The following is a 57,230-nucleotide window of genomic DNA, read 5'->3' on the forward strand; positions in this document are numbered from 1 at the left end:
GGTCTCGGGCCGATCGAACCTGAAGAAGGCCAACCCGCAGCTGCCGAAGACGCAGCAGACACTCAAGGAGGACGCACCATGGGCGAAGACACAGAGCAGCTGAGCACCGAGATCGCCGCCACCCGGGGCAACCTGGCCAACCACCTCGACGAGCTCCAGGACAAGGTCAGCCCCGCAGCGATCGTGGACCGCAAGAAGGCCGCCGCCCGCGACCGCGTCGGCAACGTCCGCAGCAAGGTCATGGGCAGCGCCGGCGGCGCGAAGGACTCCGTGACCGGCACCGTCTCCGGGGCCGTCTCCGGGGCCGGGGGCAGCGTCTCCGGCACCGCCTCCGAGGCGGCCGAGACCGCCAAGGACCAGTTCCAGGGCTCCCCCCTGGCCGCCGGTGTCGCCGCGTTCGGCCTCGGCATGGTCATCGCCGCCCTCGTCCCGGCCACCCGCGCCGAGTCGCGGGCCGCGGTGCAGGTCAAGGACGCCGTCCAGGACCACGCCCAGCCGCTGGTCGAGGACGTCAAGGCCGCCGCCGCCGAGGTCGGTGGCCAGGTCAAGGACAACGCCGCCGAGGCCGTCGAGCAGGTCAAGCAGACCGGCCAGGACGCCACCGGCCGGGTCAAGGACGAGGGCACCACCGCGGTCGAGACCGTCCGCACCGACACCCAGGGCTGAGCACGTCGGGGTGCGGGCGGTGACCTGTCTCGGTCCGCCCGCCACCCGGCGCCCGGGCCCGCGCCACGAGGCGCCCGAGCCCGAGACCGGACGACAGCCGAGACCGGCCGACCGGACACCGCACCGTCCGCACCCCTCCACCACCCAGGAGCACCCATGGCTCACCAGCACCGCCACGACCCGCCCGACCGACCGAGCCGCACGGGCGACGGCCGACCCGGGACCGACGGCCACGACCCCGTCGCCCGGCCGGACGGCGTCGACACCACGGCGTCCACGATCGCGCCGCCGCCCGACGAGCAGGTGGTCTACCGCGCCGACGAACGGGACGCCGGCCGGGCCGCCCAGCGCAAGCGGGTCGACCTCCTGGCCACCATCGGTGGTGCGCTCGCCACGCTCGGCACCCTGCTCCTCCTCTCGAGCCTCGTCTCCGCCGCGGTCGGGACCATCGGCTACCAGACCGGTGTCGACGACCAGGACCTCTCGATCGGCAGCCTCGTGGGCGGCCTGGTCGTGCTCTTCCTCGCCTGCCTCGTCGGCGGCTGGGTCGCCGGGCGCATCGCCCGCCACCACGGGGGCCTGCACGGGCTGCTGACGGTGCTCTGGCTGGTGCTGCTCGCCGGCGTCCTCGCCGCCCTCGCCGCCATCTTCGGCGACGACCTCGACGTCACCGGCGACGTCGGCCTCCCGAGCTGGTTCTCCCAGGACGCCTTCACCACGGCAGCGATCATCAGTGGCGTCGTGGCGCTCGTCCTCGCCCTCCTCGGCGGCTGGCTCGGCGGCCGACTGGCCGACCGCCACCGTCACGACGAGACCGTCGCGGTCGTGGAGACCCGCCGCAAGGTCCGCGAGCGGCCCGGCGGGATCGTCCGCGGGGGAGGTGCCCGATGAGCGGTCACGAGCACGACCCCCACGTCCCCGCTCACCCCGGCGACGCGAGCCACTCCCCTGACGCCACGGACCGTGATCCCGCGGCCACGTCCGACGACGTCTCGACCGTGCGCAGCGAGGAGCGCCTCGAGGTCACGCGCGAGGTGGAGGAGGCGGGTCGGGTGCGGGTGCGCAAGCACGTCGAGACCCTGCCCGTCGAGCAGACCGTGGAGCGCAGCGTCGAGCATGCCGACACCGAGCGCTCCGCGGCCGAGGAGGGCGACACCGGGGAGGTCATCACCCTCGCCGACGGATCGGTCTCCGTCCCGGTCTTCGAGGAGGTCCTCGTCGTGACCAAGAAGCTCGTCGTCCGCGAACGCATCGTCGTGCGCAAGCACACCGTCGTCGACGAGCACGTCCTGCAGACCGAGCTGCGACGCGAGCACGTCAGCGTCGAGACCGACGGCGACATCGAGGTCGAGGACCGCACCACCGCACGCACCCCCGTACCCCCGTCCGAGGAGCCTGGCTCCTCCGACGGGTGATCGACCCGGACCACCCCGCCCGTCGCCGGTCACCGGCACCGGGTGTCGTGGTCCGGCACCTGTCCGACGCATCACCTCAACCCACCATGTGAGGTACCACCATGCTCAACGACAACGACGTCCAGAACATCGAGGGCGCCACCGCCTACGGCCAGGACGGCGACAAGCTCGGCAAGGTCGGCCAGGTCTACCTGGACGACAACACCGGGCAGCCCGCCTTCGTCACCATCAGCACCGGCCTGTTCGGCACCAAGGAGACCTTCGTGCCGATCGAGCAGGCCAGCTACGACGGCGACCGCCTGACGCTGCCCTACAGCAAGGACCAGGTCAAGGACGCCCCGAACGTCGACATCGACGGCGAGCACCTCGACAAGTCCGAGGAGGAGCGTCTCTACCAGCACTACGGCCTGACCTGGGGCGGCGGCACCGGCACCGGCCACACCGACGCCGGCCACACCGACGCCGGCCACACCGACGCCGGCCACACCGAGGCCGGCTACGCCGACAGCGGGCGCGCCGGCAACACGGCCGGCACCGAGGGCCGCGACACCTCCGGACCCACGACCGACGACGCGATGACCCGCTCGGAGGAGCACCTCGAGGTCGGCACCACCGAGCACGAGGCGGGTCGGGCGCGGCTGCGCAAGTACGTCACCACCGAGACCGAGACCGCCACGGTCCCGGTCCGCAAGGAGCGCGCCGTCGTCGAGCGCGAGCCCGTCACCGACGTCAACGCCGGGGACGCGCTCGACGGCCCCGCGATCTCGGAGGAGGAGCACGAGGTCGTCCTCCACGAGGAGCGCGCCGTCGCCGGCACCACCACCGAGCCGGTGGAGCGGGTCCGGCTCGGGACCGAGACCGTCACCGAGGAGGAGCAGGTCTCCGAGGAGGTCCGCAAGGAGCACATCGAGGTCGAGGGCGACGTCCGCGACCGCACGACCGACTGACCCTGCGGCCGACCAGCAGGACCGACCAGCAGGACCGACGAGCAGGACCGACGAGGGGGCCCGGGGCGGCTGACGCCGACCCGGGCCCCTCACCCGTCAGGCGGGCCCCGAGACCCGGCCGACCGAGCAGGAGCGACGACATGGCGCAGACCGAGCGCAACATCTACACCGACCAACCGCTCGCGCACGTGTGGCTGTACCTGATCGACTTCCGCCACACAGCGCACTGGAACACCGCCACGACCGCGTCCGAGCGGGTCGAGGGCAGCGGGGCCGTCGGCAGCCGCTACCGCAGCACGCTCCGGTTCGCCGGGCGCGACCAGCGGGTCGCCTGGTCGCTCGACGCGGTCGAGGCCCAGCACCGGCTCGTGTTCTCCGGCACCGCTGGGCGGGTCCGGCTGCGCGAGACCTACGAGCTGACCGACCTCGGGGCCGAGGTCCGGGTCCGCTGGCTCGTCCGGTGGGGTGCGACCGGTGCTGCCGCAGCCCTGTCCCCGCTGCTGGTCCGCCCGCTCCGACGGACCGCCGAGGACAGCGCGTTGCGACTGGCGGCGACCCTGTCGCGCCCCCGCTGAACCGATCCTGGCCCCGGCTCGACCACGGACACCCCGCCGGCGTCGGTCAGCGAGCGACCTTCCGCGTGGACGAGACGCGGGTCAGGTCGCGGTATCCCGTCGCGGTGTAGGTCACCCGGAGCGTGATCCTCTTGCCCCGCACGGCCTTGGTCAGCGTCAGCCTGGCCGCCGTCCTGCCGCGCAGGACCTTGCCGCCGGCGAGCCACTGGTAGGTGACCCTGGTCGCGACGGACGGGGTGGCCACCTTCGCGGTCAGGGTCCTGCCGACCTTCACCTTGCCGGTGATCCTCGGCTTGCCCGCGACGATCGTGCCCCTCGCGACCGCCGGGGTCTGCGCGGAGACGGTGGTCAGGTCGGAGTAGCCCGCAGCCGAGGCCGAGACCCGCAGGCTGATCCGCTTGCCCGCGAGCTGGCCCACGAGCCTCAGCCTGCTGCTCGTGGCACCGGCGATCGGTGTGCCGTCGGCCAGCCACTGGTAGCGACGCGTCACCGCGGCCGGCGACGTGGTGCCGCCGGTGCCGGTCAGGGTCGAGCCGACCTTGGCCGTGCCCGCGATGCCCGGACGGGTGACCTCGACGATCGTGCCGGGGGCGGCGGTGGTCGAGAGGGTTCCCGCCCGGAGCGAGTAGCCGTCGGTGTCCCCGTCGTCGGCCCAGATCACCGCGACCGCACCGGCGGCGGCGGTGCTGAGCGGCGCGATGGCCATGCCCTCGTTGTTGAGGTTCGGCATGCCGGCCGGACGGTTGTACGACGCCGTCACGGCGAGGTCGCCGCTCCCGTCGACCTTCAGCACGTGGTAGACCCCGCCGCAGGTGTCGTCGCAGAGCGTCCACAGCTGCTGCCGGTCGGCGTCGTAGGCGACGTCCATGGAGAACGGGAAGCCCGACGACTCGACCTTGACCTCGACCGGGGCGGCAGCGGTCGCCAGCGAGAAGAAGTGCAGCTCGCCGGTGCCCTCGACGGCGGTGGCGAACAGGCCCGGGGTGGGCTGGTCGGCCGCCGCGTACGCCCGACCGTCGACCGTCCAGCCCGAGTCGACGAGGAAGGAGTCGGGGACGTAGGCGATGCCCTCGAGCCCGAGGTTGGAGCCGGTCGGGACGAACGGGTGGACGTCCCACTGGTGGGTCGCCGAGAGCTCGCCCGTCGACGCCGTCACGGTGCTGACGTCGTAGCGCAGCACGACGTTCGACGAGCCGCTCTTGTTGCGCTCGTTGTCGCGCTCCGAGGTGATGTAGAGGGCGCCGTCCGGGCCGACCGTCACGCCCTCGGAGTCCGGCTGGCCGTCACCGTCGGCGAAGGCCAGCGGTACGCCGCCCTCCCAGGCCGGGTCGTAGCTGTCGTAGGTGCCGGCAACGGTCCTCTTCAGCTTGAACAGGCGGCCCTTGTTCATGACCGCCCACAGGACGTCGCCACCCTCGGCGAAGGTCACGCCGGACACGTCGCCCTCGCCGTTGGTGCCGCCCTGCGGGGAGTCGATGTCGGTGAACAGGTCGGTGTCGGCGTCGGCGACGGTGACCTCGGTGCCCCCCGGCCACGTCCCGGCGGCCAGGGTGGGGCAGAGGTTGGCCGCGCCCCAGGTGGCCGACGGCGTCTCGATGTACGAGACCTGGCCGAAGCTGTCGCAGCGGCTGTAGGACGCGACGCCGGACTCCGTCCAGGAGTGACCGAGGAACGAGGCGCCGTCGCCGGGCCGCGTCACGGTCAGCGAGTCCACGGCGCCCAGACCGGTGATGCCCTCGGCCAGGAAGAAGCCACCCGCTGCGAGCGTGGTCGCGTCGGGGACGGTGAACAGCACGGTGCCCGTGTCGTCGCTGAGGGTCCAGCCGGAGATGTCGACGGGGGCGGTGCCGGTGTTGAGCAGCTCCGCCTTGCCGGCGACGTCGGAGACCTCGTTCAGCACCACGCTGGTGACCAGCGGGGCACCGGGACGGTGCTTGGTCGAGCACGAGGCGGTGTTGTCCTGCCCGATGCTGTGGACCGTGACCCGCCAGAAGTCGTCCGAGCCGTCGCGGCAGGCCGCGAAGGCCTTCGCGCCGGTGTTGGCGGCCGGGGTGTCCGAGGTCCCGGCGTCACCGTCGCCGTACGACGCCTCGTCGACCAGCTGCCGCTCGGTCGCGGTGGCGCCCGGGCCGTAGACCTTGACCGCGTCGCCCTCGCCGGACAGGCCCTTCTTCGACGAGAAGGCGACGTGGCCGCCGGCCGGGACGGTCATGGCGGTGGCGGGGGCCAGGGCCGTGCCGTTCCAGACCTGGAGGTCGGCGAGCGTCAGCGCGGAGGCACCGCTCGCGGCACCGCTGTCGGTCTGCCACCAGCCCTCGATGCTGACCGCGGCGGACCCGGTGTTCACGAGCTCGACCGCGTCGGCGATCGGCGTACCCTCCTGCCCGTTGTTGAGCGAGGAGATCTCGTTGATCTCGATGTCGTCCCAGCTCGGGTCGAGCTCGGGGGGCGGCGGCGGCGCGTCGCAGTTGTTGGCGGCACCCTTGGTGGGGACCGTCACCCGGAAGGCGCCGGTGCCGTCGGGGCAGCGCCCCCACGCGGTCGCGTGGGTGTCCACGGGCCACGCGGTGTGGTCGGCCCGCGTCACGCCGTCGGGGAGGTAGAGGTTGGCCTGGTCGCCCTTGCCGAAGCCGGCCGCGGTGTAGTCGACCGCGAGGAAGCCACCGGGAGCGAGCGTCGTGCCGGCGGGGATCGCCTGCAGGTGGGTCGGGTCCGTCGTGCCGGCGTCGTCGCTGAGGAGCCAGCCCGAGACGTCGACCGGCGCAGCGCCGACGTTGGTGAGCTCGACCCAGTCGGACGGGTCGGAGCTCGCCTCGTTGATCTTGACGTCGGCGGCGCCGGGCGCGAGCGGGCACGCGTTCGCGGCGCCGGGGGTGGCGGCCGTGGCCGTGACGAAGTCACCCGTGCCGTCGGGGCACCGGCCGTGCGACGGCGTGGCGTGGGCGCCGGTGGCGACGTAGCTGTAGCTGTCGACGACCGTGGTGCCGTCCGCCTCGAAGATGGTGATGCCGTCGCCGGAGCCCAGGCCGAAGTGGCCCACGAACGCGGCGTCGTCGGGGTTGAACGTGAAGTACTCGCCCGGCTCGAGCACCGTGCCGGCCGGGGCGAAGGTGATGTTGGCGTGCGTGGGGTCGGTGTCGACGGCCTGCCACCCGGAGATGTCGGCCGGCACGACGCCGACGTTGAGGAGCTCGACGAGGTCGGGGTTCGGGTTGGAGGCGACCTCGTTGAGGACCACCTCCGCCACGGGGCAGTCGTTCGCCAGTCCCGGCGTCGCCGAGGACTGCAGGACCATCGCGGCGGCGCCCTCGCACAGGCCGTGGGACGGCTCGGCGTGGGTGCCGGCGGGCCACGTGTACGAGTCGACCGGGGTTCCGCCCGAGGCGATGGTGACGGTGTCGCCCTTGCCCAGTCCGGGTCCGCCGACCGAGGCCATCGTGAACGAGTAGAGGTCCCCGGGCTGCAGGATCGTCGTGGCCGCCTTGATGGTGAACGGCGCGGATCCCTCGTCGGCGACGGTCAGGCCGGCGATGTCGACAGGCTCCGCACCGGCGTTGACCAGCTCGACGAAGTCGGTCGGGTTGGAGCTGACCTCGTTGATCCTGATGTCGGTGACGGCGGCCTCGGCCGGTGCCACGGAGAACGCCATCGAGACGGTGGCCGCGCCGAGGAGGACGGCGAGCAGGCCGGAGGTTCTGCGGTGTGGGCGCACGAAGGGATTCCTCGGGGAGTCGTGCCGGGGCCCGGTCCCACGGCGCATTGTTGAGAACGCGTCCACCCTGGGTGGTCCAGGGAAATGCGAGGCCAACGGGGCGCCAACTCGGACGTACGTCCAGCGGGCCGACCGGTGCCGGGACCCGTGCTCCTGCGCCGGGCTAGCGCAGGGTGGCGGGGAGGCTGGCGAAGCCGCGGAGGATGCGGGTGTCGCGACGGCGAGCACCCGACTGGACCTGGAGGCCGGGGTACCGGTCGAGGAGTCGCCGCAGCCCGACCTCGCCCTCCATGCGGGCCAGCGCGGCACCGAGGCAGAAGTGGCGACCTCCTGAGAAGGAGACGTGGTCGGCGGCGTTGCTCCGGGAGACGTCGAAGACCTCGGGGTCGACGAAGACGTCCGGGTCGAGGTTGGCGCCCGCGAGCAGCACCGTGACGACGTCCCCCCGGGGAACCCGGACACCCGCGACCACGGTGTCGCGCACGGCGGTGCGGCCGGTCAGGAGCACCGGCGGGTCGAGCCGCAGGACCTCCTCGACGGCGGCAGGCCACCGCTCGGGCTCGCGCTGGAGCAGGGCGAGCTGGGTGGGGTTGTCGTTCAGCAGGGCGATCCCGTTGCCCAGCAGGTTGACCGTGGTCTCGAAGCCGGCCGCGAGCACCAGACCGGCGGTGGCCCTCAGCTCGGCGTCGGTCAGGGCGGCGCCCTCGTCGTCGCGCGCGGCGACCAGCTTGCTCAACAGGTCGTCCCCGGGCTCGCGGCGCTTGCGCTCGATGTGGCCGGTCAGCCAGCTCTCGAACCGCGACAACGAGTCCTCCACGGAGCGGAGCTGGGGCCAGGACAGGCCGAGGTCCAGGCTCGGTGCCACGCCCGTGCCGAGCTCGAGCACCTGGCCGCGCTCGGACTCGGGCACACCGAGGATCTCCGCGATCACCGTCACCGGGAGCAGGGCGCAGTAGCTCCCCACGAGGTCGACCCGGCCCGCCGCCCGGCCGGCCCGCGAGTCGAGCTCGTCGAGCAGGTCGTCGGCGATCTGCTCGGTCCGCTCCCGCAGCTCGTTGACGGCCCGGACGGAGAAGACCCGGGTGACGAGCTTGCGCATGCGCGTGTGGTCGGGTGGCTCGGTGACCAGCAGCGACGGCGGGGTGAGCGGACCGATGGGGGCCGTCTCGGCCGCCCAGCGACTCAGCCGACCCCAGGGCCCCCCGCCCCGGCCGAGGTCGACGCCGGCGCGCACGTCGGGACTGGCGAGGACCTCACGCACGACGGAGTGACGGGCCGTGACCCACGCGTACCTCGAGCGCTGGACCGGTCCTGCGGCACGGATCTGGTCGAAGAGCTCCCGTGGCACCTCGCTGCTCGTGCTGGTCGCGACGATGAGCTGGGCGTGGAGGTCGCCGGCGCGGGCGGCGCGGCCGATCGCGCGCCTCGGGATCGCGTGCCCCAGACCCCAGCGCACTCCGGGGCGCAGGAGCTCGCGTCGCTGACGGGGGGAGGGTGTGGTGCTCGGCGGCATGCGCGCTCCTCGGACCGGGGATCTGGATACCCCACGGTATCGGATACGGCTGGGTATCGTGGTGGGGTGCCCGAGGACCGTCCACCCCCCGACCGTCGTCGCCGACCATCCCGTGAGGAGGTGCGACGGGCGCTCCTCGACGCCGCGGCCCGGGTGTTCGCCCGTCGCGGCATCGAGGCTGCCAGCCTCGACGACGTCGCGGCGGACGCCGGGTTCACCAAGGGCGCCGTCTACTCCAACTTCGGCAGCAAGGACGGCTTGGTCGCCGCGCTCGTCGCTGATCGCACCTCGGCCTACCTCGACCTCGGGCTCGAGGCTGTCGAGGACCTCGACGGGTCCATGGGGGCGCGGGCGCGGGTGCTCGGGGACAGGCTCACGGACGCCTCCGACGGGCAGCGCGACTGGCACCTGCTCTTCTTCGAGCTGTGGCAGCGGGCGGTGCGCTCGGGCGACGTCGACGACGTCTTCCGACGCCACCGCGACTCCCTCCGGGTCGCCGTCACCGCTGCGATCGAGGACCACGTCGACCGCGCGGGCGGCTCCCTGCCCCTGCCCGCCTCCGAGCTGGCGACCGTGTTGATGGCGCTGGCCAACGGCCTTGCCGTGGAGCGGATGGTCGCCCCCGACGACGTCGCTCCGGACCTGATGGGGCGAGTGCTGGCGCTGCTCGTGGCCGACGGGCCGGTCCCGTAGGTCGTGCGCGGCGGGGCGGCGGGTGTCGTCCCGCGTCTACGGACGACGTCGACCGGGAGGAGCAGGTCGGCGGGCGGCCGGGTGCTCGTCCGCGGGTGGCGGCTCGGGAGGCGTGTGAGGGTTCCTGCTCAGCTGGTCCAGCGCGCGTGGGCCCCCTGCCGCGACAACCCGGTGACCCGGCCGATCTCGTCCCACGACTGGCCTGCTGCTCGGGCGGCCCGCGCTGCGGTCCGCTCGGCACGGGCCGCGGCCTCGACGGCGAGGATCGCGGTCCGGACGTCCTTCAGTGCCCCGTCGGCACCGAGCGGGTGACCCCACCCTGCTCGCCCCTTGGGGATGCCCCCCCACCGCTTGCGGGCGGTCTTCATGCTGACTCCGGCAGCCGCGGCGATCTCGGCCCAGGAGTGCCAGGCGGCTCGGGCAGCCTCGACCGCCTCCTGCTGCTCTCCCGGCGACTCGTCGGCGACGGCCGCCCGGATCCGCTCGAGCGAGGTGTCACGAGCGGGCCCCGTCTCCACCGACCGCCACCGCACGTGTGCCGCCTGACGAGTGATCCGCGCTGCCCGGCCGATCTCCGCCCAGGAGTGCCGCGCCGCCAGCGCCGCCGCCACCATCTCCACGACGACCCGTTCGGCCCGGACCTTCTCCTGCGAGGCGACCCGGAGCCGGTGCAGCTCGGGACCGGCTCCCGCCTGCGCCCGCACCTGGACGCCTCCCGGTCCACCGAGGTCCGACCACTCGGGCGCCTGAGACTCACTCCACTGCTTCATGCCCGTCGTCTTCTTCATCACGCGTTCTCAACGCGCCAGGTGCGCCGAGGTTCCGGGCGACTTGGTGGAAGTTCACGGCGCGGTGGCGAGGACCTCCCGGCGCGGGGCCGACGGGGCCCGGGGAGACGCGCGCCGGCGGGCCGCGGTCGTCGTCGCGCTCGTCACCGGTGGGGGTGTTGGTGTCCCCCGACCATCACCGGCCAGGCGACTCCAGGCCGCCCTCGTCACGACGGGGGCCGCACCGCAGACACCGGATCGGCCCTCGTCAGCCCTGTGCCACCATGGCGGCGTGTCGTGGGTGACGGGGGTACACCTGGCTGCAGCGGTCCTGGCCGTCGTGACGTGCCTGGGCCTGCTCACCAGACGCGAGCGTCTGCAGGGCTCGACGCGCTTCCTGTTCTGGGCCACGGTCGGCACCGTCCCGTGGACGCTGTCGGTGACCCTGGTCAAGGCCGAGGGCATCCACCCGTGGCACCAGATGCTGTGGTTCCCCTCGATCGCGTTCAGCGGCGGTGCGATGCTGCTGTGGGCCGGCTGCTTCGCGCGCTACGACTGGCGCCCCTCGAACGGGCTCGTCGCGATGTGGCTGGGCGTGCCCGCGCTGATGCTGGCGCTCCGGGTGCTCTGGGGTCTGCCCTCGAGAGACCCGCTGTTCGTCGCCAACACGGTCTACTCCTTCGGCGTCCTCGTCGTCATGACGGTCTGGGTCTCCCAGCGGGCCAACGATCCGGTCCCGCTCGTGCGAACGATCGCGCGCGGCTTCCTGGCGACGTCGATCGTCATCCTCATCGCCGAGGCCTTCCGTCTCAACGTCACCGACATCGTGGCCTCCCTGGTCCTGGCACTGCTCGCCGCGACGACCCTGGTGGCGAGCGACCGGCTGCGGGTGCGCCCCAGCCCGGACGTGCTGATCGACGACCTGGGCGCCTTGCTGTTCGTCTTCGACCACGACCAGCGACTCGTCGACCTCAACGCGCCCGCCCGGCTCTTCTACACCCTGCGCGGGTCCGATCCGCCCGAGCGCGGCAGTCTCGGCGCCGAGCTGCTCGGAACCGACCTCGGCACGGTCGACGCGATCCTCGTCGAGCTCAGGGCCGGCACGGACCTGGTGCGGTTCAGTGGCTACGTGCAGCGCCTGCCGTCGCACGGCACGCCGTCCCGCGGCTGGGTCTGCCTCCTGCGCCGCTCGTCCCTCGCTGCTGCCGAAGGATCTCCGCGCAGCTCGCGCCTCGCCGTGATGAACCGGCTCCCGGCCTACGACCCGGACACCCGGGTGCTGTCGGCACGCTCCTTCGACCAGGCCCTGGCCAGCGCGGCGGCCTACCCCCGGGCCGGTTCGATCCCGGCGACCGCACTGGTGCTCGAGGCCGAGGACCAGACCGCGCTGGCGCAGGCGGCCCGTGCGGTGTCGGCGTCGTGGGAACACCGGCTGGAGACCGTCGCCGTCGGGCGCTGCGGAGAGCTGCGGCTCGCGCTCGTGGCCCGTGACGTGTCCCAGGAGGCCCTCGGCGCGTGGGCGGAGCAGGTGCTGGACGAGACCCGGGTCCGTCTGGTGACGCGCAGCGGGACGGTCGAGCACGCCCCCGCGCTGGTCGACGCCGCACTCGGTGAGATCGACGCCGGCCGGCGTCGTCCCCGGCCGACCTGAGCCGCCCCCCTTCAGTCCCGCGGGCCGACGGCCGCGCGGAGCGCCGACAGCATCCCGTCGGCCTGGTCGGCCAGCGACACCACGCGCACGGACAGCGCGCCAGGACCACCGATCGGCGAGCTGTCCAACCGCGCCCGGGCCATCGCGGGACGGTCCTCCGAGTCCCCCACGAGCAGCGCCACCACCAGGTGCGGTCGCGGGACCGACGGCGCCCGCAGCAGGCTGACGTCCTCCCCGGGCCGGTCCAGGAACGTCGCCAGGACCTGCGCTGCACCCTGCAGGCGGTCCGCCGGCCCGAGGACCGAGGCGAGGGGCGACGTCGCCTGCGCCGGGTCCACCTCGGTCGACCGGCCGCCGGCACGCACCTCGAGCAGCCAGGTCGGCACGGGGGCGTTGCTCTCGCCGAGACGGCTCCACAGGTGGCTCTCGAGCTCCTGCCACGTCCGGACGGCGACCTCGCGGCCCGCGCCTGCGGCCAGCTCCTGATGGACGGAGGCCCACGCGAGGGCGCAGTCGCGCAGCACCCCCGCGGGCAGCGCCTGGCCGGGCGCCAGATCGAGGACCAGCCGCAGGTCGTCCAGCACGGCCGAGAGCGGCAGCCCGTCGATGGCGGCCTGCTCGGTCATCGCGACGACATCGGACATCAGCGCGTCCTCGAGGCGGGCGTCGTCCCTCGGCGACCGTGCGTCCCCGGCGTCCCCGGCGTCCACGGGGCGCCTGCGGCCCCAGCGCGGTCGGTCGGCCCCGTCCCTCCCCTGCTGACCCATGCCCTCAGCCCGTGGGCCGCAGCAGACGCCCCACGGCGGCGACGTCACTCGGGACGGGCTCCAGGGAGACGACGGGCGGGGAGCCGGTGGCGAGCTCGGCACACCGGGCCGACAGCGCCGCGGCCCGGCCGGGGAGGGCGGAGGAGTCGGCCACCGCGGCGACGACGCGGTCGTGGCTCGGCTGCGGCGCGACCGCTGCGCCCGGGAAGATCCGCCTCGTCTCGGTGACCACGCGCGCCACCTCCTCGGCGGCGGGAGGCAGACCCTGGAGGGCGGACCAGGTCACCAGCAACAGTCGGCCGGGAGGGACCAGGCCGCCCCACGCGCCGCCCCCGACGAGACCATCCAGGAGACGCTCGACCTCGTCGAGGTCGGCGTCGTCCTGCCCGCGGGACGCCGGCCGGTGCGGTGCGGAGGCGGGCGGGGCGACCCCGTCCAGGAACGCGTCCGACCAGGCGACCGACGACGCCTCGATCATCCGGCTGGAGGTCCCGATGCCGACGACGGCGCACAGGATGTCGAGGTCGGCGAGGAGGTCCGGCAACGTGCGGCCGGCTCGGGCGTACCCGCGGCCGAGGGCCGCGAGGGCGACCTCGTCGACCGCGCCCCCGGGACCGTGCGGCCACAGGAGGGGCAGGTGGGCCCGCAGGTCCGGCGAGGTCGACGTCCCTGAGCGCGTCGGCCGTGCGCGAGCACGTGGGCTGAGCCGCTGCACCAGCCGCGTCCAGTCCACGTCCACCACCTCGGGTCTCGCGTCACGGACCTGTCCCGGCCCTGCGACCGCCCCGAACCGGCGCGATCGATAGCATAGCCAGGTGCTCAACCGCCTCCCCTCGCGCAGGCGCGCCGACCCGGAGACCACCGGGCGGGCCGCCGCCCGGGAGGACGGGGCGGTCGACCCACGGGTCGCGGAGCAACGACTGGTCGCTCGCGCTCGTGCGGGCGACCAGGACGCGGTGGCCGAGCTCTACGCCCTGCACCACCCGGTGGCCCTCGGGATCGCCCGCCGGTCGTGCCGCCCCTCGGACGTGGACGACGTGGTGTCCGAGGCCTTCACCAAGGTCCTCGACCTGATCGCGCGCGGAGGTGGGCCGCAGGTCTCGTTCCGCGCCTACCTCATCACCGCGGTGCGCAGCGCGAGCGCCGACCTCGGGCGGGCGCAGGCGCGGCTCCTCCCCTCCGACACCGTCGAGGAGCTGCAGCACGAGGCCTCGACCGCGCCGGACGACCAGCCTCACAGCACGCTCCGTGCCGACTCGGAGCTGCTGGCCGAGGCACTCTCGGGCCTGCCGCCGCGCTGGCAGCTGGCGATCTGGTGGACCACCGTCGAGGGCCGGTCACTGGCCGAGGTCGGCGACGAGCTGAACCTCAACGCGAACGCCGTGGCAGCCCTGGGCTTCCGCGCCCGGCAGGCGCTGAGGGACGCCTACCTCGCCCTGCACGTCGCGCAGAGCTCGGACCGGGCCTGCGGGGCCGTGCGAGGCGACTTCCCTGCCTTCGCGCGCGACCGGCTGGCCCCTGCCCGTGCCGACGCAGTCCTGGCTCACCTGCTCGACTGCCAGCCCTGCCGCGAGGTCATCGCCGAGCTGCGCTCGCTGCTGCTCCTCGGCGCCGCGCGCTGAGCCTCGGGCGTCACGGAGCAGCCCGCCGCGGGAGCCGCCCCAGGGGCGGCCCCCGCCACGCTCACCCGCGCACGGAGGTGCGGCGACGCCGCGACACGAGCACGAGCGCACCGGCCAGGACGAGCACCAGACCCGCCACGAGCAACACCCGCGCGGGGCCGCCGGTCGCCGGAAGGCCTCCCCCGTCGCCGTCGGGCGTGTCGCCGCCCGCGCCGTCGACGTCCTCGGCGAAGGTGTTGACGACGGTCACGGAGGCCCGTGGGTCGACCTCGACCGACCCGTCGGCACGACGGTCGGAGTCCTCGAAGGAGACCACGGCGTCCGAGGGTGCGTCCTGCTCCTCGACGGTGCAGGTCGCGCCGAGCGGCACGGTCACCACGCGACGCTCGCCGGACGACAGCTCGAACGCGGCGTCGGCGGGATCGAGCGCGACCTCGCCCTCGTCCGTGAGGCAGGAGAGCGCGAAGGAGTACGGGCCCGGGCCGCCCGGACCGACCACGCGCTTGGCGACGACCAGCTCGCCCGCGGCGAAGGTGTTGGTCACCTGCGCGTGCCGGGGCTGGCCGGCGACGACGACCGGCGCCGCCGGACCGGCGAACTCGACGGACGTCGAGGTCGCGCCGCCGGCATCGGTCTCCGCCATCCAGCACTGCGCGCCGACGGGGAGGTCGTCCACGACCACCGGGGTCCCAGCCCGCACCACGTGTGGCTCGGCCGTGAGCAGGGGCGTCACCGACTCGCCCTGGGGCAGCACGCAGGTCACGGCGACGGTGAACTCGCGGTCCGAGGCGTAACCCGCCGCGGCGCCGTCCACCACCTTGTCGATCACCAGCGAGGACAGGGCGAAGGTGTTGGTCACCTCCAGCTCCATCGTCTGGACGTCGTCGGGCGAACCCCCCGCGACCACCAGGCCGGTGTCGTAGGAGTGCGCGTCGATGGTCGTCGCGGTCGCGCCTCCGGCGTCGCTCTCGGCGGCCCAGCACCGCGTCCCCAGAGGCAGCAGGACCGGGTCGCCCTGCGCGTCCAGGAGCTCCAGCCGCTCGCCGCCATTGATGCGGACCGCGTCGGAGAACAGCACTCGGGTGGCGTCACCCAGGGCGCAGGTGACGTCGACGGTGAACTCGGCCTCCGTGGCGTAGGCCTCCGTGGCACCGTCGCCGTCGAGCGCCTTCGCGAGCGCGACCGTGCCGGCCGAGAACTCGTTGGTGAAGGTGGCCTGCACGGTGTTGTCGGCGGCGTTCTCCACGATCGTGACCGTGACCGGGGGCGGGGTGACGTCGGCGCCGCCGTCGTCGGTCTCCGTGACGGTGCACTCGGCTCCGATCGGTAGGACCAGAGGCACGTCGGCCACCAGCTCCCGCAGGTCGCCGTCCCGCTCCAGCGCGACGGTGACGGGCGCGATCGGCGCACCCTCGAAGGTGCAGGCCACCTCGTACTCGAAGGGACCGTCGGGCAGCGAGGCTCCGGCTCCGCTGAGGAGCTTGAGGACCTGCAGGCGTCCCGCCTCGAACGTGTTGGTCACGGTGAGGGCCAGCTGCTGCGGCGACCCGGCGGTCACCAGCACGCCTGCGGCGGGGGCCACCGTGCTGCTCGTGGCGCCCCCGTCGTCGAGCTCGGTCGCCGTGCACGTGGCGCCGACCGGGGCGTCGATGACCTCGGTGTCGTCGCCGACGAGATCCACGGTGACCGGGAACCCGGTCGCCGTCACCCCGTCCATGGCGCACAGCACCTGCACCGGGTACGTCGTCGACAGGCCGTACTCGTCGGCGTCGCCCTCGACCGACTTGGTGACGGTGAGCCCGGCGAGCGGATAGCTGTTGGTCACCGTCACGACCGTGGCCGGGGCCGGGTCGACCCCGAGCTGCGGCGCGATGGTGACGACCGCCGGGTCGTCCTGCGGGTGGTTGGTGACGCCCCCGAAGGGGTCGACCTCCCAGACCTCGCACTCCGCTCCGGCCGGGATGCCCGTCACGTCCGCGGACTCACCGGGACGCACGAGCAGGCTGCCCTCGGCCACGGTCTGCGCCGGGTTGCCCACCGGGTCGATCGAGCAGGAGTAGGCCAGCTCGAACTCACGGTCGGAGACCGGGAGGCCGCCGGGGTTGGCCAGCAGCTCCTTCTCCACCCGCAGCGTGCCGTAGGCCAGCGCGACGCCGACCTGGATCGGCTCGGTCGGCGGCAGCACGCGGGTGCTGCCACCGCCGCGCAGCGTGGTCTCGGCGTGGCCGAAGGAGTTCCACGCGATGGTGGGGTCGGCAGCGCGCTCGACGTCCAGCGGCGTGTTCATCGAGAACGCGATGCTGACTCCCTGGCCCGGCGCCAGCGGCGTCGACCAGGCGACGCGCATCTGGGCCGCGACGGCCTCCGGGCCGAACGGGTCCGCCCAGGCGCCGGCGCCGCACGCCGAGGTCATGGCGAGGTCGGTCGTGCAGACCCCCGCCTCCGAGTGCGCGTACGACGTCGTGAGCGTGCCGCTGCCGATCAGCACCGGCGCCGTGGCGAGCGTCGGGCGGTGGTCCCACTGGGTGCCGCGGTCGGTGCCCGTGAGCACGACGCCCTTGTCACCCTGGACCGGGAACCGGTCGATGATGCGCATGGTCGTGGCCGGCTCCGTGCCGGAGTTGACCATCCGCAGCAGGTAGTCGTACCGGTCGCCCGGGTTCACCAGCGCGATGCACGGGAACGCCGTGTAGGTGCGCCCCGCCTCGGTCAGCGAGGGGCAGCCCGCGGCGCCGACGGGCACGGCGTTGCCCGCGCGGTTGTCGAACCACCCGAGCTCGTCGTTGCCGGCCACCCACTTGCGCGCCTCGAACGCGGCGCCGGCCTTGGTGGTCACCGCCGCCGTGTCGGTGCACCACGTGCCGGCCCCGAGCTCACCGTCGCTCTGGGTGCCGGTGCCCGGAGCGCAGGCCAGCTCGTCCGCGGAGGAGATGGCGCCCATGAGGTTGGTGTTGACCTGGCCCTCGGTCACGCCGGGCGCGAGCTTGACCTGGATCTCGATCGTGAACGTCGCACCGGGACGCATCACCCAGCCGTCGAAGCCCCAGCGCAGGCCGGTGACCCGGCCGCCGGGCGCGGCGGTGGTGGTGAAGGTGGGCGTGGGCGGCTGGGCCGTGCCGGCCGGCACCTGCACGTCGACCACGCGGTAGCCCACGTTGCCCGCGAAGGTCTCGTCGAACGACAGGCCGGGCGGCAGCAGGTCGCGCACGACCACGTCGGGCAGGTCCGCCGTGCCGGAGTTGGTGACGGTGAGCCTGAACGGCGCCGTCTCCCCCGGGACGATCGCGCTGTCCGGCGTCTTGTCCACGTCGAGCTCGGGGTCACCCTCGGCGAGCACCAGGTCGGCAGTGACGGGGGCCACCGGGTTGAGCACGCCGGGCGCCTGGAGCCGGGTCTCGTAGCCCCCCACCAGGGTGTTCTCGAGGTCCTCCGGGACCGGCTGGGCGGGGTCGGACCGGAGCGTCTCGCGCGGGTGGACGTCGAGGACGACGACGGCGGTGCAGCCGGCCGGCGTGGGCGTGCCCTCGCACGGGCGGATGTCGTAGCCACCGCTCGCGGACGTGAACGTCGCCCGGACGCCCTGGACGTCGCCGGCGGCGACCCCTGCCGGGAGCGGGAAGGCCGAGGCGCCCTTGGCGACGGGGGTGCCGGAGACCCAGCCCGTGCCGTCGAAGACGTCGATGCGCACGCGGTCGGAGGCGAGCGGGAACTGCACCGAGGCCACCTTGCCGAGGTCGACGGCGTCGAAGAAGTCGCGGTCCTCGTCGGTCAGCTGCAGCTGGCGGGCGCTCATGTTGCCGGTGTTGGCGATGGTGAGGCGCACCTGCGCGGTCTGGCGCGGCACCCCCGGGATCGGGGCCACGAGCCGCCCGGGCGCGATGCTCTTGTTGATCGCGGCGGCGGACGAGGCGGGGGCGGACTCGAGACCCGGCGAGCAGACGGGGTCACCGTCCCAGCCGACGGCACCGGCGGCGAAGCAGTTCGACAGCGTCACGCCGTCGGGCACCCCGTCGCGGCGCGTCGTCACCAGGTCCAGGAACACCGCCCTGGTCGGGGCGAGCTCGCCGTCCACGACGGCACGCACGCCGGTCGACCGGGTCAGCAGGGCGGTGTCCGCGCCGGCGTAGGCCACCCAGGCGCCGGCGCCGCCGGCGGCTGCGGGGTCGAACAGCTCGAGCGCCACGGCGGGGACGCCGGTGTCCTTGCGGACGGCGGCCGACACGATGCGGACGATCGCGAACGGGTTGCCGGCGGCGCGCGGCGTGCCGTCGGCCTCCGTGACGGGGTCGGACAGCACCGCGTCGACCAGCGGCACGTTGCCGTTGTTGCGAAGCGTGATGCCGAAGTCGACCGGCTGCCCGGGCGGCAGCTGGGTCTGGCTCACCGTCTTCGTGCCGGTGCCCGACGAGCGCGGGCTCTCGACCGCCAGCGACTTGCAGGCGCTGCCGGACGTCGTCCCGGTGCTGTTGGACGTCGTCGCCTTCGCGCTGTGCTGCGCGCAGTTGACGACACCTGGGGACGAGCCGTTGGGCAGGTCCTGCGCGGTCACCGAGGAGTTGAGGGTGCCGTGCACGTCGAGGTACGCCGTCGCGTCGATCGCGATGGAGGGCTGGCCGGCGCCGTCCACACCGGTGTAGACGACCTCGATCCGCGAGGGGCGGGTGCCGCTGCGGGCCACGTCGATCGTGGCGCCGGCCGTGCGGTCGGTGACCAGGTCGGCGCTGCCGTCGGCGTAGGACACGACCAGGTGCGCCGAGGTGGCGCCGGAGGGGAACCGCAGCCGGACCAACGTGGCGTCCAGCTTGGCGAACTCGCCCGTCGGCGCCCCGGCGTCGGGCTCGACCACCCGGATCTCCTGGAGCGGGAAGGCGGACTTGTTCTGGACCCGGACGGTCGCGGTCACCGGCGAGCCCTCGCCGACGACGGCGTACTCGCCGTTCTCCCGGGAGAAGTCGCCGTCGGTGTCGGCGACGTAGTCCTTGGAGGCGTCGACGAGCACGGTGCTCGGCAGGACGTCGTAGGTGTCGCAGGCCGCGGGACCCGAGGTGAGCGCCCCGAGCTCGTCGACGGCCGCAGGGACGGCACAGTTGGTCGTCGTGAGCTTCTGGGTGGGCTCGAGCGGCGCCCCGGTGGAGCGCACGGTGTCGCGCAGGACCAGCCCGGCGCGCACGGAGCCACCGGTGGAGTCGAACGGGAGCGCGTCGCCGCCGGCGTCGGTGAAGACCACCGAGAAGCCGGTGACGTCCTCGACGTCGACGCCGGCCGGCAGGGCGAGCGTCACCGGCCCGGGACCGCCGGCGGCGGGACCGGCGACCTGGTCGGCCGCGGCGCACGTCGGCGTCGCCGCGGTGCAGACCAGGAGCCGCGCGGTGTCCGTGCCGGCGGGGAAGCGCTCGACCTCGACCCCCGTCAGGTCGAAGCGCTCGTAGGTCGACGGCGTGACGTCGCCGACCCGCAGCTCCTCGACGGTGACGGAGCTGGAGGAGGCGTTGCGGATGCCGAGGACGACCTGCGAGGCCTCCGCCGACCCGGCGACCGCCGAGCCGTCGTTCCACGACTTGGTGGCGACGGGCTTGACGTCACGCGGCACCGACACGGTGATGTCGGCCTCGGCGGAGGCCTGGTCGGCGTTGTCGGCGACCGTGGTCGCGGTGTTGGTGATCGTCGTGCCGTCGGGCGCCGGGGTGTTGGCGGGGACGCGCATCCCGATCTCGAGCACCCGGGTGGCCCCGTCGTTGAGGCCGATGGCCCCGACCGGCTCCTGGAGCGGCTCGATGAACCGCACCGTCAGGGTCCGGGTGGCGGCCACGTAGGTCACCTCACGCGTCGACGTCGACGACGGCAGCGAGGTCACGTCCAGGCCGGCCGGCAGGACGTCGGTGACGGACTGGTTGATGCAGCCGGCCGTCAGCCCCGAGCACCGCGCGGTCAGGATGTAGGTGAACTCGCTGCCGGGCACGGCGGGCGCGCCCTCCAGGCTGGTCTCCTTGGCGATGCCCACGACCGACTCGGCGGCCGCGGCCGCCGCAGCAGGTCCGACACGTCCCCCGCCGGGCTCCCCGCCGCGCTCGTCGTCCCCGTCGTCCCCGTCGTCCCCGTCGGAGGTCTCGGGTGCCTCCGGCGTGCCGGACGGTGCCTCCTGCGGAGCTGCCGGCCCCGAGGGCGAGGCACCCCCGTCGCCGTCGGACGCGGCCCCCGGTGTCGTCGTGGACGGCTCCGCGCCCGCGGAACCCGGTGCCGAGGCCCCGTCCTGGCTGACCGCCGGCTGCTCGTCCGACGCCGCGACCGCAGCGCCCGACGCCAGTCCGGTCATCGACACCACCACGGCGACCAGTGCCCACATCAGCGCTCGGCGCGACCAACCCATCCCCACTGCCACCACTGCTACTCCCGATCCATGCTCGCGGTCCACGCGAGTCCGTCTGCTTCGCGGCAGGGCAGATCGCCTCAACCGCACCTGAAGAAGACGTCGGGGGCGGCGAGTCCTTACGGACGGTCCGACGCGCGTCGCACTGGTCCAGACCACGCCTCCCCACCGGAGCCCGGTGACGCCGGCGCCTCGTCCTGGCCGCCGGTCGACCCACGGCGAGCCCCGCACGACCTGCCCCCACGTAAGGAGATCGCCGTCGGGTCGTCTCCAGGGCATGAGAACCCTCATCGCCCGCTACCGCCGCCGACGGCGGCGCCGGCCGACGCGACCCTCGCCGCAGGCCGGCCCACCCGAGGTCCCGGACCACGAGAGTCTGGTTCGATCCCTCACCCCCTCCGAGTGGGCGGCCGTCCTGGACCTCCTGCACGACGAGATCGCCCAGGGCTGGGTCCCCCAGCACGCGGACGTCGTGGCCGCCCTGGACGTCCTGCAGATCGCCCGCTCCCCGCGCCGGACGTCGGACGGGGCCGCCGACCGCTGACCGCTGCCGGGCCGGGCCGGGCCCACCGACGACGAGCACCTGCTCCAGGCGGGGACACCCGGGGTCGGTCAGCGCTTCTCGACGGACTCGAGGTGGCCGAAGGCGATCAGGCGGTCGTCGGTGTGGAAGAGCTCGGCGCAGGTGGTGAGGGTGATGAGGCGCTCGGCCTGCGGGTCGGGTCCGACGCCGCCGTCGGGGTTGACCGGGACGGGGGCGAGGACCCAGTCGGCGGTGAACGGGACGCGGAGCTCCTCGCCCCCGGTGTCGAGGACGTAGGTGTAGACGGCGTCCCGGGTCTCGACGACCAGCTCGTCGCCCGCCTCGAGCTCGGGCATGTCGCGCAGCGGCTCGCCGTGGGTGACCCGGTGACCGGCGAGGGCGTAGTTGCCGACCTCGCCGGGCTGCGCGGAGTCCTCGAAGTGGCCCATGCCGGAGGCCAGCGCGTCGTCCGCGACGCCCTGCAGGACCGGGACGGCGTAGTCGTCGCCGAAGGCGGGCACCCGCAGGACGGCGGCGGCCCTGCCCTGGTCGGTCTCGACGTCCGTGGCGCCGGTGGGGTCGTCCCAGGTCCGGTGGAGCGCGTCGACGGTCTCCTGGTGCCGCTTCTGCGACACGATGTTGGTGCCGTACATCTGCCAGGCCACCCATCCCAGCAGGGAGAGGCCGGTGAGCACCAGCGCAAGACCGAGCCAGAACGACCAGCCGCGGCGACGTCGCCGGGTGGGAGGCGCCTCCGCGGTCCGGTCGTCCTGACGGTCGGTCACTCGCCGTCCCCGTCCAGCTCGACCGGGGCGGCGATGGCGGTGACGGTCCTGGTGGGCCGCTGCAGGGTGGTCAGGTCGCGACGCCCGGGGTCGCGGCGTACGCCAGGACCACGGCGCCGTCCAGGTCCCGGTTGACGATCCCGGTGGCGACGTCGCTCAGCTTGCGTCCGTGGTTGCGGGCGTAGCGGCGGAGCACGTCGAACGCGTCGCTCATCGTCAAGGCGCCGGTGTGGGCGATGATCCCCTTGGCCTGCTCGAGCACGATCCTGCTCGTCAGCGCGTGCTGGAGCTGCGCGTTGACGGTGACCAGGTCGACCGCGGCCCGTTCGTTGACGACGGCGACGCCGGCGACCTGGGCCAGGGCCTGAGCCAGGTCGAGGTCCTCGGTGTCGAGACGGCCGACGCGGTCGCCGAAGAGGCCGAGCGTGCCGATGGAGTGCCCGCGCAACAGCATCGGCAACGCGTGCACGGACAGGAACCCCGCCTTCCGGGCCGCCGGGACGAACTGGGGCCAGCGCTCCTCCTCCTCGGTCAGGTCCCCGGCCACGATCACCGCGCTGTCGCGGTAGGAGTCGAGGCACGGACCCTGGTCGCGCTGGAGCTGGAAGGTCTCCAGGTGCTCCGTGCGCTCGGAGGACGACGCCGCGAGGTGCAGCGTGCCCTTGCCGTCGGACAACAGCAGTCCCGCCGACGCGACGTCCAACAGGTCCGCGCAGTGGGTCGTCAGGGTGGCGAGCATGTCGATCACGTCGTAGTCACCGGCCAGCTCGTTCGACAGGTTCACGAAGGCACGAATGACCCGGCGTTCTCTGCTGTCGTTCATCGGGGTGTCCCGTCGTCGTCGTCGTCGCGCGGAAGGACCAGCCTGCGTTCGACGATGGCCCACGCGACCTCGCTCGCGGTCTGACCCGTGGCGATGGCGTGGCCCCTCAGGCGCACCAGTGCCTCGGCGGCGTCGACGTCCAGCTGGGCGATCAGCATGCCGGTGGCCTGGTAGACCTCGATCCGGTCGATCTCGGCCAGGCGGCCCCAGGCGGCGTCCTCGCCCTCGGCCATCAGCCTGCTGTCGACATCACCCACACCCGCGTCGCTCGCCAACGAGTCGAGGAGGGTCAGGGAGGCCAGCTCGGCGGCCATCAACGCCCCGGCCAGCTGCTCGTCGGCCAGCGGTCCGGGCCGCGTCCGGAAGAGGTCCAGGGCACCGACGGAGACCGAGGTGATGTTGATCGGCACCGCGAAGACGCTGCGGATCCCGTCACCCAGAGCAGCACCGACGAACCCGGGCCACCGCACCTCCCGGACGGAGTCGAGGTCGGGGGCCAGCACGGCGCGGCCGGTCGCAGCCGCATCCAGGCACGGTCCCTCGCCGAAGGTGAACTGATACTCGTCGACCCGACGGCTGATCTCGTTGCTCGAGCCGAAGGTCCCGCGGGTGGACCCGTCGAACACCATCGAGACCGCCGCGCCGTCCACGTCGAACAGTGCCTCGCACGCCAGGCACAGCTCGTTGGCGGCCGGGAGCCCAGGCTCAGCACTGGCAACAGCGGCGTTCAGCTCGGCGCGCACGACCTCCAGCGACGGCATCGCCCACCCCTCTCGTTCCGGTTGACCATGGGAACCACCGGCGACGGCGCCCGTCGGAGGAGACCCGACCGCCGCCGAGCTGACCCAGCTCGCACCGTGCACCTGACCACGAGGGCGGGCAGCACGGGTGTGCCCCCAGCCTACGCGCACGGACGGGTCCCGGCGTCCACCGATCGCCGTCGACCACGAGCGCGGGGACCGCCGGGTCAGGGCATGTCCCGACGCCCACGTCGGCGCCCCGGCTCGGGTGGTGCCGCGCGGGCAGCAGGTCCTGGTGGGTAGCGCGTCAGGCCTGCCCAGGAGCCGTGATCGCGAGGGCCTTCTCGGCGAGCACGGCACGGGGGCGGGTGTAGGCACGATCGAAGGTGAGCACCACGAAGCCCGCTGCGTCACCGCAGAACTCGTACTGGCGCTCCCTGGTGCCTGCCCGGCGCCCGGGCCCGTCCAGGACCCGGGCGACCCGGGCCCGGGACCATCCCCGGTGGATCCGGTCGTACTCGCGGTAGGTCACGCAGCGCCGCGTGTCGTCGGCGGCCGAGGCCGCAGATACCGACGAGCTCGCCCGAGCCCCAGCGGCAGCGTCAGCCGGGACGCCGCTGGGGCCGCCCACGAGGAGGGCGCCGATCGTGGCGGCGAGGACGGGGGCGATCCGCATGGTGGGCTCCTGGTCGTTCGGCGTGGACGCGCGTCGGTCGTCGCCCTCGGACGGCACACGCGCCCGTCCGGTTCCCCGCCAGGGGTCCGCCGCCGCAGGCAGCCCGCGGCCCACCACGCGGGGTGGTGACGCACCGTTGCCGCTCAGGGCGGCGACCACCCACCCGGTTCGCCGGCCTGCATCGCTGCGGCGAGCTCGGCCCGGTTGCGGACGCCGAGCTTGCGGTAGATGCGGGTCAGGTGGGCGGAGACCGTCTTGGTGCTCATGAAGAGCGTGGCGGCGACCTCGGCAGACGTCAGGCCCGTCGCGACCAGCCCGGCGACCTGCTCCTCCCCGTCGGTCAGCTGCGTCACCGGGGCACGGACGGCGCGCCCGCCGACGCGGTCCCGCTCGCGCCGGGCGCGGTCGGCGAGGACGGTGGCGCCGAGGCGCTCGAGCTCGACGACGGCGGCGTCGAGGTCGCGGCGCGCCCGCCCGCGCCGCCGGAACCGGCGGTGCACCTGGCCGCTGGTCACCAGGGCGCGGGCGCGGTCGAACGGTCGCTCGAGCAGGTCGTAGAGCGAGAGCGACTCGTCGACGGCCCGGACGGCGTCCTCCTCGTGGCCGAGCTCGGCCTCGAGCAGCGCCCGGGCGCGGGCCAGGGAGGCCAGCGTGGCGACGCGGCCGAGCCGGAGCGCGGTCGGGTGCAGCGAGGTCAGCGCCGCGGCGGCGTCGTCCAGGCGGTGGGCCGCCACCAGCGCCTCGACGCGGTCGCCGGCGAGGGCACGCAGGGCCGGCTCCCCCGCGTTGTGGGCTCCGAAGAGCTCGTCGTAGCGGTCGAGCTCGGCGGCCGCGGTGTCCCAGTCCCCGCGGGAGAGCGCGACGAAGCCGGCCAGTCCGCGTCCGCGCTGCTCGAGCAGCCCGTGGGCGGCCTCGACCCCTCGGCGGATGGTGTCGGCCGCCACCGAGGCGGCCGCGTCGAGGTCGCCCCGGTACGCCGCCAGCCACGCACGGTGGCTCTGGAGCGACGCGCTGTAGAGGTCGTTGCCGGTACGCCGGGACACCTCCTGGCACGCCGCGATGTAGGAATCGGCCAGGTCCCACGCCCCCGCTCGGGTCTCGAGCGAGACGAGCATGGTCAGGAAGTAGCAGAGGGACGCCTCGTCCTGCTCGTCGATCGCCTGCTGGCGCAGCGCGTGCAGGCCGCTCCGCGCTCCGGCGAGGTCGTCGACGAACAGCTGCAGGTAGGCCAGCACCGAGGCGGCCCGGTCGGAGACGGGCTCGGCGAGGCTGCCCTGCTCGAGCTCGAGCGCCCGGCGGCACGACTCGAGGTCGGCGCCCGCGCCGGCGTAGAACGCGGCTCCGGCCCGGGCGAGCAGGGCCGACGACAACAACCGGCCGTCGACGTCCGACCGCCCTTGCAGCAGCGCGATCGCGGTGTCGGCGTGCTCGAGCGCCACCAGCCAGTCGGCGGTGTGCGACCCGGCGAGCCCCATGTGGATCTCGGCCTCCAGCTGCACGTCGTCCGGGTGGCAGTCGAGTGCTGCGTGCTCCAGCTCGCTGGCGCCCTCCGGGCCCTCGGTGTCGTTGACCACCCGCGCCAGGACGTGCAGTGCCCGGGCGCGGTCGTCGGCGTCCTCCGCCTCGTCGGCGGCGACCCTGAGCTCCTGCTTGGCGCGGTCGGACTCGCCGATCCGGAAGAGCAGGTGGCCCACCTCGACGCGCCGGCGCACCAGGCGGGCGCTCCCGGGGGCGCTGGCCTCGACCGCCCGGCGGCGGGCGTCGCAGGCGGCGTGGACGTCGCCCCGGGCCAGGGCTCGCTCGGCGGCTCCGTCGAGCGCCTCGGCCACCTGCTCGTCGTGACCGCTCGACCCGAGCGCGAGGTGTCGGGCGCGTTCCTCGGGGCCCTCGACGATGGTGGCGAGCCTGGCGTGCAGGTCGCGCTGCTCGCGCGACGTCAGGGCGTCGTAGGCCGCCGCGGCGTACAGGGGGTGGGTGAAGACGACGTCGTGGCCGCGGGGCCGCACCACCCCGGCACGCTCGGCGGCGTCGAGGTCGGTGACGACCCCCAGGGTCTCGAGCTGCCTGATCGTCGGGTGTCCGAGGGCGGCGGCCGCCGCGAGGGCGGTGCGGGTGTCGGCGGGCAGCGTCGTCAGGTGGCGACCGACCAGGTCCACGAGCGACTCGGGGAGCGGCACGTGCGGGGCGCGACCGTCCCAGTCCCCGTCGAGCAGCGTGCGCGCCACCTCGACGCCGAAAAGCGGGTTGCCGTCGGCGGCGGCGACGGCCGCGCGGACGACCGCGGCCGGCACGTCGTCACCGAGCCGGGCGCGGATGACCGAGGTCAGCTCGCTGGGGACCAGGGGTCCGGCGCTCAGGCGTACGACCGACTCCGCCGAGGAGAGGTCGGCCAGGAACGGCGGCGCGGGCACGCCGGCCTCGACCCGTCGGGTCAGGAGCACCCGGACGGACCTCGGCAGTCGTCGGACCGCGAACACGAGGGTCTCCGCGGTCCGGGGGTCCAGCCACTGCACGTCGTCGACCGCGATGACGAGCGGGCGGGTCTCGGCGAGACGGCGGAGCAGGGCCGTGAAGGCCAGGCGGACGGCGTACGGAGCCGCCTGGTAGGCGCCGTCGTCGCGCAGGAGCGCCGCGCGGAGCGTGTCGGCCTGCGCCGAGGGCTGCTCGGCGACCTCGAGGTCGGTGATGCCGAGGCAGAGGTCGATGAGTGACGAGCCGACGAGGCGGGCCTCCGACTGCAGCGGCTGGGCGAGCAGGACCCGGGCCCCGGAGGCCTCGGCGAGGTCGACCGCGGCGCGCCACCGGAAGGTCTTGCCGATCCCCGGCGCTCCCTCGAGGAGGAAGACCTGGGCGTCGGTCCACCGCGGATCCAGAAACTCGTTCAAGCGTCACTCCTCGGACACGCGCCATGGGCCCGCACGCCCGGCAGCCTACTGCGACGACGCCGCTCAGGTGCGGCGCGACAACGGGCAGTCGGCGTTCCAAAGCATGGAAGTTCCTCCGATGTGTGACGCCCCTCCTCCTCCCTAGCGTTCGAGGTGTCAGGGAGGCCCGCCGCGGTCACCGCCGAGGCGGACGCAGCACGGCACCTCCCCGTCGCACCCACCGTTCCCGCACACCCATCACCACGAGAGAAGACCCACCATGTCCAGCTTGACCATCCCGATCATCCTGATCAGCCTCCTGATCCCCGTCGTCGCCTTCGTCGTGATCCTCAGGAGCGCCGGCAGCATGGGCCCGAGGAGCAAGATCCTGCGTTCCGGGCTCCCCGGCGAGGCCACGGTCCTGGCGATCGCTCCGACCGGCACCATCGTCAACGGCGTGAACTACATGTGCCGCCTGCAGCTGCGGGTCTCGGTCGCGAACCGCCAGCCCTACGACGTCGAGATCAAGGAGCTCCTGCCGATCACCGCCATGGCCGTCTACCCGGCCGGCGCACGCGTCGCGGTCAAGGTCGACCCGACGAAGCCCGAGCGTGTCGTCCTCGACCGCGCGGTCGCTCCGGTCCACCCGGCCGCCGGTGCGTACGCCGCGCCGCCCACCCGTCCCGCGCTCTGACCCGGATCCGTCGACACCAGCCCGGCCATCCCGTTCCCTCCGTCCGTCCTCGATCGGGGACGCGCCCGGAGCGCGGCCACCGTCCAACCCACTCGACCAGATCGGCATCCTCATGACCCTGCTCCACCGCGCCGTCTCCGGCGCCGCCGCCACGGCCCTCGTCGTGGCCGGCCTGGCGCTCGCCCCCGCGCACGCCGCCCCCAGCAACGCCGATCCCGGCTTCGGGACCCACGGCCGGGTGCTGCTCCAGAGCCCGACCTCCGAGAGCCTCGCCGACGTGCTCACCCTCCCGGACGACCGCGTGCTCGCCGTGTCGAACGTCCCCGGGTCCGGCAACGGCCTGCTGCTGCGGCGCCTGCGGGCCAACGGCGCCCCCGACCCGACCTTCGGCACCGGCGGCGCGCAGCGCTTCGGGCCCGCCGGCTACTACGGGCAGGCCCTGCTCGCCTACGACGCCCCCCGCGGGCTGGTCTACCTCACGACCTTCCAGGACAACGGGACCACCGCACCCACCGACCTCTGGAGGTTCCGCGCCGACGGCACCCAGGACCTCGGCTTCGGTGGCGGCGACGGCCGGATCACCATCGAGCACCGGCTGACCGAGGGCCTCGCGGTGCAGCCCGACGGCAAGGTCCTGCTGGCCGGGGTGAGCTTCCTCGACGGCAAGTCGGACGTGCTGCGACTCCTGCCCGACGGCGTGGCGGACACCGGGTTCGGCGTGTCCGGACGACGGGTCCTGACCAGCGGCAGCGAAGCGGGCCAGGTCGTCGTGCAGCCCGACGGCAGGATCCTGGTCGCGGGCAGCACCACGAGCACCGTGCTGGTCCACCGGCTCAGGGCCGACGGCGCCCCCGACCCGACCTGGAGCGGCGACGGCTCGACGACGTACGCCCCGTCGACCCCGGGCTGGGACACGACCACCGTGTGGCCACCCGGCATCGCCGTGCGGCCCGACGGCTCCGTCGTCGTCGCGGCAGGACTGAACCAGGTCAACGCGACCGGCCTGCGGACGCCGTTGCTCGTCGCCCAGCTCACCCGTCGCGGGACCACCGACAGCAGCTTCGCGTCCCGCGTGGTCCCGCAGTTCATGTCCTACACCGGCTCCGTCGCGCTCCAGCGCAACGGCAGGCTCGCCGTCGCCGGACAGGTGGGCGCCTCACCGAACGGCGTCGGGGCCGTGCTGCGCCTGACGACCCGCGGCGGCGTCGACCTCTCGTTCGGGACCAAGGGAGTCTGGACCGGCACGGGCCTGCCGGAGCTGACCGACCTGGTCCTCCAGTCGAGCGGGCGCCTCGTCGCCGGGACGAGTACCGACGAGACCGTGTCGAAGGGCGTGCTCGTCGCGCTGCGAGGCGACCGGGTCCCGACGTGCGGGGGCCGCCTGGCCACCCAGTTCGGCGGACCGAGGAAGGACCGCCTCGTGGGCACCTCGGGCCGCGACGTCCTCGTCGGGTCCCGCGGCGCCGACGTCCTGCTCGGCCGCGGCGGCGACGACTGGCTCTGCGGAGCCCAGGGCAAGGACGCCCTGCAGGGCGGTTCCGGCAACGACCACCTCGTCGGCGGCGCGGGCAAGGACCGGCTCAGGGGCGGGACCGGGGTCGACCAGCTGGTCCCGTGACGCCCTCGCGGCGAGCAGGCGGGTCCGGGGGCCCGCGGCTTCCGCGCGGGTCACGGCTGGGTTGCGGCCGCCGGCAGCACCACCGTGTCGAGCACCCGGGTCACCGTGGTCGTGTCCATGGGGGCGCCTCGTAGCACGACGAGGTGGAGGAGCCCGTAGAAGAGCGCGGCCGAGAGCAGGTCGCGGTCGGCGTGTGGCGGAATCTCGCCGCGTTCGGCGGCGTGGTCCCAGATGGCGGAGATCTTCGGGTCGTCGTCCAGGAACGTGCGGACGAACCCGCCTGCGGCGTCCGGATCCCAGAGCAACGCGGTGAACGTGGCGTTGAACGCCTTGAAGGTCGAGCCCTGGAACAGCCCGTCGGGGTCGAGCACCGTGGCGAGCAGGTCGCCCCGGAGACTGCCGGTGTCGACCTCGCCGCGTCGAGCCACCTGGTCACGTAGTGCTTCGACCACGAGGTCGAGCTTCGAGGCCCAGTGGCGGTAGATCGTCGCCTTCGACGTGCGCGCTGCCCGGGCCAGGGCGTCGAAGGTCAGCTTGTCGTAACCGTGGTCCGCGAGAAGAGCGATGGTGGCCCCCAGCATCTCGCGCCGCCGGGTTCCCTCGATCGGTTGCCGCGTCATGGTTCAGGCGTCATGGACGGGCTGGGACGCCGGAGCGTTCGGCGTGAGCTCGAGGTGGAGCTGGATGCCTGACTCGACCAGGCCTGCAGCACGGCAGAGGGCGAGCGCGGCCCCACCCGTCCCTGTCGCGGTGTCGACGACGACGGCCGAGCAGGAGGCCTTCCTGGCCTCGCGGAGAGCTCGGTCCAGGAGGCTCTGCCCGTGGCCCTGCCCCCGGAACTCCGGCAGGACCACCAGGTCGTCGATGTACAGGTGTCGGCCCCACCGGGTGCTCACCCGGATCCTCCATCCGATCACGGCCACCACCTGACGATTGACCTCGGTGACGACGTAGGCAGCGTCGTCGGTCGACCGCAGGACCTCCGCGAACAGGTCTCCGGTCGCGTCGGGTCGTAGGTACTTCAGGACCTCGAGTGCAGCGAGGCGTGTCTCGGGGTCGTCGCCCACCCCGAGGTGCTCGATCCGCCGTACAGGTCCTTCGGCATAGGGACACCGGTGTCGGTGCGGCATGCGGCCGTTCCCTTCGGTAGGCGCTCAGCGGGTGCTTGCTCGGGTCGGCACGATCGGCCGCGATGGACGCGTGCCACGCGTGCCACGCGCGGCAGGTCGGCGGCGATCGAGAGCAGCTCTCAGACCAGGATCGTCCACGGGTTCTCGAGGATGTCGGTGAGAGTCTGGAGGAACTGCGCCGCCAACGCGCCGTCGATGATCCGGTGGTCGGCTGAGAGGGTGAGGCGCAGGCGGTGACGTGCGACGACCATCTCGTCGACCACCACGGCCTCACGCGACGTGGCGCCGACCGCGAGGATGGCTCCCTCGGGTGGGTTGATGATCGCGGTGAACTCCTCGATGCCGTACATGCCGAGATTGCTGATCGTGAAGGTCCCCTCGGACATCTGCGAAGGGGCCAGCTTCCGGGCGTTGGCCAGGCTCACGAGCTGCTTGGTCTCCACGCCGATGTGCGTGACGGTCTTGGTGTCGGCGTCGCAGATGACGGGCACGACCAACCCGTTGTCCGAGGCGACCGCCACGCCGATGTTGACCCGGCGATGAACGGCCACCCGTGGTGCGTCGTCGCCGAGGTAGCTGGCGTTGACCTCGGGGTGGCTGCGTAGTGCGAGGGCACACGCGCGGACGATCAGGTCGTTCAAGCTGATCTTGGCCCGGTCGCTGTCGGCGAGCCGTCGGTTCACGGTGGCGCGCAGGGCGACCAGCTCGTCGACGTCGGCGACCGCCGTCACGTAGAAGTGGGGAATCGTGCGCGCGCTCTCGCTGAGACGGCGGGCGATCACTCGCCGCACGCTGCTCATCGGTACCTCGTCGTGGTCCGGTTCCCGAGCCGGCTCCACTGCCGCGGGGGTGTCGGCCGCGACCGGCGAGGGCGCGGTGGGGTGGGCGGCGGGCTCGGCTGGCAGGTTGGCGACATCGGCGCGGATGATGCGCCCGCCTGGGCCGGTGCCCTTGATCGTCTCGAGGTCGATCCCGCGCTCCCGGGCAATGGTCCGGACGAGCGGGGTTGCGACGGGTCGGCTCGTTCGAGCCTTCCGGGCTGGCACTGGCACTGGGTCTGGCACTTGCTCTGGCACAGGCACAGGCACAGGCACTGGCACTGGCACTGGCACTGGCACCTGCTCCAGCGGCTCGTGGTCCGGCGACGGTTGTGCCTCCGTCGTCACCGGTGGCGGCTGCTGCGCGGTGGGTGGGGGCGTCCCGCCTGCGACTGCGCCCGGGGCGTCGGCGTCGTCCTGGAGCTCGGCGATGGGGGTCCCGATGGCGACTCGTTCGCCCTCTGCGACGAGCAAGGTCGTCAGGATCCCGGAGTCGTAGGCCTCGAACTCCATGATGGCCTTGTCGGTCTCGATCTCGACGATCGGTTCGCCACTGACGACCCGGTCACCGGGCTGCTTGAGCCACGACGAGATCAAGCCTTCTTCCATGGTGTCGGACAGGCGAGGCATGGTGATCTGGATCATCTGCGGTCCTTGGAGTCGGTTAACGGCGGTACCCGATGGCCGCCAGGGTCTCTCGTACGGCACGCACCACGTCGTCGTACGAGGGGAGGGCAGCGGACTCCAGGGGCTTGGAGTACGGCAACGGCACCTCGGCCATGGCGACCCGGCGAACGGGCGCGTCGAGGTGGTCGAAGGCGCCGTCGGAGATCGTGGCGGCGATCTCGGCACCGATGCCGTAGGTGAGCCAGTCGTCCTCGAGCATGACTGCTGCGTGGGTGCGTCTCACCGACTCGACGATCGTCTCCCGGTCGAGTGGGCGGAGGCTGCGCAGGTCGATCACCTCGATGTCGATGCCCTCGTCGGCCGCGAGCTGCTCCGCTGCCCTGAGGGCCACGGTCGCCATGCGCGAGTAGCCGATGAGGGTGAGGTTCGTCCCTGCCCTGGTGATCCTGGCCTTGCCGATCTCCGCCGGGGCGATGTCGTCCGGCACCTCGCCCCTGGTGTTGTAGAGAGCCAGGTTCTCGAGGAACAGGACGGGATCGTCGTCGCGGATCGCTGCCATGAGGAGGGCTCTGGCGTCCGCTGGGGTCGAGGGGGCCACCACTTTCAACCCGGGGACGAACGCGTAGTAGAGCTCGACGTTCTGTGAGTGGGAGGCACCCAGCTGTTGTCCTCCTCCGCCTGGGGTTCGGATGACCAGGGGCACACTCATCTGGCCGCCGAACATGCCGTGGATCTTCGCGGCGTGGTTGACGATCTGGTCGAGGGCCAGCAGCGAGAAGTTGATGGTCATGAGCTCGACGACGGGGCGTAGCCCGAGCATGGCTGCGCCGATCGCTGCACCGGTGAAGCCTTCCTCCGCGATCGGGGTGTCGACCACGCGGCGAGGGCCGAACTCCTCGAGGAGGCCTGCCGTGATCTTGTAGGAGCCGTCGAAGATCCCGATCTCCTCGCCCATGAGCAAGACGTTCTGGTCGCGTTGCAGCTCGCTTCGCAGCGTCTGGTTCAAGGCCTGTCGGTAGGTCAGCACGGTCATGAGGTCCGCCCGGGCGTGGCCGGTTGCGGGTAGAGGGCTTGACCGGGCAGTCGTCGCGAGTCGTTGGGGACCTTCGTGGCGTAGGTGTAGTCGAACAGGGTGTCGGTATCGGGAGACGGGCTTGCTGCGGCGTAGGCGGCCACCTCGTCGACGTGACCCTTGATCTCGCGGTCGAGGGCCTCCAGCGCTCCGGCGTCCTGCACGCCGAGGGCGACGAGACGCGACGCCAGCGCTGCCACTGGATCGTTGGCCTTGACGCGTTCGACCTCGTCGGGTGTGCGGTACTTGGCCGGGTCGACGACCGAGTGTCCGCGGAGCCGTTCCGTGGTGACTTCGAGAAGGTACGGCCTCCCGCTCCGAGCGACGCCGACAGCGTGTGCGGCGGCCTCCGCGGTTGCGACGGGGTCGAGCCCGTCGGCGCGGACAGACTCGATCTGGTAGGCGTCGCCCCACTTGTGGAGATCGGGTTGTGCTGAGGCCCGTGCCGTTGCCGTGCCCATTCCCAGGCCGTTGTTGACGATCACGAAGACGATGGGCAACTCCCACAGGGCCGCCAGGTTGAGCGACTCGTGGAACGCCCCGATGGCGGTGGTGCCGTCGCCCATGGTGCACATCACGACCTGATCGAGCCCCTGGTACTGCAGCGCGAGCGCAGCACCGGTGGCGATGGGGAGCTGCCCGCCGACGATGCCGTAGCCGCCGAGCAGCCGGTGGGTGACGTCGAACATGTGCATCGAGCCGCCCCATCCCTTCGACACCCCGTCGACCCGGCCGTACAGCTCCGCCATGACGTTCCTGGGGTCGATTCCCCTGGCGATGGCGTATCCGTGCTCTCGGTAGTTGGTGAAGAGGTAGTCCTCGGCCCCGAGCTGGGAGACCAGGCCGACGACCGCGGCTTCCTCGCCCAGGTTGAGGTGGCAGTAGCCGCCGATCAGGGCCTGCATGTAGTCGCGTTGCGCGCGTTCCTCGAAGCGGCGCAGGAAGAGCATCTGCCGGTAGTAGTCCTGCAGGGTGCTGATCAGCGCCGCCGTGGGCTGGTCCTGGTCGGCCCTCCTCGCCGGGGTCCTGGTGGCGCGTTGCCGGCGGGCCGGCGTCCGTGCCGCCGCCGTCACGACCGTTCCTCGTCAGGACCCGGCGACGAGGGGTGGCCGTCCGGGAGGACGCCAGAGAGGTTCATCCGTTCCTGCACGAGGTGCTCCTACGTTGGTGGGGTTTCGGCTCCGGGGGATGGTCGCGGGTCAGCGACGCGCCGGAGCCCGACGCCGCAGTCCCCTGGGGTGCTCGGTGGAGTGCGGGGGTCATACCCGTCAAGACACGTCTCGGAGTGCGATTGTGAGGTCGCTACTCCCATCTCGCTGGTGTGCGCGGTCTCCCACGGTAAGGAGGACCACCCATGGACGACACCGCTGACCGCCCGCCGCTCCCAGACGGGCCCGAGGAACCGGACGCAGCACTCCAGGCCGAGGTGCTGGGCGAGAGACGCCACCTCACGGCCCTCGCGTTCCGGATGCTCGGGACCTTCGCCGAGGCCGAGGACGCCGTCCAGGAGACCTACATCCGCTGGTACCGGCTCAGCCAGGAGGACCGCGACGCGATCGAGGTGCCTCGCGCCTGGCTGACGCGCGTGGCGAGCCGTGTGTGCCTGAACATCTTGAGCTCGGCACGGTGGAAGCGCGAGACGTACGTCGGCCCGTGGTTGCCCGAACCGGTCCCGGCCGATGCGCTGCACGGTCTGGCCGCGCGGGCCGAGGACCCGAGCGAGCGCGTCACGCTGGACGACTCGATCAGCACGGCACTCCTGGTGGTCCTGGAGTCGATGACCCCGGCAGAACGTGTCTCGTTCGTCCTGCACGACATCTTCGCGGTGCCCTTCAACGAGATCGCCGACATCGTGGGCAGGTCACCGGCAGCCTGTCGGCAGCTCGCGACCTCCGCCCGCCGCCGGGTTCAGCAGGCTCGGGGCCGCCGGGTCTCACGCGCCGAGCACGATGACGTCGTCAAGGCCTTCGCAGCCGCAGCGCGGACCGGCGACATCGCCGGGCTCGTCGCGGTCCTCGATCCGCACGTCGTTCTCCGGTCTGATGGCGGAGGAGTCGTCACGGCTGCCCGCAACCCGGTTGTCGGGTCCGACCGGGTCGCCCGTTTCGTGGTCGGCGCGCTGACGAAGCACCCCCGTGCGAGCGTCGTGGAGCGCAACACCCACGACGGGCTGGGCTTCGTCCTGTGGGACGAGGGACGCATCTCCGGGGTGGTCACGCTCGATGTCGCTGACGGACTGGTCACCGACGTGCGCATGATGGTGAACCCGCACAAGCTCACCCTCTGGAACTGAGGTCCCCCGAGCCCGCGACGCGTCCGGCCACTCCGGGCGCCACCGGCACCGGCCGTCCGTCGGCGGTTCAGTGGTACTCCACGACGACCCGGAACCGGGCTCGGCCCGACGCCGCGCGTTCGTAGGCCGCGGCGACGTCCTGGGCCTCGAACGTCTCCACCATCGGCGTCACGGCGCCGGAGGCTGCCAGGTCGAGGGCCTCGACGAGGTACGGGGTGCCGTTGTGCGCCGAGCCCAGGATCGAGTGCTGGTTCATGATCATGGACATGTTGGCCAGGTTGAACTCGTCGAAGGCGATGCCCATCATCACGGCACGACCGTAGGGGGCCAGGCCCTGGAGCGCGTCGACCGCGGCCCGGTTGGAGCTCGTCGTGGAGAGCAGCACGTCGGCACCACCCATCGCGGCCAGCTCCGCCCCGTCAGCGACGACGTGGTCGGCGCCCAGCCGGGTGGCGATCTCCTGCTTGTCGCTGGTGGCCGTCACGGCGATCGTCTCGAACCCCGCGGCGCGCGCGTACTGGAGGGCCAGGTGACCCATGCCGCCGATCCCGGCGACGGCGATCCGCTCCCCGGGTTCGGGGTCGGCGCGGCGGATCCCGCTCCACGCCGTGTAGCCGATGCACATGATCGGCGCCGCGTCGCGGTAGGCGAGCGCGTCGGGGAGCAGGACGGTGCCCGCGGCCGCGGCGACGACGTACTCGGCCTGCGCGCCGTCGACGTTGAACCCGGTCAGGACGGCGCCGGGGCACTGCCCCGCCGTGACGAAGTCGAGGGGTCGTCCGCCGCGGCACCAGGCGCACCGCCCGCAGGACTCCTGCAGGGTGATGATCCCGACCCGGTCGCCCGGGACCCGAGAGGTGACGCCGTCGCCGACGGCGACGACCTCCCCGACGCCCTCGTGCCCCGGGACGCCGGGGAGGTCGCGGAAGACGAGCTGCCCGCCGGTGATGTAGGGGTCGGTGCCGCAGATGCCCGAGGCGTGCACCCGGACCAGGACCTGTCCCGGCGCGGGGGTGGGTACCGGGACCTCCTGGAGGCGCCACGGCGCACCCACGGCGTCGATGGTGGTGGCCAGCATGGTGCTGTTCACCGCGTCACCCGGCCCGGTGCTCGAGGCCGCGGCCCCCGAGGAGGTGCCGGGTGACCCGGGTGACCCTGGCACCGGAGTACCGGGTGGACTCGAGGGTCTCGTCACTGAGCGGGACCGTGCCCTGCACGGTGGAGTGGGACGGGCCGTAGGGCGTGCCTGTCACGAACTGGATCGGGTCGGTGTAGCCGGGGGTGACCTGGATGCCGCCGAAGTGGTGGACGGTCTGGTACAGCGCGAGCAGGGTCGACTCGCGGCCACCGCCGGTCGCGGTCGAGGTGAACCCGGAGTAGACCTTATCGGCGAGCAGGCCCTGGTTCCACAGGCCGCCGAGGGTGTCGATGAACTGCTTGAGCTGGGCGGAGACGTTGCCGAAGCGGGTCGGGGTCCCGAAGACGATGGCGTCGGCCCACAGGGCGTCCTCCGGCGTTGCCAGGGGCTGGTCGGCCGTCGCGTCGGCGTGGGCCCGCCAGGCGGGGTTGCTGTCGATGGCGGCGGCGGGGGCCAGCTCGGCCACCCGGAGCAGGCGGACCTCGGCGCCGGCGGCGGTGGCGCCGGCGGCGTACTCGGCGGCGAGCTCGTGCACCGTCCCGGTCGCGCTGTAGTAGATGATCGCGACCTTGGGGCCGGTCAGGATGTCGTCAGTCATGGTGGTCCTCTCATTTCAGTGATCGGTTGTGATTACTGAAAGCAACGGTACGACGCCCGGGACGGCACGTCAAGTTCAGTGATCGGTTATGATCAGCCAAATGACCACCCGCAAGTACGAGCTGCGGCAGCGCGCCGCCGACATGGACGCCACCCGCGACCGGATCACCCAGGCCGCGATCGACCTGCACGGCACCATCGGCCCGGTCCGCACGACGATCTCCGCGATCGCCCAGCGCGCCGGGGTCCAGCGGATCACCGTGACCCGACACTTCCCCGACGACGCGGACCTGTTCGCGGCGTGCTCGGGCCGGTACTGGGCGGACCACCCGCTCCCGGACCCGGCCGGCTGGGCCGTGCCGGGCCCGGACGCGACGCGTGGTGCCTTCGAGGAGACCTACCGCTTCTACGCCTCGGTCGAGCCGATGCTGACCAACGTGCTGCGCGACGCGACCGTCTCACCCCTCATCGAGGGGTCGCTGGATCCCTACCGTGCGTTCCTCGACGCCGCGTCCGACGTCCTCCTCGAGACCGTCCGCAGCCCGGCCCTGCCCGACGCCCGGCGCAGTGCCCTGCGGTGGGCCCTCTCGTTCGAGACGTGGTTCCGCCTGCACCGTCTCGAGAACCTGTCCGACGACGACGCCGCCGCGCTCGCGCTGGAGCTGCTGGTCCCGGCTTGACCAGCACCGCCCCGGCCAGCACCCACGACCGCGGTCCTCAGGACGCCTCGGGAAGGTGTCGCGACGGGATGGTGCCGGTCCGCTCGGGCCCCTTCGGCATCGTGTAGGACCCCGGTCTGCGGGCCTCGCCACGCATCCACTGGATGGTCTGGCGGCACACCCGCTCCTTGACGAAGGCGCCGGCACGGCCCCCGACGTAGAAGTTGCGAGGAGTGTCGTCACTGCGCTGCAGCTGGACCGTCCCCGCGTCGCGGCCGACGCTGATGCACTGGGCGTACATGGGCACGCTCACGTCCGAGGCGGGCGTGTGCCCCCAACGAGCCAGCACCGTGTCGCCTGCGTGTGCGCCCAGCGGCAGCCCGGACTGACAGCTCATCCTGAACGGCATGCCGGACGGTGCCGCAGCGTCACCCGTGGCGACGATCCGAGCGTCGTCGACGCTCGTGAGGGTCTCGTCCGTCAGCAGCCGACCCAGCGAGTCGGTGGTCAGCCCGCTCGTCGCGGCGAGCCGGGGGACGCTGAACCCTGCCGTCCACACCGTGACCTCGCTCGGCAGCACCGAGCCGTCGGCGAGCTCCACGTGGTCCGCGGCGACTGCGGAGACGGCGGCACCGGGTCCTTCGACCATGGTGACCCGGAGCCTACTCAGCTGTCGGGCGACGGACCGGCGGCCCGGCTTGCTCAGGGTGGCCGCGATGGCGTCGCCGACCAGGGTCACTCTCCGCCCCGCCGCAGCGAGCTCGGATGCGGTCTCGATGCCCGTGAGACCACCGCCGACGACCGTGATCGGCGCTGGGAGCGGTAGGTCCGCCAGTCGGGACCGGAGCCGTCGGGCCTGCTCGAGCTCGCTGATCGGGTAGGCGTGCTCGGCAGCGCCGCGCACGGCAGCGGGCACGTGACCCGTGCTGCCGACGGCGTAGACCAGGTAGTCGTACCCGAGGGTCGCACCGGAGGCGAGGACCACTCGACGTTCGGACGGCAGGATGCGCTCGGCCGTGTCGATCGTGAGCTCGACGTCCGGGTGGAGCAGGGACCCGTAGTCCTCGATCGCGTCGTCGTTGCCGACGGCGAGCTGGTGCAACCGGATCCGCTCGACGAACGTGGGACGGGGATTGACCAGGGTGACTCGGGCCTTCCCGCTGCCCTGCATGCGGTTGGCGGCCATGACGCCGGCGTATCCCCCGCCGATGACGACAGCGTGACACTTCGTGGTGCTCATGGAGTCTCCTTCGTGGCGCGGCGTGTGCTGACGGCCACTACGACCAGGTTCGCCGGCGAGGTGTGAGGTGCCAGACCCGCGGAACCTGCCGCAGGCGACCATGACCGCCCGGCCCACCGGGTGGCTACTCCACGAGCTTGCCCACGGTGGACACCTCCCGGTAGTGCTGGGAGATCTCCTCCGGCACGGGAGGGATCGCCTCGCGGACCACGCCGGTGGCCGGCGACCACACCAGGTTGACCTGGAGGTTCTCGTCGCGGTCGGGGTGGTCGCTCCTGTTGTGGCAACCGCGCGACTCTCGTCGCTCCAGCGCCGACTCGAGCGTGGCGCGTGCGGCGAGGAGGGATCCCTTCAGGTCGAAGGCGTGCGCCAGGTCCTGGAACCCGGCGATGTCGGGGTGGATCCCGACGTCTCCGGTGCGCTCGACGATGTGCTCGATCTGTGCCAGACCGGTCGTGAGTCCTGCCTCGTCACGGACCACGCCGGCATGGTCCGTCATCGTGTCGCGAACGGCGCGCTGGAGTGCGCGGACGTTCTCCGGGCCGTGCGCAGCGAGAAGCGCGTCCACCTCGGCACGAGCCCGGTCGGTGGCGCCCTGTGAACGCCGCGACGTCGTCACACCGGCCGTGTACTGCGCGGCGGCCTGGCCCACGATCCGTCCGTAGACGAGGAGCTCGATCAGTGAGTTGCCACCCAGCCTGTTCGCACCGTGGAGCCCGCTCGCGGCTTCACCGACGGCGTAGAGCCCCTCGACGTCGGTGCCGTGGTCGGTGGGGCGTACCCATACCCCACCCATGGAGTAGTGGGCGGTGGGCGCCACCTGCATCGCCTCACGCGTGACGTCGAGCATCTGCAGCTCGAGCATCGTCTGGTAGACCCGAGGGAGCCTGCTCATGATCAGCTCGCGCGGCAGGTGCGAGATGTCGAGCCACACCCCACCCGCGGCCGTCCCGCGGCCCTCCTTGATCTCGGTGTAGGCCGCGAAGGCGACACGATCGCGCGTGGAGAGCTCCCTGCGCTCGGGGTCGTACCGCTCCATGAAGCGCTCGCCCAGCGCGTTGCGCAGGATGCCGCCCTCGCCCCGAGCCGCCTCGGAGATCAGGGTCCCCGCGGCACTCTCAGGCTCGATGATCCCGGAGGGGTGGAACTGGACGAGCTCGGCGTCGCGGAGACGGGCGCCGGCGTCGACGGCCAGGCGGAAGGAGTCCCCGGTGTTCTCGTCACGTCTGGAGGAGCTGCGACGCCAGATCCGGTTGTGGCCGCCGGCGGCCAGGACCACGGCGTCCGCCTGGATGACGTACCGGGTGCCGTCCGACACGTCGAACGCGTACGCCCCGAACACCACGTTGTCCTCGACGAGGATCCTGGTGACGTAGAGCCCGTCGAGTATCGAGACGTCCAGCTGCTCGGCGCGCGCGACGAGCGTGCGCTGGATCTCCAGGCCGGTGTAGTCGCCCGCGAAGGCGGTACGGCGCCAGCTGTGCGCGCCGAAGAACCGCTGCGAGATGCGACCGTCGTCCTCCCGGGCGAACGTCATCCCGTACCGCTCCAGGTCCCGGATCCCCTGCTCTGCTCCGCGCGCGACGATCTCGACGGTCTGCGGGTGGGCGAGGTGGTAGCCCTCCTGGATCGTGTCGGCTGCGTGTTGCTGCCACGAGTCCTGCGGGTCCATCGTGCCGAGTGCGGCATTGATGCCGCCCGCGGCGAGCGACGTGTGGGCATCGAGACGGGACCGCTTCCCGACCGCCACCACGTCGAACCCTTCCTCGGCGAGCTCGATCGCGGCCCTCAGACCCGATCCGCCCGTGCCGATCACCAGCACGTTGGTGGACAGGCGACGTTCGATGTTGTTCACGACGGTTCTCCTTGTCGGCGTTCATGCCCTCCACCCACGACCGTCTCGGGGCACACGGTGTGAGGCGCGTGCCGGGACCGGACGGCGAGACGCACGTCTCCCCCGCGCGACATCACGTCATGGGCTCGGGAGGTGTCGAAGGAGTGAGACCCCGCACGGGATCTGACCCTTCAGATCAGGAGGAACGATCGTGATCCGTACTCCACACATCCTCATCGTCGGTGGCGGCTACGCCGGCTTCTACGCCGCATGGCACCTCGAGAAGCGCCTCAAGCGGTCCGAGGCATCGGTGAGCATCCTCGATCCGCGTCCGTACATGACCTACCAGCCGTTCCTGCCGGAAGTGGTCGCGGGCTCGATCGAGGCGCGGCACGTGGCCGTGTCGCTGCGCAGGCACCTGCGACGCACGACCGTGCTGAGCGGACGCGCGACCTCCATCGACCACGGGAGCAGGTCCGTCCACGCGCAGATGAACGACGGCCGGGAGGTGACCCTGTCCTACGACCTCATCGTGGTCACCGCCGGGGCCGTCACCCGGACGCTGCCGGTGCCGGGCATCGCCGAGGTGGCGCTCGGCCTCAAGCACGTCGAGGAAGCCGTCGCGATCCGAGACACGTTCCTGACCGCGCTCGACCGAGCCGCGGCCCTGCCGGAGGGACCGGAACGCACCAGGGCACTGACCGTCACCTTCGTCGGGGGTGGCTTCGCCGGCGCCGAAGGGTTCGGCGAGCTGTTGAGCCTGTCGCGCGCCGCTCTGAAGAGGTACCCGGAGATCTCCCCCGACGAGCTCAGCTTCCACCTGGTGGAGGCGAGCGAACGCATCCTGCCCGAGGTCTCGACCAAGACCGGCGCCTGGGTGGTGCGGTCCCTCGAACGCCGGGGCGCCCGTGTCCACCTGAGGACGACCGTCACCTCGGCTGTAGGAGGCGAGGTCGTCCTGTCCTCGGGCGAGCGCTTCGAGTCCGACCTGATCGTGTGGACAGCCGGGACGGCGGCCAACCCGGTCGTGTCCCAGCGCACCGACCTGCCCGTCAACCAGCGTGGCCTGCTCATCGTGCGCCCCGACCTTCGCGTCGGCTCCGACGAGCGCCCGGTGGTGGGGGCCTGGGCGGCAGGCGACGCCGCCGCAGTGCCAGACCTGACCCGCACCGCGTCCCCGCCCTACCTCTACACGGTGCCCAACGCGCAGCACGCGGTCCGTCAGGGCAAGCGGCTTGCCCGCAACATCACCAAGACACTCCGGGGCTCGGCGACCCGTCCGTACCGACACCGCAGCCTCGGAGCCGTCGCGACGCTGGGACTGGGGACCGGGGTGTTCGAGGCCGGACCCGTGGCCCTCAAGGGATTCCTCGGGTGGCTGATCCACCGGGGCTACCAGGTCCTGGCCATCCCCACCTGGGAGCGCAAGATCAGAGTCGCCTCGGTCTGGTTCGCGGCACTCTTCCTGGGACGCGACATCGTGTCGCTGACCTCGGTCCAGCACCCCCGCCACGAGTTCGTCACCGGCGGCCGCCTCGAGCTCGACCCGCCGGAGTGGGACACCAGGAACGTCGCCTGAGCGGTGCGCACCGACGCCTCGCCGACGAGTCGCTCCCACCGGTGGTCGCACCTGCTCGGCGTGATCCCCGCGGCGGGGGTGTCCCGGATGACGTGATGACGTGGTGTCAGTTCCAGAGCGTCAGCTTGTGCGGGTTCATGACGGTACGGATGTCGGAGATGAGACCGCCCACGACCTCGAGGGTGACCACTCCGATGACGCGACCCTCGTCCCACAGCACGAAGCCGAGACCGTCCGGCGTCTCCTGTTCGCGCACGGCCGCGTGCGGGTTCCTCGCGAGGAGGTTCATGAAGAAGCTCACGACCCGGTCGGCCCCGACCACGGGCTTGCGCGCGGCGGTCACGACGCCGCCGCCGTCGGACCTCCAGACGACGTCCGGGTCCAGCACGGCCACCAGGCCGGCGATGTCGCCGTTGCGGGCAGCCGACGCGAAGGCGGTCACGACCTTGTCGTGCTCGGCTCGTGAGACCTGGCGGTCGCGCCCCTGCTGGACCCGCCGGCGGGCCGACGTGGCGAGCTGCCGACAGGCGGCCGGACTTCGTCCGACGATCTTCGCGATCTCGTTGAACGGCATCGCGAAGATGTCGTGCAGGACGAACGACACACGTTCTGCAGCCGTCATCGATTCCAGGACGATGAGCAGAGCCGTGCTGACCGAGTCGTCGAGCGTGACCTGCTCGAGCGGGTCGGTGCCCGGCACGGACAAACCGGGGACTGCGTGGGCCGGGATGGGCTCCGGCAGCCACGGCCCGACGTAGGTCTCCCTCCTCCACCGTGCCGAGCTGAGGACGTTCAGGCACACGCGGCTGGCCACGCGGGTCAGCCACGCCGCGGGCACCTCGATCGCGTCCCGCTCGTCCTGGCTCAACCGGTACCAGCGGATGTAGGTCTCCTGGACCGCGTCCTCGGCCTCGGCCATGGTCCCGAGCATCCTGAACGCCAACGAGATGAGGTGCCGTCTCTCCTCCAGGACTCGGTCGCCCGGGTCCACGCCGTCCGCACCACGCGGATCCTCACTCGTCCCACCTGCAGAATCGTTCACCTTCGGACCTCCTCTGCGTGCTCGACCAGACAGGCCAGAGAGATGTGAGGTCGCCCCTCACATTCGCAGCTCGTGGCAGGTCGTAGGGAGCAACCCACCGGGCGCCACGGCCACCGTCCGTCGGCGGGATCCAGGACGGAGAACGGAGACTCATGCGCATCTTCCTTGCCGGCGGCACCGGGGTCATCGGCAGGAGGCTCGTCCCCGCACTCGTCACCGCCGGACACGAGGTCGTCGCCACCACCAGGCAGGTGGGAAACCTCGACCGGATCGAACGTCTGGGTGGCAGAGGTGTCGCAGTCGACGTGTTCGACCCCCCACGCCTGGACGAGGCGGTCGCCGAGGCGGCGCCGGACCTGGTGATGCACCAGTTGTCCGACCTGCGCCTCTTCGACACCGAGGCGACGGCCCGCATCAGACGTGAGGGCACGGCCCACCTCATCACTGCCGCCCGACGGTCCGGGGTCAGCAGGATCGTGGTCCAGAGCATCGCCTGGGCCTACCAGGACGGTGACGGCCTGGCAGACGAGGACGAACCCGTCGAGGCCGGATCCGCCGTCGCCGCCATGGAGGACCTTGCGCGTACCCTCGCCAGACCGACGATCCTGCGCTACGGGTGGTGGTACGGGCCTGACACCTGGTACGCCGAAGGAGGACGGATCGCCGACGCCGTGGCCGAGGGCCTCCTTCCGGCCACGCGCACGATCAACTCGTTCGTCCACATCGACGACGCCGTCGCGGCGACCGTCGCGGCGATCGACTGGCCGGCCGGCGCCTACAACATCGTCGACGACGAGCCCGCTCCTGCCACGGAGTGGCTGCCCAGCTACGCGGCCGCGATCGGCGCCCCACCCCCGACGTCGACCACGTGGTCAAGCGGCCGGCCCGGAGGACGCGGCGCGTCCAACGCCAAGGCCAGGGCTGCCGGCTGGGTCCCGACATACACCACCTGGCGCTCCGGCTTCTGCGTCGACGGGCTGCGGGACTGATCGGTGACGCGGTCAGGTCCCGAGCCAACGCTCCAGGACGGGCGGCCGGGCTCGCCCGCGCGTCGGGGGAGCTCAGCGCAGGTCGTGTCCTTCTCCTCGGGCAGGATCCCGCTGTCGGCTGAGCCCGCCGTGGATCGCTGCAACAACGCCGGACCCGATGTCGTCGCTGACGTCTACCGCCAGGTCGGCCAGCGTGACTGCACCGAGAGCGGCACGCCACGCCTCCTCTGCCGCGTGCATGACAGCGGCGACGGCGCAGGGCCCCACGCATGCCTCGGACGGGGCAGCCAACGGGCCGCGCTGCCGGATCTCGGTGCAGCGGAACGCGTACTCCGACCCGCCGACGGCCTGCACCACGTCGAGCACGCTGATCCCGGTGGCGGGACGGGCCAGCCGGTACCCGCCAGATCGACCCTGGGCGGAGGTCAGCAGCCCGGCTCTGGCCAGCAGCTGCAGCTGCTTGGCCAGGTAGGTGGGTGACAGGTCGAGGATGACGGCCAGCCCTGCTGCGGGGACCGAGCGCTGCGCTGCGGCCAGCACGAGACAGCAGGACAGGGCCCGTTCCACGCCGATCGACAGCTTCACCGGTCACCTCCCGGACCAGGGACGAACCACCACCGACGTGGTCCCCGGTGCGCACTGCCGGCGACCGGGCCAGGGACTCCTCGCGCCGTCCGCGACGGGGGACCCGCACGGCGCTCGAGAGCAACCAGGTTCCTCGCCCCCGACGGCTCGCACGTGCGCGTGTCACGCGGCGCGGCGGGAGCTCTTGGGTGGCTTGGCCCAGCGATACGTGCCGGCGCGGATCCGCTCCCACGCGAGGATCGATCTCGCGTACCTGTTGTTCAGCTCGTTGAACACCGCGGCAGGCCTGCCGGTGAGAACGGTGCCGCTGGGGGTGTCGTCGAACCGGGTCCGTTGCACCAGCCCGTCACCGGGCCCCAGGCTCATCGCCAGGACGAGGTACGCGAGCCCGAACGGGTCGGGTGCGCGTCCTTCGAGTCCCGCGATGATCGTGGCGGCAGCATGACCGCCCTGGGGGACCGCTGTCGCACACGCCATCCGCAGCGTCTCGCCAGCGGGACCGTCGACGAGGCTTCCGTCACCCGCACCGAGGATGTCTGGATGTCTCGCGGTCCGCAGGTACTCGTCGACGATGAGCCGGCCGGACCGGTCCACGTCCAGGCCGCTGTCCCGGGCGAGAGTGGGCACCGCGAACGAGGCGGCCCACACGACGCAGTCTGCGGCGATGTCGTCGCCGTCGACCGTGCGAACACCGGTCCGGGTCACCTCGCCAACCGGGGTGCGCTCGAAGACGCGCACGTGCGACATCGCCTCGGCCCGCTCGAGGTAGGTGCGCGCCTTCACCGAGAGGGTCGGGCCGAGCTGGGACGAGGTGACCATGCTGAGTCGGAGGTTCGGTCGTAGCGTGGCGAGCTCCGTGACGAGCTCGATGGCGGTCGCTCCTCCACCGACGACGAGAACGGACGCGTCGTCGGGAACCTCGGCGAGCCGACCTCGGAAGGCATGTGCTGCCTCCAGGCTGGAGATGCTGTGGGCGTACTGCGCTGCGCCGGGCACCGCGGTGGCGGGAACACCACTGCCGACGGCGTACACCAGGGTGTCGTAGCGCTCGGCCCAAGGCAGGTTCGACGCGGTGTCGACACCGTGGATCCGGTGCTCGTCGGGTCGGATCGACGTCACGCTGGCGAGCCGGAGCTCCACCGACGGCTCGAGCAGGGAGCGCAGGGAGTGGCGTGTGGCCGGCTCCGCGTCGGTCCTGGCTGCGACTTCGTGAAGACGGATCCGTTCGACGAACGACGCGATCGGGTTGACCAGCGTGATCCGCGCTCGTGACTTCAGCTTCCCCGCGAGCCGGTTGGCGCACAGGATGCCGGCGTAGCCACCGCCGATGATGATGATGCGTCGAGGTTCGCAGTTGGTCATGGTCCCTTGACGATCCCGGGTCGTCATTTGTGAGGTCCGCGTCGGCCGGAGATCGCTGGGAGGCGTGGCCGGCCCGACCCGGAGCGGCGGGCTCGCGCTGCGCGGAGAGCGACGTGAAGGACGACCTGCTAGCCGTCGACGACGACCTGCACGGGATTCCCCCTGGTGTCGGCCCCGCCTCGGACGCCGGTGTCGATCGTCTGACCCATGCGTTCGCGCTTGGTGCGCAGGTAGCGCCGGTTGTGCACGGTCTCGAACGCGGGGAGGGCGACGCGTTCGACGACCGTCAGGCCGTGACGGACCAACGCGGCGAGCTTGTCGGAGTTGTTGGTGATGAGCCGCACCCGCTGCACGCCCAGCTGCCTCAGGATGTGTGCTGCCGAGTCGTAGCGTCGTGCGTCGACGGGCAAGCCCTGTGCGGTGTTGGCGTCGACGGTGTCGAGGCCGGTCTCCTGCAGCGAGTAGGCGTGGATCTTCGGTCCCAGGCCGATGCCTCGTCCCTCGTGTCCGCGGAGGTAGACGACCACTCCGGCGCCCGCCTGGGCGATGGCGATCATGGATTGCTCGAGCTGGGTCCCGCAGTCACAGCGCAGGGAGCCGATGATGTCGCCGGTGAGGCACTCGCTGTGGATGCGGACGAGTACGCCGCCTTCCTCCGCGCCCGGTCCTGCGAGATCACCCATGGTGAGGACCAGGTGTTCGGCGTCGTCGCTGTACGACTGGAAGACAGCTGCCTCGAAGTTGCCGAACGCGGTGGGCATGGCAGCAGAGCTCACCCGACGAACGTGACGGAACTCGGGGTCGCGGTATCGGACGAGGTCGGCTACGGACGTGAGCGGGATGCCGTGCCGGGCGGCGAACCGCCGCAGCTCGCCGGTTCGCATCATCGATCCGTCGCCTGAGACGACTTCTCCGATGAGGCCTACCGGGGTTCGGCCGGCGAGCTCGAGCAGGTCGACCGCAGCTTCGGTGTGCCCGGATCGTTCGAGGACGCCCCCGGCACGGGCTCGGAGCGGAAAGACGTGACCTGGTCGCCGCAGGTCGCTGGCCGACGTCGAGGTGTCCGCGAGCGCCCGGAACGTCCGCGCGCGATCGCGGGCTGAGACGCCGGTGCCTGCGCTCCTGTGGTCGACCGTGATCGTGAACGCGGTCTCGTGGCTGTCGGTGTTCTGCGCGACCATCGGTGGGAGTCCGAGGAGGTCGGCGTGATCCTCGGTCATCGGGGCGCACAGGATGCCTGTGGTGTGCCGAACGACGAACGCGACCTGTTCGGCCGTGGCTGTCTCCGCGGCCAGGAGGAGGTCTCCCTCGTTCTCGCGGTCCTCGTGGTCGACGACCAGCACCATGCCGCCCCTGACGAGCGCTTCGACGGCCCGTTCGACGTGGGTGACCCACGAGGTGCCGGTGGTGGTGGGGTCGGCTGCGGTCGTCGGCTCCTCGGAACTCGTGGTCATGGGTGCCTCCTGGGTTCGGCGCGCAGCGGGACGACGCACGGCAGCAGTGCTGCGGGACGGTGGTCTGGACGGTGGTCGGGGCGGGGGCGCCTCGCGGATCGTCGCCGGGGCGGTGCGCGCCGGCCGGCTTGGGCGCCCGTCACCGCCGTCAGACGCCGGTCACGACGGCTGTCGTGCGCCAGCAGGCCGCGGTCGGACGTCGTCGTGCCGTGCATCTCGCCTCCAGCGCCGTCGAGCCGTCTCGATCACCGTCATGACCGGGCGACCTCGGCGGATGTGAGCAGCGCACGGTGCGGCACACCTCGTGATCCGCCCCACCTGGTGAGCGAGACGGCACCACCGTCGCGATGCGGCTGACAGCCTCACGATCGAGGTCCGGCTGCGGTCAGAGGTGATGAGGGGGTTGACCCTCACATCATCCAGGAGGCACACGTGACGAGTGTGGGTAGAGCGCGGTACGCCGCGTGCGACAGCCGCAGCATGGTCCGAGGGACCCGGCGATGACCGGCACCAACGCTGCTCCGGTGAGGGGACGCGCGTCGTCCCGCCCGCCGCGGTACGAGCACCGCCACGGGTTTCTGAGCAGGTCGCGCGGCCTCAGTCCCGCACGAGCGATGCCGGTGAGGGATCGTCGCGCGTTGGCTGGAGGAGAGTTCGGAAGCGAACGGCTCCTTCTCGCCCTCGATCGGATCCAGCACGGCCCTCCTCGCACGATCGCCGGCTGGAAGGCGCTGGCCGAGGAGATCCTGGTCGACGAGTGCTGCACGGCCCACCGCAACCGCGAGATCTCGTCGTGCTACGCCTGGGCCTACATGGCGCTGCCCACGTGCTTCAAGTGGGCCGGGATGGCGGCGATCGCGTCGCACCACGTGCGCGTCGCGCTCCTCCCCCTCCACATCGACACCGCTCTCAGGAGCGCCACCGGTCCGGGGCACGGACCGGGGAGGTGGCGGGTGCTCACGGCGGACGCGAACACGATCCGAGCAACGAACAACGACATCTTCGACGACCTGTTCTGGGTCCACCTCGCCTACGTCACCTCGGAGGACGGGATCACCCTGCTTCGCGCCCTCCTGCGGGACGAGCGTCACTACGCACCCATCCTGGCCGGGTTCGAAGCACTCGACCAGGGCCGCCGGGTGCTGGAGGACCCGACGACGTCCCCGGCGGCTCGAGCAGGGGCACGGGACCTCATCTGGAGGGGCAACCTCCTCCTCCTCGAGCACGAGCAGCGCGTCGTGGTGCAACCCAACTTCGATCGCCTCTCCCACGGGTGCGCCTGGGCCGTCTCGATCGGGTCGGCCACGTCGTTCGAGACACGTGGACCGTGCCAGGCGATCGAGTACTTCACCTCGTTCTACTTCTACACGCTCGCCCGTACGAACCCCCGTGGCCTCCGCGGACGGGTGCGGCCGCGCATCACCAACTACGACGACCGGTGGCGTTGGCTCGTGTCGAGCGTCGTCCCCCGGTTCCGACGCTTCGATGCGGACCCGCCCGTGGTCCGAGCCATCCTGCGACGCATCCTCGACCAGGACCGCCACCACGATTCCTCCCCGTGCGGCACCCCGACGAGGAGTGACCGCGTCCTGGCCGTCCCCACCTCGGAGCGCACGGTCCGAGCCGAACGTCGCGCGGCGGCGGCGGGGGGTGGAGCGGATGCTGCTTGAGCGGTGGGCACCGAGGCTCCGCCGACGCGTCGTCCCCAACCGGTGGTCGCACACGTTCGGCGTCATCTCCATGGCGGCGATGGTGGTCCTGGTGGTGACGGGGCTGTACCTGACGTACTACTACGACGCCTCGGGACCCCACGTCACCTACGACGGCAGCTACGAGCCCCTGAGGGGCGTCGAGGTGACGCAGGCCTACGCATCGACACTCCACCTCAGCTTCGAGGTCCGCGGCGGCCTCCTGGCGCGGCAGGCCCACCACTGGGCTGCCCTGGTCCTCCCCGCGTCCTTGATGCTGCAGCTGTTCACCACGTTCCTCTCCGGCGCCTTCCGCAAGCCACGTCGAGGCATGTGGTTGCTGCTGTTCGCGACCTTCGTGCTCGCACTGGCGGCGGGTTGGAGCGGCTACGCGATGCCGGATGACATGTTGTCGGGCAGCGGGCTGAGGATCATGCACGGCATCATGCTGGGCATCCCCGTCATCGGCCCTGGCATCGCCTTCCTCCTCTTCGGCGGAGAGTTCCCCGGCCACATCCTGCAGACCCTCTACCCGCTGCACGTGTACGTGCTCCCTGCGCTCCTGGTCGTCGTCGTCGCGCTGCGACTTCGCCTGGCCTTCACGCGCGGCCCCATGCACACGGCATCCGAGCAACGCCACGACAGCCAGCGCAGCCGCACCTCCGCCCTTCGAGCGACGATCGCGCGCTCCGGTGGCCTGTTCTTCGTCGCGGCCGGGGCCCTGGTGCTCATGGGCGGAACCATGACGATCAGCCCCATCTGGAAGTACGGTCCCGCCGACAGCGGCACCGCGTCGAACGGCAGCCAGCCCGACTGGTACCTCGGATTCCTCGACGGCGCTCTGCGGCTGGTGCCGCCCGGATGGGAGGTCGTGCTCGGGGGCAGGACGTGGTCGCTCGCGCTGCTCGTGCCCATCGCCGTGGTCAGTGTCTTCCTGGCGCTCGTCGCTGCCTACCCCTTCATCGACGCCAGGATCACCGGGGACAACGAGGCGCACCACGTCCTGGACCGCGCCCGCGACAACCCGACACGGACCGGCGTGGGAGCGGCCGGCGCAGTGTTCTACGGCGTCCTGCTCTTCTCTGCAGGCGTCGACCTCATCGCCAGCCAGTTCCACCTCTCCTTCGAGACGCTCATCTACTTCTTCAGGGTGGCGATCGTCGTGGGTCCGGTGCTGGCCTTCGTCGTGGCGCGCGCTGTGTGCATCGGCCTCCAGGACCGCGAACGCGCGACCGAGGCCTTCGGCCTCGAGACCGGGGCGATCGTGCGGGCACCCGACGGCGGTTACACCGAGCTCCACGCCCCGCTCGGCGCGTCCTCTCCCCAGCCCCCCGGCCCAGCACTCGACCCCGTGCCCGCACCCGAGGACAGTGCAGCGTAGGCAAGGCCGTGGGCGGCGTGCGACGACCTCCGGGGCCGAACGCCCCGCGGGTCGTCGCTCTCCTGCCAGCACCTGGTCGGTGGGGCTCGAGCCGAGCCTTCGCGCCGCCGAGGCTGCGTGCGCTGTCGGCCGGAGTGCACCAGCTCCCGGACTGGCTGGTCGCTGCGCCCGTACCCGCACCGCGTCGTGGACCGTGCGGGCCCCGGGTGCGTGGTGCTTCGTGAACGTCACCACGCCACGGTCGGTGCCGTCGTCGCACGTGTCCCGGGTCGCCTCCGGCGACCGGCTTGTCGCCGCAGCTGCAGCAGGACGTGACATGCGACGTGACGACGGCACTCGAACCGGCCTGACCGCGAGCCAGGACCAGGTGTGGACGAGCGAGGTCGTCGCCAACGTCTCCAGCCGTGGTCTCCGCGACTCGTTAGATCTGACCGTTCCACGGCGGGCTGGGTGCGCAGACCACCGCTCTTCGACACCAACGCCACTGCTCGGATCAGGAGAGGGCACGACGAATCTCGTGGCGGCCGCCCAGGGGGCCGCCGGCGGTCGGACGCCGACCGCCGAGATCAGGGCCGCGGGCTGGAAGCGCGGCTACCCACCGGCGGCCGGACCGGTCCGGCCGGGCTGGGAGGTCCACCACCCCCGGTCCTGCCTCGCCCCGGTTGGAGTGCGTCCGATGCCCGGCCCTCAGCCGGGTGAACGCTCCCAAGGGATGACCGTCCAGATCGGCGCCAGGTCCTGGTGCCAGCGGAGCAGGTCGTCGCGGGTGAGGGGCGGCAGAGGCGGAGCAACGTCGTCGGCCGGCAACGACGGCTCACTGAGACGCAGCGGCTCGATCCCCACGAACAGCAGCTTCGTGAGGAGGTCCCCGGCGACTCGCTGCAACGCCGGCCGCTCGCACGACGGGCACGAGTAGAGGAGCTCTGCCTCGGCGCGGGGCGTGACGTCCATGCGCAGGACGGCTGACGCCATGTCGACGCTGATCTCGGCATCGCACCGCGTGCAAGCAGTCAGTACCTCGATCACGACAACCTCTTCCGCTGGTCAGGGTGTACTTCTCCGACCGAGCAGCACCCGGGCTTGTGAGGCGATCGCACCGGCGCCCCACGCCGCGGCCGCCTCGTCGCGCGACCTCATCTTCGCCTGGGCGGGCACCCATGCTGGCCCCCGCTCATGGGCGCCGCGACGAGGGAGTGCAACCGGTACGCGTCAGGGACCGCCGCGCCAGTGCTCGATCCGGCGGTGGTCGGGAAGGAACCCGTTGCGCACTCCCCAGAGGACGGCTTGTGTCCTACTCTCGACGTCGATCTTGCGATAGAGCCCGCGGATGTAGGACTTCACCGTGTTGGGACTGAGGTAGGTCAGCGCTGCCACCTCGGCGTTGTTCTTGCCCTGGGTGATGAGGGCGAGGATCTCCGACTCGCGGTCGGAGAGTCCCTCCCCGCGCCCGGGCCAGTCGCCGACCGTGTTGCGTGCTTGCGCCGCCGAGGCGCTGATCACGGTCTCGCCGGCGTGGATGGCCTCGAGGGCGGCCACCAGCTCACGGCCGCTCAGGGCCTTGGACAGGTATCCGTGCACCCCGAGGTCGCGTGCCATCGAGACGAGCTCGGGGTGGAAGTTCCCGGTGTAGACCACGACCCGCCGGGCCAAGGGGTTGTCGAGCAGCGTCTTGATCTCGTCGTGGTCGGTCTCGGGCTGCGCGAAGGAGTCGTACAGCGCGATGTCGACGTCGTCGATGAGGGGCTTGTTCGTGTCCAGCTCGGCGACGACGACCCGGTCACGGTAGGGATCGAGCATGTTGGCGACCCCGATGACGACGACGTCGTAGTCATCGACGACGGCGACCTGGATGGGACCGCTACGGGTGCTCACCTGCACATACTAACCCACCTAGGGGTGTGTCACGACCCTGAGGGGGGTGGTTGTGTACACCCCAAGGGCCGCGACCGGCAGCCTCTTGACGGAAGGCACTCACATGCTCGGACTCATCCTGACCATCCTGATCGTCGGCGCCGTCGCCGGCTTCGTGGCCCGCCTGCTCGTCCCCGGGAAGCAGGACCTCTCGGTCGTGGCCACGATCGTGCTCGGCATCGTCGGCTCCTTCGTCGGCGGGCTGCTGGGCTACCTGCTGTTCGGCAAGGACGCGAGCGACGGGCTCCTGCAGCCCGCAGGCATCATCGGCTCGATCATCGGCGCGGTCGTCGCGCTGCTGATCTGGACCGCGGCCCACCGCCGCACCAGCGCTCGGGTGTAGGACACGCTCCACGACCCGACGTGACGACAGCCGCCAGCGGATCTCGCTGGCGGCTGTCGTGCAGGTCTGCCGGTCGCGGGTGCGTCGATCCGTGCCGGGGACACCTCTGGGGGCGGGGTCGGCCATCAGCCGGCTCGACGCCGACCGGCGCCGGTCTTCGGAGTCGGCTGGCCCGGCCGGCCTACGTCGGCAGCGCAGACGGCGCCCTCGGTCAGGCGGACGACGCCCGGTGACCCCACTCCAGGGCGCTCTCGCGGGACCTGGCGCGCCCGCGGAGTGAGATGGTCGCCCGCGAGCGGCCGCTCGTGCCGCGCTGCGACTCGGCGGCCCGCCGGCCAGCGACGACGTGCACCCGCTGCACGAAAACCACGAAGCGCGCCTCTTCCTCGAGGCCTCCCACCGGGGTGACGTCGACCGCGAGCCACAGCCCGTCCGGCTCGAAGAACACGGCGGCCTTGCCCGTGCCGGCGCGCTCCTTGGCCACGGCGGACGAGGTGACCTGGAGGTCGAACTCGACCGCCCGGGCGTGCGCACCGCGGGCCCTTCGCAACAGCTGCGTCGCCTCGACGAACGCCCGCTCCTCCGACGAGATGACGCCGGCGGGAATCCACGGCGCCCGTGGGCCGGTGGCGTCTATCCCGGGTCGGACCTTGTCCCCGTTGACCCAGACATCTCCCCAGCTCATCCAGGCATCCTCGCACTGGTCCCGGGCCCGGCGTGGACCTTCCGCTCGCTGCTCGACCAGCGTCCGCGTCTGCCGCGCACCGGACTCGGGCAGGTGTGCCTGCGGCGGTACGTAGCCGGGTCATCAGAAGAGTCAGTCGCGCCGACCTGGGCGAACGCCCCCCCACCAGGTCTCGCCAGAGTCGACGGCGCCCACGGCTCCTGCTGGTCTCACCGTGTGCTCACGTCCCTGGCACACCGTGCAGGGCGACGGTCAGCAGCACGGCGGCGTCCTCGACCGCCTCGAGGTCGTGTCGCGTCGCCGGGATCACCACGAGGTCGCCGGTGGTGCCGACCCAGAGGTCGTCACCGGCATGCAGCCGGACCGTGCCGCGCAGCACCTGCAGGGTCGCCTCCCCGGGACTGCCGTGCTCGCCGAGCCGACGGCCGGCCGCGAGGGCGATCAATGTCTGCCGCAGGGCGTTGCCCTGCCCGCCGTACAGCGTGTGCGCGCTGCGGCCCGCGCTGTGCTTGCGTGCCACCGCGAGGTGCTCCTCGACCTGCGCCTGTAGCGGGATGGTGTCCATGGGGTCTCCTCGATGTGGGCTGCCGATGGTCGGTCGCGCGGAGTGGGTGCCCAGACACCGAGCTGTGCACGGCGCGCACCGCGCCGCTCCGCGGACGAGCACCTCCAGCCGAGACTGCCCGACCCAGACTAGGCCCGGCAGGATCTGGGGCCGGCCGGCACTTCCTGGGGTCCTGTTCCACCGATCGATCGTCAGGTCAGGTCAGGTGGGTGCCCAGGAGATCGAGGATTGCTCGGCTGCCGGCTTCGCGGTTCGGACCGTCGGTCCAGTACTGGTCGAAGAAGACGCCGTGCTCGGCGTGGGTGAGCTGGGTGCCTCGGTCGGTGGGAACGAGCTCGTACGACGCGATGGAGGTCGACATGTGGGTCCCGTCGAGCCACATGTCGTAGGTGGTGACGATGCGTACGTGCTCCACGATGTCGGTGTAGGTGGCGACGTAGCGCGAGAGGGGACCGTCGTGGAACGTGCCCTCCGCCACGTCGCGCCCGCCGACGCGGAAGTCGTACGCCCACTCGCCGCGCACGAAGGCGTCCGCGTCGCCGAACCAGGCACGCTTCTGGTCCTCCTCGGCGAAGGCGCTCCAGACCCGCTCGACGGGCGCGGGGTAGTCGCGGGTCAGGGTGAAGCCGGCATGGGCCAGGCGACGTGTGACGGTCACGGTGCGCTCCTACCTGTCCTGGCGGGTGAAGGTGACGTGGATCGTGCCGCTCTCGGCGACCTCGATCGTCGTGCGGTGGGTGTGCTCGAACCCGCGCAGGTCCTCCCACACGCGGTGACCGCGATCGAGCACGACGGGTGCGATCGCAACGTGGAGGTCGTCGACGAGGCCCGCCCGCAGGAACGCGCGGGCAGTGCCGATGCCGCCCCCGACGCGTACGTCGAGCCCGCCGGCGGCCGCGACCGCCTCGGCGAGCACGTCCTCGACGGAGCAGTCGCGGAAGCGGAACGTCGTTCCTCCCTGCATGGCGACATCGGGTCGCGGAGCCGTGCTGGTCAGCACGTAGACCGGGACGCCGAACGGTGGCTCGTCGCCCCACCATCCCTTCCACTCGGGGTCGTCCGGGAACGAGTGCAGACCGAACATGGCGGCGCCCATGATCTCGGCGCCGATGCCCTGGAAGAACGCCGCGGCGTAGGCGTCGTCGACACCGGTGGTGCCGGCGCCACTGGTGTCGCCGAAGACGCGTTCCTTCACGGTGCGGGTCGCGACGTAGGCGGTGGTGAGGGGTCCCCAGTCGTCTCCCATCGGGTTCTCGGGTCCGCCCCCGACCGAGGTGTGGCCGTCGAGGGAGCTGAACAGGTCGATACGGACGCGGGTCATGTCAGGTGGCCTTCGGTGCGGAGCGGGTCAGGTGGATGCCGAGTCGGTCGGCTTGCCGTTCGGCCGGCGTGCGTTGCTCGCCGAGCCACAGGTGCAGGACGTCGAGGGCGCCCGGGCGCAGGCTCACCGTGCGCACCCGGCCGTGCTTCTCGGAGGTGACGACGCCGGCGTCCTCGAGCACCCGGAGGTGCTGCATCAGCGACGGCAGCGCCATCGAGAAGGGCGCAGCCAGCTCCGAGACGACAGCCGGCGAGACCGCCAGCATCTCGACGACAGCCCGACGGGTCGGGTCAGCCAAGGCACGGAGGACCGAGTCCAGCTCGCCACCATGGTTAGGCATGCGCCTAACTATGCGGCGGGAGCGGGTCGCCGTCAAGCGGCCACCGCGCCTGCCATGGACGTCGACGGGGCGACCGGTCTCGTCGAACCCCTGAGCCCATCTCGTGGCGTGGCCACCCACACCCGGTCGCGCGATCGCCCGCCGACGGTCAGGCCAGCCCGGGCCGCGGCGCGCGGCCGTCCATGACCTGGTCGACGACGGACCGCAACCACGTGTGCGCCGGGTCCGACTCCCAGCGGAGGTCCCACCAGAAGGTGACGTGGAGCGGCTGCACGGCCCACGGGCACTCGAGGATGCGGACACCGGCAGCGGGGGCGAGTCGTTCGGCCACGGCGCGCTGCATGATCCCGAGCCGGGTCGTGCCTGCGACGAGGAAGGGGACGGCGGTAAAGCTCTCGGTGAAGACCTCGACGACAGGCTCGACGCCGTGTGCCATCAGGGCGTCGACGTGCACCCGGAGTGGCGCGCCGCGGATCGTGGGGGCGACCCACGGCAGCCGTTGCGCGTCGGCCAGGGTCAGGGCATCGCCCACCTCGGGGTGCTCGAGGTCGACGACGCACACCCAGCTGTCCGACATCAGGCCGGTGCAGCTCTGGTTCGGCATCATCTCGCGAGGCGCGAACCAGCCATCGGTGCCGGCGACGATGTCGTCGTAGGTACGGAAGGGCTCGACGAACGGTGCCACGAAGGAGAACGTCACTGCGGGCGCGTGCTCGTTGAGTGCTCGCGTCAGGCTCGGCGCCAGCGCGACCTGCATGGCCTCGCTCCCGGCGATGACGAAGCGCCGGGTGCTGATCAGGGGGTCGAAGGCGTCGATCGACCCGACGATGCTCAGCCCGGAGCTGATGTGGTCGCGGACCCGGGGCGCCAGCCGCTCGGCCAGCGGGGTGAGCAGGTACCCGTTCCCGTGCCTGGTCAGGAGCTCGTCACGGAAGTGGCGCCGCAGCCGCTGCAGGGCGTTGCTCATCGCCGGCTGGGTGACGCCCAGCCGACGAGCGGCACGGGTCACGTTGCGCTCGGTGAGCAGGGCGTCCAGGGCCGGCAGCAGGTTCCAGTCGATCCGACTGAGGTCGCTCACGAGGCTCCTATGCGGTGGGGCGGGAGAGGGGATCGCCGGAGCGATGAGGTCGCCGTCGCCCTGGGTCGCAGTGTCATCCTC

50 protein-coding genes are annotated in these 57,230 nt (G+C 72.3%); 18 read left to right on the top strand and 32 right to left on the bottom strand.

The genetic code is table 11. The features are described 5' to 3' along the window. Window positions 1–78: 78 nt before the first annotated feature. From E4623_RS20790 to E4623_RS20810, 5 genes are all read left to right on the top strand, one after another. Window positions 79–666, top strand: a complete 588-nt coding sequence (locus tag E4623_RS20790; RefSeq protein WP_134768499.1) for a DUF3618 domain-containing protein — start codon at window positions 79–81, stop codon at window positions 664–666. Window positions 667–822: 156 nt separating this feature from the next. Beyond that, a complete protein-coding gene (locus E4623_RS20795; protein ID WP_134768500.1) occupies window positions 823–1,557 on the top strand; it encodes a TIGR04086 family membrane protein in 735 nt (244 codons plus the stop codon). Beyond that, window positions 1,554–2,081, top strand: a complete 528-nt coding sequence (locus tag E4623_RS20800; RefSeq protein WP_134768501.1) for a DUF2382 domain-containing protein — start codon at window positions 1,554–1,556, stop codon at window positions 2,079–2,081. The genes E4623_RS20795 and E4623_RS20800 overlap by 4 nt, the downstream gene beginning before the upstream one ends. 101 nt (window positions 2,082–2,182) lie before the next feature. Continuing rightward, on the top strand, window positions 2,183–3,028 hold the full coding sequence (locus E4623_RS20805; RefSeq protein WP_134768502.1) for a PRC and DUF2382 domain-containing protein: 846 nt from the start codon (window positions 2,183–2,185) through the stop codon (window positions 3,026–3,028). Window positions 3,029–3,168: 140 nt separating this feature from the next. Then, window positions 3,169–3,603: an SRPBCC family protein gene (locus E4623_RS20810; protein ID WP_134768503.1), complete on the top strand. Its 435-nt coding sequence runs from the start codon at window positions 3,169–3,171 to the stop codon at window positions 3,601–3,603. A gap of 46 nt (window positions 3,604–3,649) precedes the next feature. On the opposite strand, the gene E4623_RS20815 is transcribed toward E4623_RS20810, so the two are convergent. Together E4623_RS20815 and E4623_RS20820 are read right to left on the bottom strand one after the other, a co-directional pair. Then, entirely contained in the window at window positions 3,650–7,315 is a 3,666-nt protein-coding gene (locus E4623_RS20815; protein ID WP_167736786.1) for a lamin tail domain-containing protein, read from the bottom strand. A 163-nt stretch (window positions 7,316–7,478) separates the two neighbouring features. After that, a complete protein-coding gene (locus tag E4623_RS20820) occupies window positions 7,479–8,828 on the bottom strand; it encodes a cytochrome P450 (protein WP_134768505.1) in 1,350 nt (449 codons plus the stop codon). Between the two features lie 120 nt (window positions 8,829–8,948). Here E4623_RS20820 and E4623_RS20825 point away from each other — a divergent pair, with 120 nt between their 5' ends. Next, window positions 8,949–9,521, top strand: a complete 573-nt coding sequence (locus E4623_RS20825) for a TetR/AcrR family transcriptional regulator (protein ID WP_167736787.1) — start codon at window positions 8,949–8,951, stop codon at window positions 9,519–9,521. Window positions 9,522–9,649: 128 nt separating this feature from the next. Here E4623_RS20825 and E4623_RS20830 read toward each other — a convergent pair whose 3' ends face one another. Then, on the bottom strand, window positions 9,650–10,309 hold the full coding sequence (locus E4623_RS20830) for a hypothetical protein (RefSeq protein ID WP_134768507.1): 660 nt from the start codon (window positions 10,307–10,309) through the stop codon (window positions 9,650–9,652). Window positions 10,310–10,580: 271 nt separating this feature from the next. Here E4623_RS20830 and E4623_RS20835 point away from each other — a divergent pair, with 271 nt between their 5' ends. Continuing rightward, a complete protein-coding gene (locus E4623_RS20835) occupies window positions 10,581–11,939 on the top strand; it encodes a hypothetical protein (protein ID WP_134768508.1) in 1,359 nt (452 codons plus the stop codon). A gap of 11 nt (window positions 11,940–11,950) precedes the next feature. On the opposite strand, the gene E4623_RS20840 is transcribed toward E4623_RS20835, so the two are convergent. Both E4623_RS20840 and E4623_RS20845 read right to left on the bottom strand, forming a co-directional pair. After that, on the bottom strand, window positions 11,951–12,583 hold the full coding sequence (locus tag E4623_RS20840; RefSeq protein WP_134768509.1) for a hypothetical protein: 633 nt from the start codon (window positions 12,581–12,583) through the stop codon (window positions 11,951–11,953). A 127-nt stretch (window positions 12,584–12,710) separates the two neighbouring features. Then, window positions 12,711–13,439 carry a hypothetical protein gene (locus E4623_RS20845; RefSeq protein ID WP_134768510.1) on the bottom strand — a complete coding sequence of 243 codons (729 nt, stop codon included), beginning with the start codon at window positions 13,437–13,439 and terminating at the stop codon, window positions 12,711–12,713. Between the two features lie 82 nt (window positions 13,440–13,521). Here E4623_RS20845 and E4623_RS20850 point away from each other — a divergent pair, with 82 nt between their 5' ends. Next, window positions 13,522–14,328 carry a sigma-70 family RNA polymerase sigma factor gene (locus E4623_RS20850; protein ID WP_134768511.1) on the top strand — a complete coding sequence of 269 codons (807 nt, stop codon included), beginning with the start codon at window positions 13,522–13,524 and terminating at the stop codon, window positions 14,326–14,328. 61 nt (window positions 14,329–14,389) lie between these two features. Here the strand turns inward: E4623_RS20850 and E4623_RS20855 are convergent, their stop codons facing one another. Then, a complete protein-coding gene (locus tag E4623_RS20855) occupies window positions 14,390–20,671 on the bottom strand; it encodes a DUF5979 domain-containing protein (RefSeq protein ID WP_134768512.1) in 6,282 nt (2,093 codons plus the stop codon). Window positions 20,672–20,972: 301 nt separating this feature from the next. Between E4623_RS20855 and E4623_RS20860 the strand changes: the two genes are divergently transcribed. Continuing rightward, window positions 20,973–21,239: a hypothetical protein gene (locus tag E4623_RS20860; RefSeq protein ID WP_134768513.1), complete on the top strand. Its 267-nt coding sequence runs from the start codon at window positions 20,973–20,975 to the stop codon at window positions 21,237–21,239. A 68-nt stretch (window positions 21,240–21,307) separates the two neighbouring features. Here E4623_RS20860 and E4623_RS20865 read toward each other — a convergent pair whose 3' ends face one another. The 5 genes from E4623_RS20865 to E4623_RS20885 form a co-directional block, all read right to left on the bottom strand. Next, window positions 21,308–22,003, bottom strand: a complete 696-nt coding sequence (locus tag E4623_RS20865; protein WP_134768514.1) for a class E sortase — start codon at window positions 22,001–22,003, stop codon at window positions 21,308–21,310. Between the two features lie 70 nt (window positions 22,004–22,073). Next, complete coding sequence (locus E4623_RS20870) at window positions 22,074–22,826, bottom strand: GAF and ANTAR domain-containing protein (RefSeq protein ID WP_134768515.1); 753 nt, start codon at window positions 22,824–22,826, stop codon at window positions 22,074–22,076. Next, window positions 22,823–23,587 (bottom strand): GAF and ANTAR domain-containing protein, encoded by a 765-nt coding sequence (locus E4623_RS20875; RefSeq protein WP_134768516.1) that lies wholly within the window; start codon window positions 23,585–23,587, stop codon window positions 22,823–22,825. The genes E4623_RS20870 and E4623_RS20875 overlap by 4 nt, the downstream gene beginning before the upstream one ends. A 286-nt stretch (window positions 23,588–23,873) precedes the next feature. Then, window positions 23,874–24,242, bottom strand: a complete 369-nt coding sequence (locus tag E4623_RS20880; protein ID WP_134768517.1) for a hypothetical protein — start codon at window positions 24,240–24,242, stop codon at window positions 23,874–23,876. Between the two features lie 143 nt (window positions 24,243–24,385). Next, window positions 24,386–27,127: a LuxR family transcriptional regulator gene (locus E4623_RS20885; protein ID WP_134768518.1), complete on the bottom strand. Its 2,742-nt coding sequence runs from the start codon at window positions 27,125–27,127 to the stop codon at window positions 24,386–24,388. 259 nt (window positions 27,128–27,386) lie between these two features. Here E4623_RS20885 and E4623_RS20890 point away from each other — a divergent pair, with 259 nt between their 5' ends. Next, window positions 27,387–27,800, top strand: a complete 414-nt coding sequence (locus E4623_RS20890; RefSeq protein WP_134768519.1) for a hypothetical protein — start codon at window positions 27,387–27,389, stop codon at window positions 27,798–27,800. A gap of 112 nt (window positions 27,801–27,912) precedes the next feature. After that, window positions 27,913–29,418, top strand: coding sequence for a hypothetical protein (locus E4623_RS20895; protein ID WP_134768520.1), 1,506 nt, complete (start codon window positions 27,913–27,915; stop codon window positions 29,416–29,418). Window positions 29,419–29,468: 50 nt separating this feature from the next. Here E4623_RS20895 and E4623_RS20900 read toward each other — a convergent pair whose 3' ends face one another. The 5 genes from E4623_RS20900 to pdhA all read right to left on the bottom strand — a co-directional run bounded on the left by E4623_RS20900 (window position 29,469) and on the right by pdhA (window position 34,138). Next, a complete protein-coding gene (locus E4623_RS20900; RefSeq protein WP_134768521.1) occupies window positions 29,469–30,038 on the bottom strand; it encodes a TetR/AcrR family transcriptional regulator in 570 nt (189 codons plus the stop codon). Between the two features lie 3 nt (window positions 30,039–30,041). Continuing rightward, entirely contained in the window at window positions 30,042–30,485 is a 444-nt protein-coding gene (locus E4623_RS20905; protein ID WP_167736788.1) for a GNAT family N-acetyltransferase, read from the bottom strand. Window positions 30,486–30,667: 182 nt separating this feature from the next. Beyond that, the gene (locus E4623_RS20910) at window positions 30,668–32,011 is read right to left on the bottom strand and encodes a dihydrolipoamide acetyltransferase family protein (RefSeq protein WP_209020812.1); all 1,344 of its coding nucleotides are present in this window, start codon (window positions 32,009–32,011) and stop codon (window positions 30,668–30,670) included. A gap of 19 nt (window positions 32,012–32,030) precedes the next feature. Then, entirely contained in the window at window positions 32,031–33,026 is a 996-nt protein-coding gene (locus E4623_RS20915) for an alpha-ketoacid dehydrogenase subunit beta (RefSeq protein WP_134768523.1), read from the bottom strand. Further along, window positions 33,023–34,138, bottom strand: a complete 1,116-nt coding sequence (gene pdhA, locus E4623_RS20920; RefSeq protein ID WP_134768524.1) for a pyruvate dehydrogenase (acetyl-transferring) E1 component subunit alpha — start codon at window positions 34,136–34,138, stop codon at window positions 33,023–33,025. Before pdhA ends, E4623_RS20915 begins: the two co-directional genes overlap by 4 nt. A gap of 281 nt (window positions 34,139–34,419) precedes the next feature. Here pdhA and sigJ (E4623_RS20925) point away from each other — a divergent pair, with 281 nt between their 5' ends. After that, a complete protein-coding gene (gene sigJ, locus E4623_RS20925; protein ID WP_134768525.1) occupies window positions 34,420–35,358 on the top strand; it encodes an RNA polymerase sigma factor SigJ in 939 nt (312 codons plus the stop codon). Window positions 35,359–35,425: 67 nt separating this feature from the next. On the opposite strand, the gene E4623_RS20930 is transcribed toward sigJ (E4623_RS20925), so the two are convergent. Both E4623_RS20930 and wrbA read right to left on the bottom strand, forming a co-directional pair. Beyond that, on the bottom strand, window positions 35,426–36,448 hold the full coding sequence (locus E4623_RS20930) for an alcohol dehydrogenase catalytic domain-containing protein (RefSeq protein ID WP_209020813.1): 1,023 nt from the start codon (window positions 36,446–36,448) through the stop codon (window positions 35,426–35,428). Window positions 36,449–36,452: 4 nt separating this feature from the next. Then, complete coding sequence (wrbA, locus tag E4623_RS20935; protein ID WP_134768526.1) at window positions 36,453–37,094, bottom strand: NAD(P)H:quinone oxidoreductase; 642 nt, start codon at window positions 37,092–37,094, stop codon at window positions 36,453–36,455. Between the two features lie 100 nt (window positions 37,095–37,194). Here wrbA and E4623_RS20940 point away from each other — a divergent pair, with 100 nt between their 5' ends. After that, window positions 37,195–37,773, top strand: a complete 579-nt coding sequence (locus tag E4623_RS20940) for a TetR/AcrR family transcriptional regulator (RefSeq protein ID WP_167736789.1) — start codon at window positions 37,195–37,197, stop codon at window positions 37,771–37,773. A gap of 37 nt (window positions 37,774–37,810) precedes the next feature. Here E4623_RS20940 and E4623_RS20945 read toward each other — a convergent pair whose 3' ends face one another. Together E4623_RS20945 and E4623_RS20950 are read right to left on the bottom strand one after the other, a co-directional pair. After that, window positions 37,811–38,992 carry an FAD-dependent oxidoreductase gene (locus tag E4623_RS20945; protein ID WP_134768528.1) on the bottom strand — a complete coding sequence of 394 codons (1,182 nt, stop codon included), beginning with the start codon at window positions 38,990–38,992 and terminating at the stop codon, window positions 37,811–37,813. 124 nt (window positions 38,993–39,116) lie between these two features. Continuing rightward, a complete protein-coding gene (locus E4623_RS20950) occupies window positions 39,117–40,847 on the bottom strand; it encodes an FAD-dependent oxidoreductase (protein ID WP_134768529.1) in 1,731 nt (576 codons plus the stop codon). Window positions 40,848–41,037: 190 nt separating this feature from the next. Between E4623_RS20950 and E4623_RS20955 the strand changes: the two genes are divergently transcribed. Then, window positions 41,038–42,405 carry an FAD-dependent oxidoreductase gene (locus tag E4623_RS20955; protein WP_245155201.1) on the top strand — a complete coding sequence of 456 codons (1,368 nt, stop codon included), beginning with the start codon at window positions 41,038–41,040 and terminating at the stop codon, window positions 42,403–42,405. 106 nt (window positions 42,406–42,511) lie between these two features. On the opposite strand, the gene sigJ (E4623_RS20960) is transcribed toward E4623_RS20955, so the two are convergent. After that, the gene (gene sigJ, locus E4623_RS20960; RefSeq protein ID WP_245155202.1) at window positions 42,512–43,324 is read right to left on the bottom strand and encodes an RNA polymerase sigma factor SigJ; all 813 of its coding nucleotides are present in this window, start codon (window positions 43,322–43,324) and stop codon (window positions 42,512–42,514) included. Between the two features lie 275 nt (window positions 43,325–43,599). Between sigJ (E4623_RS20960) and E4623_RS20965 the strand changes: the two genes are divergently transcribed. Next, complete coding sequence (locus E4623_RS20965; RefSeq protein WP_134768531.1) at window positions 43,600–44,436, top strand: NAD(P)-dependent oxidoreductase; 837 nt, start codon at window positions 43,600–43,602, stop codon at window positions 44,434–44,436. Window positions 44,437–44,508: 72 nt separating this feature from the next. Here E4623_RS20965 and E4623_RS20970 read toward each other — a convergent pair whose 3' ends face one another. The 3 genes from E4623_RS20970 to ribB form a co-directional block, all read right to left on the bottom strand. Continuing rightward, window positions 44,509–45,021: an Rrf2 family transcriptional regulator gene (locus E4623_RS20970; protein ID WP_134768532.1), complete on the bottom strand. Its 513-nt coding sequence runs from the start codon at window positions 45,019–45,021 to the stop codon at window positions 44,509–44,511. Between the two features lie 162 nt (window positions 45,022–45,183). Then, window positions 45,184–46,383, bottom strand: coding sequence for an FAD-dependent oxidoreductase (locus E4623_RS20975; RefSeq protein ID WP_167736790.1), 1,200 nt, complete (start codon window positions 46,381–46,383; stop codon window positions 45,184–45,186). Window positions 46,384–46,511: 128 nt separating this feature from the next. After that, a complete protein-coding gene (gene ribB, locus E4623_RS20980) occupies window positions 46,512–47,837 on the bottom strand; it encodes a 3,4-dihydroxy-2-butanone-4-phosphate synthase (RefSeq protein ID WP_134768534.1) in 1,326 nt (441 codons plus the stop codon). Between the two features lie 638 nt (window positions 47,838–48,475). On the opposite strand from ribB, the gene E4623_RS20985 reads away from it, so the two are divergent. Both E4623_RS20985 and E4623_RS20990 read left to right on the top strand, forming a co-directional pair. Further along, window positions 48,476–49,507: a hypothetical protein gene (locus tag E4623_RS20985; protein ID WP_134768535.1), complete on the top strand. Its 1,032-nt coding sequence runs from the start codon at window positions 48,476–48,478 to the stop codon at window positions 49,505–49,507. Next, window positions 49,497–50,906, top strand: coding sequence for a cytochrome b N-terminal domain-containing protein (locus E4623_RS20990; protein ID WP_134768536.1), 1,410 nt, complete (start codon window positions 49,497–49,499; stop codon window positions 50,904–50,906). The genes E4623_RS20985 and E4623_RS20990 overlap by 11 nt, the downstream gene beginning before the upstream one ends. A gap of 687 nt (window positions 50,907–51,593) precedes the next feature. Here E4623_RS20990 and E4623_RS20995 read toward each other — a convergent pair. Further along, on the bottom strand, window positions 51,594–51,932 hold the full coding sequence (locus E4623_RS20995; RefSeq protein ID WP_134768537.1) for a hypothetical protein: 339 nt from the start codon (window positions 51,930–51,932) through the stop codon (window positions 51,594–51,596). Window positions 51,933–52,115: 183 nt separating this feature from the next. Then, entirely contained in the window at window positions 52,116–52,778 is a 663-nt protein-coding gene (locus E4623_RS21000; protein ID WP_245155203.1) for a response regulator transcription factor, read from the bottom strand. A 103-nt stretch (window positions 52,779–52,881) separates the two neighbouring features. On the opposite strand from E4623_RS21000, the gene E4623_RS21005 reads away from it, so the two are divergent. Beyond that, on the top strand, window positions 52,882–53,160 hold the full coding sequence (locus E4623_RS21005; RefSeq protein ID WP_134768538.1) for a GlsB/YeaQ/YmgE family stress response membrane protein: 279 nt from the start codon (window positions 52,882–52,884) through the stop codon (window positions 53,158–53,160). Between the two features lie 211 nt (window positions 53,161–53,371). On the opposite strand, the gene E4623_RS21010 is transcribed toward E4623_RS21005, so the two are convergent. The 6 genes from E4623_RS21010 to E4623_RS21035 form a co-directional block, all read right to left on the bottom strand. Beyond that, window positions 53,372–53,845: a hypothetical protein gene (locus E4623_RS21010; protein ID WP_134768539.1), complete on the bottom strand. Its 474-nt coding sequence runs from the start codon at window positions 53,843–53,845 to the stop codon at window positions 53,372–53,374. 220 nt (window positions 53,846–54,065) lie between these two features. Further along, window positions 54,066–54,410 carry a cupin domain-containing protein gene (locus E4623_RS21015; protein ID WP_134768540.1) on the bottom strand — a complete coding sequence of 115 codons (345 nt, stop codon included), beginning with the start codon at window positions 54,408–54,410 and terminating at the stop codon, window positions 54,066–54,068. Between the two features lie 196 nt (window positions 54,411–54,606). Continuing rightward, window positions 54,607–55,068: an SRPBCC domain-containing protein gene (locus E4623_RS21020; protein ID WP_134768541.1), complete on the bottom strand. Its 462-nt coding sequence runs from the start codon at window positions 55,066–55,068 to the stop codon at window positions 54,607–54,609. A gap of 9 nt (window positions 55,069–55,077) precedes the next feature. After that, window positions 55,078–55,731 carry a dihydrofolate reductase family protein gene (locus E4623_RS21025; protein ID WP_134768542.1) on the bottom strand — a complete coding sequence of 218 codons (654 nt, stop codon included), beginning with the start codon at window positions 55,729–55,731 and terminating at the stop codon, window positions 55,078–55,080. 1 nt (window position 55,732) lies between these two features. Continuing rightward, a complete protein-coding gene (locus E4623_RS21030) occupies window positions 55,733–56,071 on the bottom strand; it encodes a metalloregulator ArsR/SmtB family transcription factor (RefSeq protein WP_134768543.1) in 339 nt (112 codons plus the stop codon). A gap of 148 nt (window positions 56,072–56,219) precedes the next feature. Beyond that, window positions 56,220–57,149, bottom strand: coding sequence for a LysR family transcriptional regulator (locus E4623_RS21035; RefSeq protein WP_167736791.1), 930 nt, complete (start codon window positions 57,147–57,149; stop codon window positions 56,220–56,222). Window positions 57,150–57,230: the final 81 nt, after the last annotated feature.

This window comes from Nocardioides sp. 1609, from assembly GCF_004522105.1.
GTDB lineage: Bacteria > Actinomycetota > Actinomycetes > Propionibacteriales > Nocardioidaceae > Nocardioides.

What these genes read in the sequence shown, in the direction of transcription:
- E4623_RS20875 (WP_134768516.1), bottom strand. Translation starts at nt 23,587, where the DNA reads ATGCCGTCGCTGGAGGTCGTGCGCGCCGAGCTGAACGCCGCTGTTGCC.
- E4623_RS21010 (WP_134768539.1), bottom strand. Translation starts at nt 53,845, where the DNA reads ATGAGCTGGGGAGATGTCTGGGTCAACGGGGACAAGGTCCGACCCGGG.
- E4623_RS21015 (WP_134768540.1), bottom strand. Translation starts at nt 54,410, where the DNA reads ATGGACACCATCCCGCTACAGGCGCAGGTCGAGGAGCACCTCGCGGTG.
- E4623_RS20945 (WP_134768528.1), bottom strand. Translation starts at nt 38,992, where the DNA reads ATGAGCACCACGAAGTGTCACGCTGTCGTCATCGGCGGGGGATACGCC.
- E4623_RS20795 (WP_134768500.1), top strand. Translation starts at nt 823, where the DNA reads ATGGCTCACCAGCACCGCCACGACCCGCCCGACCGACCGAGCCGCACG.
- E4623_RS20860 (WP_134768513.1), top strand. Translation starts at nt 20,973, where the DNA reads ATGAGAACCCTCATCGCCCGCTACCGCCGCCGACGGCGGCGCCGGCCG.
- E4623_RS20810 (WP_134768503.1), top strand. Translation starts at nt 3,169, where the DNA reads ATGGCGCAGACCGAGCGCAACATCTACACCGACCAACCGCTCGCGCAC.
- E4623_RS20800 (WP_134768501.1), top strand. Translation starts at nt 1,554, where the DNA reads ATGAGCGGTCACGAGCACGACCCCCACGTCCCCGCTCACCCCGGCGAC.
- E4623_RS21030 (WP_134768543.1), bottom strand. Translation starts at nt 56,071, where the DNA reads ATGCCTAACCATGGTGGCGAGCTGGACTCGGTCCTCCGTGCCTTGGCT.
- E4623_RS20910 (WP_209020812.1), bottom strand. Translation starts at nt 32,011, where the DNA reads ATGATCCAGATCACCATGCCTCGCCTGTCCGACACCATGGAAGAAGGC.
- E4623_RS20895 (WP_134768520.1), top strand. Translation starts at nt 27,913, where the DNA reads ATGACCCTGCTCCACCGCGCCGTCTCCGGCGCCGCCGCCACGGCCCTC.
- wrbA (WP_134768526.1), bottom strand. Translation starts at nt 37,094, where the DNA reads ATGACTGACGACATCCTGACCGGCCCCAAGGTCGCGATCATCTACTAC.
- sigJ (WP_245155202.1), bottom strand. Translation starts at nt 43,324, where the DNA reads ATGGCCGAGGCCGAGGACGCGGTCCAGGAGACCTACATCCGCTGGTAC.
- E4623_RS21025 (WP_134768542.1), bottom strand. Translation starts at nt 55,731, where the DNA reads ATGACCCGCGTCCGTATCGACCTGTTCAGCTCCCTCGACGGCCACACC.
- E4623_RS20790 (WP_134768499.1), top strand. Translation starts at nt 79, where the DNA reads ATGGGCGAAGACACAGAGCAGCTGAGCACCGAGATCGCCGCCACCCGG.
- E4623_RS20855 (WP_134768512.1), bottom strand. Translation starts at nt 20,671, where the DNA reads ATGTGGGCACTGGTCGCCGTGGTGGTGTCGATGACCGGACTGGCGTCG.
- ribB (WP_134768534.1), bottom strand. Translation starts at nt 47,837, where the DNA reads ATGACCACGAGTTCCGAGGAGCCGACGACCGCAGCCGACCCCACCACC.
- E4623_RS20830 (WP_134768507.1), bottom strand. Translation starts at nt 10,309, where the DNA reads ATGAAGAAGACGACGGGCATGAAGCAGTGGAGTGAGTCTCAGGCGCCC.
- E4623_RS20880 (WP_134768517.1), bottom strand. Translation starts at nt 24,242, where the DNA reads ATGCGGATCGCCCCCGTCCTCGCCGCCACGATCGGCGCCCTCCTCGTG.
- E4623_RS20900 (WP_134768521.1), bottom strand. Translation starts at nt 30,038, where the DNA reads ATGACGCGGCAACCGATCGAGGGAACCCGGCGGCGCGAGATGCTGGGG.
- sigJ (WP_134768525.1), top strand. Translation starts at nt 34,420, where the DNA reads ATGGACGACACCGCTGACCGCCCGCCGCTCCCAGACGGGCCCGAGGAA.
- E4623_RS20890 (WP_134768519.1), top strand. Translation starts at nt 27,387, where the DNA reads ATGTCCAGCTTGACCATCCCGATCATCCTGATCAGCCTCCTGATCCCC.
- E4623_RS20975 (WP_167736790.1), bottom strand. Translation starts at nt 46,383, where the DNA reads ATGACCAACTGCGAACCTCGACGCATCATCATCATCGGCGGTGGCTAC.
- E4623_RS20965 (WP_134768531.1), top strand. Translation starts at nt 43,600, where the DNA reads ATGCGCATCTTCCTTGCCGGCGGCACCGGGGTCATCGGCAGGAGGCTC.
- E4623_RS21005 (WP_134768538.1), top strand. Translation starts at nt 52,882, where the DNA reads ATGCTCGGACTCATCCTGACCATCCTGATCGTCGGCGCCGTCGCCGGC.
- E4623_RS20870 (WP_134768515.1), bottom strand. Translation starts at nt 22,826, where the DNA reads ATGAACGACAGCAGAGAACGCCGGGTCATTCGTGCCTTCGTGAACCTG.
- E4623_RS20990 (WP_134768536.1), top strand. Translation starts at nt 49,497, where the DNA reads ATGCTGCTTGAGCGGTGGGCACCGAGGCTCCGCCGACGCGTCGTCCCC.
- E4623_RS20940 (WP_167736789.1), top strand. Translation starts at nt 37,195, where the DNA reads ATGACCACCCGCAAGTACGAGCTGCGGCAGCGCGCCGCCGACATGGAC.
- E4623_RS20915 (WP_134768523.1), bottom strand. Translation starts at nt 33,026, where the DNA reads ATGACCGTGCTGACCTACCGACAGGCCTTGAACCAGACGCTGCGAAGC.
- E4623_RS20820 (WP_134768505.1), bottom strand. Translation starts at nt 8,828, where the DNA reads ATGCCGCCGAGCACCACACCCTCCCCCCGTCAGCGACGCGAGCTCCTG.
- E4623_RS20840 (WP_134768509.1), bottom strand. Translation starts at nt 12,583, where the DNA reads ATGTCCGATGTCGTCGCGATGACCGAGCAGGCCGCCATCGACGGGCTG.
- E4623_RS20805 (WP_134768502.1), top strand. Translation starts at nt 2,183, where the DNA reads ATGCTCAACGACAACGACGTCCAGAACATCGAGGGCGCCACCGCCTAC.